Raw genomic sequence first — 57,401 nt, forward strand, 5'->3', positions numbered from 1 at the left:
GCAGGACGAAGCCAACCAGGATCTGGCAGCTGGTCGTCTTGATGCCGTTCAGGCCGATGCGATAGCACTTGATGCTTTCCTGAAATCGGATGCCGGTTCTTGCTGCGAACTGAAGGGCGTCGTCGCCGATGATCCGGCCATTCTGGGTGCAGGCGTTGGCGTCGGTCTTCGCAAGGGTGAGACCGAGCTGAAGGACAAGATCAACGCGGCGATCAAGGCGATCCGTGCAAACGGAACCTATGATACCTTCTCCAAGAAGTATTTCGACTTCGATATCTACGGCGGCTGATATCCGTTCAATTTGACATGCAGGCCGCGCGAGAGGATCGTGGCGGCCTGCTTTCCATTTAATGAACGGGGACAAGGCAGATGGCAGCCAGCGCTGGCGGCTTCTTCAATTTTGATCTTCTGGCATTTTCGCCGCCCGGCTGGGGCGGGGTTTTGCTGACAGGATTTCTGCATTCCATTCAGTTGGCCGTTGGCGGCTATGGCTTGGGAATACTCATCGGGATCGGTGGTGCCTTCGGTAAACTTTACGGTGGCCCGATACTGCGCGACCTGATGGAGATCTATACAACGATCATTCGGGCGGTGCCCGAACTCGTCTTGATCCTGCTTCTCTACTACGCCGGAACGGACGCTCTGAATTCGTTGCTGGTGCTTGTCGGGCTTCCTCGTGTTGATATCAGCGGACTTGTCGCTGGCATTTTCGTTATCGGCATCGTGCAAGGTGCCTATTCGGTCGAAGTCTTACGTGGCGCGATCAATGCGGTGCCGCCCGGCCAGATCGAGGCCGCGCGTGCCTATGGTATGTCTCCGCTGAAGATCATGTTGCGGATCACGCTTCCGGCCATGTTGCCCTATGCGATCCCGGGACTCGCCAATCTGTGGATGATTGCCACCAAGGACACCGCTCTTCTTGCCGTGGTCGGCTTCAGCGAATTAACGCTTGTGACGCGTCAGGCTGCGGGCAGTACGAAGGCCTATATGCTGTTTTATCTGGCCGCTGGCATTCTCTATCTTGCTTTGACATTGCTATCCAATGTCATGATCGGTGTCATCGAGCGACGTGCACGCCGCGGCATGGCGGAGACGGCTTGATCATGAGCGATACCTCCCCCGGGATGCCAGCCTATATCGCGCCGAAGAAGCGCGGCCTTTTCGAGCCGCATCGCCTGCTATTGATGGCGATTTTTGCAGCAATCGTTTTTGCTGCCATCTGGTATATGCGCTGGGATTGGATAGCTGACTATAAAGGGCAGTTGCTGGACGGCATATGGCGGACGCTTGTGTTGCTGTTTACCACTGCGTTTGTCGGCTTCGCCCTGGCTGTTCCAATCGGACTGGTGCAGGTTACCGGACCCGGACCGCTGGCCTGGGTCGCCAAGGGTTTCTGTACCGTTATCCGTGGCACCCCGTTGCTGCTCCAGCTTTGGTTGCTCTATTACGGTTTGGGATCTGTCTTCGCACAATATCCTGAAATACGAACCTCAGCACTATGGCCTTACCTCAGGCAGGCTTGGCCCTATGGCTTTGCAGCGCTTACATTGTCCTTCGCGGCCTATGAGGGCGAAGTGATGCGCGGTGCTTTTGCCGGTGTACCCAAGGGGGAGCTGGAAGCGGCCAGAGCCTTTGGCATGAGCAGGTTTACGGTGTTTCGCCGTATCTGGCTGCCAAGGGCTATTCAACGTGCGCTGCCGACCTTGAATGGCGAGGCCGTTTTGCAGCTGAAGGCCACCCCGCTTGTTGCCACCATCACTGTCATCGACGTTTACGCGGTGATTTCGAAAGTGCGTCAATCCACTTATCTGACCTATGAACCGCTCCTTCTTCTGGCGGTGATCTATATGCTCTTGACGGGCGCACTGGTGTTGGTGTTCCGCTATTTCGAGAACAAGATTCCAACCCGTGGTGCCTGACATGACCGTCCAATTTTCCAATTATATGCCCGAAGTCGTGGCTACACGCCGCTACCTTCACCAGATCCCTGAACTGGGCCTTTCCGAGTTCAGGACGTCTGATTACGTGGCCGAGCAGTTGACCGCGATGGGCTATGATATCACCCGCGGACTGGCCAAGACGGGGATCGTCGCGACCTTGAAAAATGGCACGAGCGCAAGGACGATCGGCCTTCGCGCTGATTTTGATGCGCTGCCTATTCTGGAAGAGACGGGCGTTGAATACGCCAGCACGAATGCCGGCGTCATGCATGCCTGCGGCCATGATGGGCACACAGCCATGCTGCTTGGCGCAGCCAAGATTCTGGCGGAACGGAAGAATTTCGACGGGACCGTGCATTTGATCTTTCAGCCGGCGGAAGAGAATTTCGGCGGTGCCAACCTGATGATTGAGGATGGGCTTTTCGAGCGCTTCCCCTGCGATGCCGTATTTGGTCTTCATAACGAGCCTGCTATCCCCTTCGGGCATTTTGCCTTCAGGGAAGGGCCGATCATGGCGTCCGTCGATGAATGCAGGATCACAGTCGTTGGTCGGGGTGGACATGGTGCCGAGCCTCAGGTGGCATCGGACCCGATCGTAGCTGGCGCCAGCATCATCATGGCGCTTCAGACCATCGTGTCGCGCAACATCCATCCGCTCAAATCAGCTGTCGTCACGGTGGGTGCCTTCAATGGTGGTATTGCCAGCAATGTCATCCCGGAACGGGTTGCGATGGATCTGACCATTCGCGCGCTCGACAGCGATGTTCGTGATGAATTGGAAACGCGTATATGTGCGATTGCCGAAGGGCAGGCGGCAAGCTACGGGATGTCCGTGGAGCTCAAATATGATCGTGGTTACCCGCCAACGGTGAACCACAAGGCCGAAACCGATTATGTGCGCGAACTGGCCAAGCGTTTTGCCGGTGAAGACAAGGTTTACGACATGGTGCATCCGACCATGGGTGCCGAGGACTTCGCCTATATGCTGGAAAAGGTGCCGGGCACCTATTTCTTCCTCGGGACGGCGAAGACCGAAGATGATCCACCGCTCCACCATCCCCGTTACGATTTCAACGACGATATCCTGCCGATTGGTACGGCATTCTGGGTTGAACTGGTGGAAGACCGGCTCGCCGTATCCTGATGGCCTTGGCTTTGCAGGTTTGGTTTACCGTTTGTGGCCCGCGAGATCGTCGAAATCTCCGATAAGGAGATAGTGCAATTCGCGGGTGATTTTGATGGTTGGTTTCATCGCAAAGCAGATGGAGCCGATGACGAAACACCAGGTCGCCGAATATTGGGTACTTTCACTGAAGAAGAGCACGGAGCCTATGGTGAAGAGCACGGCTGCAGCGAAGTCCACCAGTGTGTGGGCCAGCTCATAAGCGGCATAAAGCTTGCGGTTGGTGCGGGTTTTCGTGGCAGTTTCGGGTTGGAAAATCTTCATTCTTGGCCTCCAGTGGTTCTTGCCAGTTGATAACGGCAGAGGAACGGTTTGGAAACACTTAGCCCCCGCGGTTATGCGGGCGGCTGCTTCGTTCGCCAGTCGATTTTCAATCAGGTTCGCAATACGCGGTAAATCGCGGGAATGACCAGCACCGTTAGTAGTGTTGAGGACGCAAGGCCGAACAGTAGCGAGATGGCAAGGCCCTGAAAGATCGGATCGGTCAGGATGACCGCTGCACCAATCATTGCAGCCAGTGCCGTCAGGAGGATCGGTTTAAAGCGGATAGCCCCGGCTTCAATCAGAACCTCGGTCAGCGGGCGATCTGGTGATGCAGCGTGACGGATGAAATCGACCAGAAGGATAGAGTTTCGCACGATGATCCCGGCAAGCGCAATGAACCCGATCATGGATGTAGCGGTGAACGGTGCGCCAAAGATCCAATGGCCACCTAATATGCCGATGAAGGTGAGCGGGATTGGGGTGAGGATCACCAGCGGTAGCTTGAACGAACCGAATTGGGCCACCACGAGGATATAGATCCCGAGAAGAGCGATCATGAAGGCTGCTCCCATATCCCGGAATGTAACCCAAGTCACTTCCCATTCGCCATCCCACAGCAAAACCGGCTTGCTCTGATCCGACGGCTGGCCGTGCAGGGCGATCTCGGGCTTTTGCGCGCCCGTCCAATCCATCTTGTCGAGCGCGTCCCGGACTGCGAGCATGCCATATAGTGGTGCTTCGAAGTCTCCTGCGAGTTCTGCCGTCACCATTTCCGCAAAACGTCCGTTGTGTCGGAAGATTGGGTATGACGCGCGTTCTTCCTTCACCTGGACCACATCACCGAGTTCGACCACGGATCGGGATCCGGGAAGAAGATTGGCCGGGATAGGGGTCGCCAGGAAGCGTTCATCCAACACCTTTTCGGCTTTTGGTAGGCGGATCTCGATCGGAATCGGTGCTCTGCCGCCGCCGCGATGGGAATAGCCGATTACTGTCTCGCCGTTCAGGATAGACAAGGTATCAAAGACATCGCTTTCCTCAACGCCAAAGAAATCCAGATCATCGGTGGAGATGGTGGCCCGCAGCCGTCTTGCGGGTCGACCGTAGCTGTCATCGACGTCAACGATGAAGGGTACAGATTTGAATGCCTGCTTCACTTTTTCTGCCGTGGCACGTCGTGTGTCCGCGTCGGGGCCATAGACCTCTGCCAGAAGCGTTGCCATGACGGGAGGGCCGGGCGGTGGCTCCACGACCTTGATTGATGTGCCCTCAGGTGCTTTCACCTTTGCGATGATGCGATGGCGCAGGTCGAGTGCGATCGCGTGGCTGGTGCGGTCACGCTCGCCTTTTGGCGTCAGTTTGATCTGGACGTCGCCCATCTCGGGCGATGAGCGAAGATAAGCATGGCGCACGAGGCCGTTGAAGTTGAACGGGGCTGCAGATGCGACATGGGTCTGGAGGGAGATGACTTCGGGTGTCTGCAAAACGACCCGGGCAACATCTTGCGCCACGGCGTCCGTCGCCTCGACTGACGAACCTTCCGGCAGATCAATCGTCACCTGCAGCTCGGCCTTGTTATCGAAAGGCAGCAGCTTGACGGTGACATCCTTTGTATAAAACAGCGACAGAGATCCAAGTGTCGCAATCCCGACCAGAGCCAGGAAAATCCAGCTGTTGCGCTTAGACGCCAAAATGGGACGCGCAACGGCTGAATAGCCCTTGCCGAGTGTCCCTCCAGACGCATGATGCGCATCGGTGTGAAGCTTTGCCTTGCCGGCCATCTTCAGCATCAGCCACGGGGTTACGATGACCGCGACGAAGAAGGAAAATATCATCGCTGCTGAAGCGTTGGCGGGGATGGGGCTCATATAAGGGCCCATCATGCCTGAGACGAACATCATCGGCAGTAGAGCGACGACAACGGTCAGTGTTGCGACAATGGTTGGATTGCCGACTTCGGCGACGGCATCGATTGCCGCTTCGCGCCTGTCCTTGCCGTCGTCATAGCCCCAATGCCTTGCAATGTTTTCGATGACGACGATTGCATCGTCGACCAGAATGCCGATGGAAAAGATGAGAGCGAACAGGGATACACGGTTGAGCGTATAGCCCATGATATTTGCGGCAAACAGCGTCAGGAGGATCGTCATGGGGATGACAATGGCAACGACCATGGCTTCCCGACGCCCTATCGCGATCCAGACCAGCGCAATGATCGAAATGGTGGCTAGACCCAGATGGAAGAGTAGCTCGTTGGCTTTTTCATTGGCGGTTTCGCCGTAGTTACGCGTGACTTCGACTGCCATTGACCCTGGAATGAGATCGCCCTTCAGTGTCTCGACACGTTGCAGGATCTGGTCTGCCACCAAGACAGCGTTTGATCCGGCACGTTTGGCGATGGCCAGTGTCACGGCCGGCGCGCGCCTGATCTTGCCACCCTGTCCACGTGTGACCGTCGATACGCGTGCTTCAGACGTGTCGGTGGTAAACGATACATCGGCGACATCGCGAACATAGACGGGGCGATTGTCGCGGGAGGTCAGGAGCAGATTGCCGATGTCGGAGGGGGTTGACAGGGTTTCGCCGGCGACAACTTCGATCTGTTGGCCCTTATCGCGCACCAGCCCCGTCGGGAACGAGCGGTTTGCCGCCGTGACCTTGCCAGACAGTTGTTGAAGCGTGATGCCATAAAGGGCGAGTTTTTCGGTATCCGGTGCCACGCGGATGGCGGCACCCGTCTCGCCCACGAGATAGCTCAAGCCGACATTATCGATCTTGGTCAGTTCAACACGCAGTGCGCGGGCAATTCGGGTCAAGTCATTGGCCGTTACGCCGGCGCCCGTCTGATCTGACGGGGTCAGTGTCAGTGATACGATGGCGACATCGTCGATGGTGCGGCCAATGATCATCGGTTCCGGTATGCCGACGGGAATGCGTGCGATGTTGGCTGCTATCTTGTCGTGCACGCGCAGCACTGCGGTATCGGCAGAGGTGCCGACGACGAAGCGAGCGGTGACCATGACCTGATCGTCCGCCGTCTGTGAATAAACGTGCTCGACATCGTTGATGCCTTTGACGATTGTTTCCAGAGGTTCTGTGACGAGCTTGACGGCGTCCTCCGCCTTCAGCCCGTCTGCGCGCACGACGATATCGACCATCGGCACGGATATTTGTGGTTCTTCCTCTCGCGGCAATGTCATCAGCGCGACAAGCCCGAGAGCAAATGCTGCGAGCAGAAACAGTGGCGTGAGCGGCGAGGCGATGAAGAACTTCGTCAGCGAGCCCGCTATGCCAAGGTTATGTTGTTTCATGGCGTGATGACCTCGTCACCCGCCGAGAGACCGGTGAGGACCTCGACAACAAGCATATGGTCGAGCATCCACGGTTTCGATGTTACCACAGCGCGCTCGACCGTCTGGTCTCCAAGCTTTATCGATACGTAGTCGATGCCGAAGCGACTGGTAATTGCAGCTTCCGGTACCAGCAGTGTTTCGCGCTTGCCGACGGGCACGCGCACCAGCAGCCGATGGTTGACGAAGGTCGTTAGCATATCCTCGACTTCTACATCGGCAATCACGCGACCATTGTCGATCTCGGGATAGATTTTAGCCAGGCGGCCCTGTGTCGTGTGTCCGTTGCCGTCATCAATTTCGATATTCGCATCTTTTTCAAGAAGGTCTGCGTGACGTTCGGGGACAGCCAGACGCAGGAAGAAACCGCCGCCGCCGATTGTTGCCACAGTCTCGCCGGCCATGATGACGGCATTGCGTGTGACTGGTACGGTCAAGACCTTGCCGGTCGTCGGTGCCAGAACGATACCTTCCCTGGTCTGTTCTGCAACGAGTGCCCGTTGCGCCTGGGTGGCCGTGATCTGATTGCTGACAACATCCACCTGGGTGCGCAGCGAATCCAGTCTCTGCGCCGTAGTGACACCGCGGATCAGCAATTCGTCTCCGCGTTTCAATTCAGAGCGGGCATTTTCCAGTGAGGCCTTCAGTCCGGATAACTGGGCGTCGATTGCCGCGATCTGGAAGTCGATCTTGTCATCCTTAATGGTCGCAATCACGTCCCCCGTATGCACCTCATCGCCTTCGGTGACTTTGAGTTCGACAACGATGCCACCGATTCTGGCGCGCGCCGGTACGCTGTCGCGTGCTTCCACCCGGCCGTAGACAGCCTTCCATACGGGCACTGTCGTCTGTTCAAGGCGCATCGCTTGAGCATTTGCAATGCTGAAGGAAGCCAACAACACAAGGGCGGCGGTCAGGGAGCGCGCGGATCGCATGCCATGCATCAGTCTATTCCTTCAGACGGTCGTGTTTCAGAATGCGTTGCCGGTGCGGGCGCCGAGCTTCTTGAATATCATCGCGGCTGGGCAAAAGCCGGTGAATGCCGATTGCAACAGGTTTGCGCCGACGAAGACTGTCAGCCAGACGAAGAGCGGGTGTACGAAGGCGGTCAGTGCGATGGACAGCAGAACCATGAAGCCGGCAAAGGCGAGTACCATACGATCGACAGACATATTTATCTCCAGCAAAATAACTACAAATATTCGTATATACGTTATTTAAATTATTGCAAGCTTTCTGTCGGGGTCATAAATCTCGTTGTGAAGGGCGGGTTTGCGTTGCAATGGCTAAGGCGGATTTCCGCGAGAAATAAAATGTGACGGTTGTTGCATCGCCCATAGCTTGCAATTTCAATCGATTTAAATAGCTTGCGCCACCGAATGGAGAGCAAGTGAATGTCGACGAATCTGAACAGTGACCGGATCCAAGACGAACGGAGTTCGGCGATCCCCAAGAGCCGCGTTGCTGTCTCGCTGCTTTTTATGGCTAACGGTTTTTTCCTGGGTACATGGGCGCCCAAAATCCCGGAATTCGCCGCGCGACTTCAACTTTCAGATAGCGGTCTGGGTTTGATGCTGCTGATGTTTGGCCTGGGGTCACTCGCCCTTATGCCGGTCGCAGGGAGCCAGATCGCGCGCTACGGTTCGCGCCGTGTGGTGCAGGTCTCTGCTGTCCTGTTCATTCCAACGCTGCTCGGCATCACGCTTGTTGGCTCCGTTTGGGCCGGTGCCGCGGCACTATTTCTTTTCGGCGGTTTTACCGGTGCAATGGATGTCGCAATGAATGCCAATGCCGTCTCTGTGGAGCGGCGCATGCGTCGCTCGATCATGTCGTCATGCCACGCCTTCTGGAGCCTTGGCGGACTGATTGGCGCCGGAGCAGGCGGCTTCCTTATCGCTCATGTTGGTGTGCTTGCTCATGTCCTGATTGCCACGGGGTTTGCTGGCGCGCTGCTGATCATCGCCTGGCCGATGATCATGGTCGATCGGCCGCATGCGGACGATGTTGTTGCAAAGGCACGGCTTCCCTTGTCACCTCTTCCCTGGCTCATTGGCCTCATGGCGCTGCTATCCATGATCCCGGAGGGTGCCGTTCTCGACTGGGGTGCCATCTATTTGAGAGACGAACTCGGCGCTGATCTGGCTCTTTCAGGTCTCGGTTTTGCAGCATTCTCTCTGACTATGGCGGTCATGCGATTTGCGGGTGACTGGGTGCGCGATCGTTTGGGCGCCGTACTCACGATGCGGATTTGCTCCGTGCTTTCAATGAGCGGTTTGCTGGTGGCGGCGTTCGCACCTGATGTGACGATCGCCATGTGTGGCTTTGCGCTGGCCGGTGTCGGAATTTCGAATATGGTGCCTATCGCTTTTTCGGCGGCTGGCAATCTGCCGGGCCTAGCGCCGGGCATCGGACTTTCCGTGGTCACCACCATGGGCTATTCGGGAATCCTGTTTGCTCCGTCTCTCATCGGTTTCGTGGCCGAACACACCTCGCTCGCCAATGTTTATCTTGCCCTGTCGCTGGTCAATCTTGTGGTGCTTGCATTGTCGGGCCTGTCACGTCATGCGGATGCGCCTCACAACGCAGTATGAGGCGGCCAGGGGGCATCGTGGAGGCCATAGAGTTGACAAGCTGCCATGTTTGATCCACCTGACATGCAACCATGCAGCGGTTAGAGAAAATACCATGATCCAAGCGGAAGAATTTGACCCGAAGCCGCGCCGGGCATCTGTTGCGGTCGATGTCGGAGGTGTAATCGTCGGAGGCGGTGCCCCGGTTGTGGTCCAATCCATGACCAATACCGATACAGCAGATGTCGATGCGACGGTTGCACAGGTGGCAGCGCTCCATAAGTCCGGCTCAGAAATGGTGCGCATTACCGTGGATCGCGACGAAAGTGCTGCGGCTGTGCCTAAGATTCGCGAACGCTTGTTGCGTCTCGGACAGGACGTGCCCCTGATTGGCGACTTCCATTATATCGGTCACAAATTGCTGGCCGACCATCCGGCTTGCGCCGAGGCTTTGGCCAAATATCGCATCAATCCGGGCAATGTCGGTTTCAAGGACAAGAAGGACAAGCAGTTCGCCGATATCATCGAAATGGCGATCCGCCATGATAAGCCGGTTCGTATCGGCGTGAACTGGGGCTCGCTGGACCAGGAATTGCTGACCCGGCTGATGGACGACAACCAGTCGAACGGCTCCCCGCTGTCGGCGCGCCAGGTGACACGCGAGGCAATCGTTCAGTCGGCACTTTTGTCTGCAGAGCTTGCCGAGGAAATCGGCCTGCCGCGTAATCGCATTATCCTGTCGGCAAAGGTTTCGCAGGTGCAGGACCTGATCGCTGTCTATTCGATGCTGGCTCAGCGATCGGATCACGCGCTTCATCTGGGCCTGACGGAAGCCGGCATGGGATCGAAGGGGATCGTCGCGTCTTCCGCAGCCATGGGATACGTGCTTCAACATGGCATTGGCGATACGATCCGTGTCTCGCTGACACCCGAGCCCAATGGAGACCGTACCCGCGAGGTGCAGGTTGCCCAGGAATTGCTGCAGGTCATGGGATTTCGACAGTTCGTGCCGGTGGTCGCCGCATGTCCGGGCTGCGGACGGACCACGTCCACCGTCTTCCAGGAACTGGCACAGCGCATCGAGGGCGACCTGCGCAAGAACATGCCGGTGTGGCGCGAAAAATACCCGGGTGTTGAGGGTCTGAACGTCGCAGTGATGGGCTGTATCGTCAACGGTCCCGGTGAAAGCAAACACGCCGATATCGGCATTTCGCTTCCGGGGACTGGCGAAAGTCCTGCTGCGCCGATTTTCATCGACGGTGCCAAGGCGATGACACTTCGCGGTCCCAATATCGCCTCTGATTTCGAAGCGCTTGTCATTGACTATATCGAGAAGCGTTACGGACAAAAAAGTGCTGCAGAGTAGGTTGTGGTGAGCGCTTTCCTCATATTGCCGCAATTGTTATGTTGAGCGAGAGGAACATCATGGAGCGAACCTAACAATGATCAAGAAGCTGCCCATTCTCGCGCTTGCCGCGTTCTATCTCAGTGCCTGCACGACGACAGACCCCTATACAGGCGAGCAGAAGGTTTCCAACACAGCCGGCGGCGCCGTACTCGGCGCAGCACTTGGCGCGGTCGGTGGAGCTGTCGTTGGCGGCGGCGGCAAGGGAAGCCGCAATGCTGCGCTGATCGGCGCCGGTATCGGCGCGCTCGCTGGCGGTGCCATCGGCAACTACATGGATCGCCAGGAGGCCGAGCTTCGTGCGCAGCTTCAGGGCACCGGGATCTCGGTTACCCGTTCCGGCGACAGCATCATCCTAAACATGCCGTCGAATATCACATTCGCATCCGACCAGTTTGCGGTAATGCCGAACTTCTATCCGACGCTCAATTCCGTGGCGATCGTCTTGAACAAGTTCAATCAGACGCTTGTCGATATCAACGGACATACGGACTCTACCGGCAGTTTGCAGCACAATCAGGAGCTGTCGCAGAATCGTGCGCAGTCCGTTGCAAACTATCTGTTCGGGCAGGGGCTTGATCCTCGACGCGTATCGGCGGTCGGCTTTGGCCCAAGCCAGCCGATCGCGACGAACGCGACACCGGAAGGACGCGCTCAAAACCGCCGTGTCGAAGTACAGATCTCGCCGCTCAGAAAGGGATAGCCACATCCGGTTCAGAGTTTGGGAAAAGCGCTGTCTTCGGATGGCGCTTTTTCATGTGCAGAGGAGCGCAAGGCTATCGCAGGCGATCTCGGGACAAATGTTGTGGTCGGAGGTCGTCTAGTTTTTGCGATTGGCGACGAAGTGTGCGGCTGCAATCAGCGTGCTTGCCCGGTCGCCAAAGGGCCTCAGAATATCCGTCGCTTCGGCGACAAGCCTTGAAAGTTCGCTTTCGGCCCACTGCTGTCCCTTGAGCGCCAATAGCGTGCCCTTGCCGCGGGCGGCGTCCTTGCCGGTTGCCTTGCCCATGGTTGCAGCATCGGCGGTCAGGTCCAGCAGATCGTCTGCAAGCTGGAATGCTCTGCCAATCAATTCACCGAAACTTCGCATGCGCTGGCGCTCTGGCAGTGGCGCGTCTGCCAATATTGCTCCTGCCTCGCAGGCATAGCGCAACAAGGCACCTGTCTTCATCGCTTGCAGGGTTACTATGCCCGTTTCATCGGGCGCTGACTTTTCTGCTGCCAGATCGAGTGCCTGGCCTCCGGCCATTCCGCCAATGCCGGCCGCGCGGGCGAGCTCAAGTACAAGCTGTGTTTTCGCCTTGTCGGTGAGATCCGTCTCGGGGGCGGCAACGATGTCGAAGGCAAGCGTCAGCAGTCCATCACCGGCCAGGATGGCGGTCGCTTCGTCGAAGGCAATGTGAACCGTTGGCTTGCCGCGTCGCAGATCATCGTTGTCCATGGCAGGCAGATCATCATGCACCAGCGAATAACAGTGCAGACATTCAAGCGCCGCGCCAACGCGGATCGCCGCAGCCTCATCGGCGCCAAAGAGTGCGGCGCTTTCCATCAGCAGGAAGGGACGGAGCCGCTTGCCACCATTCAAAACACCATGGCGCATGGCTGCCAGCAAATGTTCAGGTCGGGCAATCTCGCCTTCAAGCGCCTTCTCGTCCAGCACAGTGGAAAGCGCGTCTTCAACGCGGGCAGCGGCTATGCGCAATCGGGTTTCGAAAGTCGTGGATTGATCGGTCATGAGCGTTGTTTTGCACGCGCGAAATTGTCTGGCAACGAGAATCTTCCGGCCTATCCATCGTCATTCAATTGTGGCCTATGGCCATGAGATTGCAGGGACGTTAAGAACAATCCAAGGCGGTGGGCCACTGAGCCTCGAAAACCTGAAGGAAGGGCGCTTTGGAAGAGATGGCATCGAGGCGAGGCTTGAAATTGGGCTATTGGTTGCGGCGCGTGTTGTTGGTTCTGCTGGCGCTTGTGGTTCTGCCCTATTTTCTGATCCTCGTTTACGCCGTGCCGACCGTTCATCCGATGTCGACGCTGATGCTGACAGACTTCGTGACATTTCAGAACTATGACCGACGCTGGACGAATTTCGATGATATTTCGCCCAATGTCGTGCAGGCGGTGATGATGTCCGAGGACGGTCAGTTCTGTAATCATGACGGTGTTGACTGGGGCGAGATGAAGGGCGTGGTGGAAGAGGCGCTCGCAGGGGAAGCGACGCGCGGTGCCAGCACGATCCCCATGCAGACGGTCAAGAACCTCTATCTCTGGAATAGCCGGTCTTTTGTGCGAAAGGCGTTTGAGATTCCACTCGCCATCACATCCGATTTCGTCTGGTCCAAGCGGCGGATAATGGAGATCTACCTGAACATCGCAGAATGGGGTCCGGGAATTTACGGCATAGAAGCTGCTGCCCAATACCATTTCAAGGTTTCCGCATCCAAACTCTCCCGGCGACAGGCGGCGCTACTGGCCGTTTCTCTGCCAAATCCGATGGAGCGCAATGCCAGCAAGCCGACGAAGGCACTCAATCGACTTGCTGCGCGCGTAGAGCGACTGGCGCGCAATTCCGGGGCATATATCACCTGCCTTTATGACTGAGTTTCATAAGTTTCATTAGTCGCAGCCGCCACTCGGAGGTAGCCTGATGGCCGGATTGTTCAAAGGGACGGCAGCATGAGCGAACTTATTCTCCATATCGGAAACAAGAACTACTCCTCATGGTCGTTCCGTCCGTGGATCGCCATGACCGGGTGCGGGATCGATTTTGAAGAGCGGCTCATTCCTTTCGATTTTCCGGGCGGAAATCAGGCAATACGAGCGGTGTCGCCAACCGGTCGGGTGCCGCTGCTCGAGCATGGCGAAATCAAGGTTTGGGAATCTCTGGCGATTATCGAATATGTCGCTGAACTGTATCCAGACGCTGGCTTGTGGCCGAGAGCATCAGACGATCGCGCCGTGGCACGGTCAATTTGTATGGAAATGTTGTCGGGCTTTTCGGCTTTACGTGGCGCATGTCCGATGAACATGCGCCGGCCACGGCGTTCCATCGATTTGCCAGACGGCGTGATGCAGGATGTGGCCCGGATAACTGCCATCTGGCGGGAAATGCGCACTCGCTCAGGCGGACCATTCCTGTTTGGTGCGTTCAGTGCGGCCGATGCCATGTTCGCCCCGGTGGTCAATCGCTTTGATATTTACGGACTGGTTGATGATGCCGATACAGTGGCGTATATGGACGCGATGAAAGCCCATCCGGCATGGCGCAAATGGCTGGCGTCGGCACTGGAAGAAAGCTGGATTGTCGAAGAAGATGAAGCTTAGACCAATGAATCGGAGCTTGCGCGCAAAAAATGCGCTTTGGGTCTGGTCAAAGCTCGGTGGGACATGTATAAGCCCGCCAAATTCCGAGATCGTGACATGATCGGTCCGGCCGAAAAACAGGCCGGGGATTATGTTTTGTCCGTCATTTGGAGTAGTTGAAATGGCTGTACCGAAAAGAAAAACGACCCCGTCCAAGCGCGGTATGCGCCGCTCTGCTGACGCACTGAAGGCTCCGACTTACGTCGAAGACAAGAACTCAGGCGAACTTCGCCGCCCGCACCATGTCGATCTGAAGACCGGCATGTATCGCGGTCGTCAGGTTTTGACGCCGAAGGAAAGCGCATAATTTTTGCGTTTGCACGAACTTAAAAAGGCTGGCGTATTGCCAGCCTTTTTTCTTTTTAGCACAGCATCATTTATTCCAAGCGCAAACTGGACTATGAAGTCGGTCATTCATCGCATCGATGTGAATTGATCCCGGAGGCTTAGAGACTAGATGGTTGCCGCATTCCCGCTCATGATCCTTCCCTTCATCCTGTACAATCTGGTGATGCTGGGGGCGCTTGGCGGAGATGGCGCATCGACATTCGCGCAGGTGATCTTGTCGCTATCGATGCTCTCTGGCGCTCTTTGGACACTGTCCCTCGGGGACCTCTTTATCCTGATCGCGCTTGCGCTTCTTTTCGTCGAGATCTTGAAAGCCACTCGCACGGGTTCCGGCTCCTTGCTCAACCACATGTTGTCGATGCTGGTCTTTGTGGCCTATCTGGTCGAGTTCCTGCTTGTCAGGGGGGCTGCCACGCAGATTTTCTTTATCCTGATGGTCATCGCGTTCATTGATGTGGTGGCAGGCTTTGCCGTCTCCATCCGAAGCGCCGGCAGAGATGTGTCGATCGGGCTCTGAGCCAGTCGCACAAAAAAGCCTCCGGCAGGTCTTGGCCTATCCGGAGGTCATGTTTCGAAATCAGCGCCTGATGTCAGAGATTGTCGAGCTTGTTTTGCAGTGAGCGCAACTGCTCCTTCAACTCGTCTATGTCCTTTGCCTCTGCCTTTTTCGATTCCTTTTGCGGCTGTGTCGCAAGGAATGGCGAAAACATCTGCATCGCCTGATGGAACATGTCAGTGTTTCGTTTGACCTGCTCTTCCATCAACTGGATTGGCATCTGGAAATTCTTCGGAAGCGGCATTTCTCCGAATGCGGATGTCATCTGTTCGCGCATCTGGGCTTGCTGTTCAGTGAAGGCCTTCATGGAGTGTTCGAGGAAGCTTGGAACAACCATTTGCATCTGGTCGCCATAATAGCCAATAAGCTGTCTCAGGAATGAGATTGGCAACAATGTATTGCCTGTCTTCGACTCCTGCTCGAAGATGATTTGCGTCAAAACCGAATGGGTAATGTCTTCACCGGACTTCGCGTCCTGCACCGTAAAGTCTTCGCCTTTTTTGACCATCTTGGCCAGGTCGTCCAGCGTCACATAGGTGCTGGTGCCGGTATTGTAGAGGCGTCGATTGGCATATTTCTTGATAACGATCTCGCCATCGTTTTTTGCCATAATTGTCTCCTGACCCCAAAAATATCTTTGTTTTTGCAACTCCCAATGCAACTGTAATCGCAAACGAAGCGACCTGACAATCTATTTGTGCGTTGCAGAAGTTCGCATCTGGAAGCCTCAAATTACCTTCAGACCAAATTATCCATCACTCGCTTGTCGTTTGACTTAACATCAAAGCTTTGTCAGGTTTCGTTCAGCAAAAAATAGTGAGGAAACATCCCATGAGCACACCCTCCATCGTTATTGCAAGTGCCGGGCGCACCGCTGTGGGCTCCTTTAACGGGGCCTTCGCCAACGTACATGCGCATGATCTGGGCGCGACCGTCTTGAAAGGCGTCCTCGAGAGAGCGGGTGTCGATGGCAAAGAAGTCGATGAGGTCATTCTCGGGCAAATTCTGACTGCAGGGGAGGGCCAGAACCCGGCCCGTCAGGCAGCCATGAAGGCGGGTATCCCGCAGGAAACGACCGCTTGGGGCATGAACCAGCTCTGTGGCTCCGGTCTGCGTGCCGTTGCCCTTGGAATGCAGCAGATCGCGACCGGTGACGCGAAGATCATCCTTGCAGGTGGTCAGGAATCCATGTCCATGGCGCCGCATTGCGCTCACCTGCGTTCAGGTACCAAGATGGGCGACATGAAAATGATCGACACCATGATTAAAGACGGCCTCACGGACGCCTTTTATGGCTATCACATGGGCATCACTGCCGAGAATGTTGCGCGCCAATGGCAGCTTTCCCGCGAAGAGCAGGATCAGTTTGCACTTGCTTCCCAAAACAAGGCTGAGGCAGCGCAGAAGGCTGGCAAGTTCAAGGACGAGATCATTCCTTTTGTAGTTTCTAACCGCAAGGGTGACGTCACCGTCGACTCCGACGAATATATCCGTCTGGGCGCCACAATGGACAACATGACCAAGTTGAAGCCGGCCTTCGACAAGGAAGGAACGGTGACCGCCGCCAACGCGTCCGGTATCAATGACGGTGCGGCTGCCGCGCTGTTGATGACGGAGAGCGAAGCATCACGTCGTGGCATAACACCGCTGGCGCGTATTGCGTCGTGGGCCACGGCAGGCGTGGATCCAAAGATCATGGGTACAGGCCCCATTCCGGCATCGCGCAAGGCCTTGGAAAAGGCCGGCTGGAAGATCGGCGATCTCGATCTGGTTGAGGCCAATGAAGCCTTTGCCGCGCAGGCTTGCGCCGTCAACAAGGATCTTGGCTGGGATACATCCATTGTGAACGTCAATGGGGGAGCCATCGCCATTGGTCATCCGGTGGGTGCCTCGGGCGCGCGCATTCTCAACACGTTGCTGTTTGAAATGCAGCGTCGTGGCGCCAAGAAGGGACTTGCAACCCTTTGCATCGGTGGCGGCATGGGCGTGGCCATGTGCCTTGAATCCATGTGACATTAGAAACAACGGCTGATCTTTGTTGAAGAGATCAGCCGTTATTTGGCGACATCGGCAGGTTCCAATAGAAGGGCCGCCATCGCCCAAACCATACCCAGAGGGAGGCTGGCTCTATGAGCAGAGTTGCATTGGTTACAGGCGGCACACGAGGAATCGGTGCTGCAATCTCGATCGCGCTGAAGGAGGCAGGCCACAAGGTCGCTGCCAACTACGCGGGTAATGACGAGAAGGCCAAGGCCTTCGAAAGCGAGACTGGCATCCCTGTCTTTAAATGGGATGTGTCGAATTATGCATCGTGTGCAGATGGTGTCGCAGCCGTCGAAGCTGCACTCGGTCCAGTCGATATTCTTGTGAACAATGCCGGGATCACGCGTGATGCGATGTTCCACAAGATGACGCCCGATCAATGGCTTGAAGTGATCAATACCAATCTGAACGGCGTCTTCAACATGACTCATCTGGTCTGGACTGGCATGCGAGATCGCAATTTTGGCCGCGTGATTACGATATCATCCATCAATGGTCAGAAGGGTCAGATGGGACAGGTCAACTATTCGGCCTCCAAGGCCGGCGATCTGGGGCTGACCAAGGCGCTCGCCCAGGAAGGCGCCGCCAAGGGAATTACGGTCAATGCAGTATGTCCCGGCTATATAGCCACCGAAATGGTGAAGGCCATTCCTGAAAAAGTGCTGAACGAGCGTATCATTCCGCAAATCCCCGTCGGTCGGCTCGGCGAGCCGGAAGAGATTGGACGCATCGTGACTTTTCTCGCCTCAGACGATGCCGGATTTATTACCGGCTCGACTATCTCGGCAAATGGCGGACAGTTCTTCGTCTGAACTAAAAAAGCCGGACCATCAGTGCGAAGCAAGCTGATGGCCCGGCTTTAATGTAGACGCTATTTCGGCTCCTCATGTCCGAAACGTAAACGCCGATACGAGATCGGCATCTACACTTTTTAGCGGCAACGGGCCTCATAGGTGCGGCCGTGGCGATCGCGATAGACGCAATAGCCCGCGCGTTCCTGGGACCGCCCGATCAGAGCGCCGGCAACACCACCAGCCACGGCACCGATTGCGGCACCGCCTACGGAATTCGATGCGATACCACCGATAACCGCGCCACCGGCTGCGCCAACCGACGCACCACGTTCCGTGGCAGTGCAGGATGCGAGAGCAGCGATGAGACCGAGTGAAAGAAGTACTTTTTTCATTTTGGAAGTCCTTTAATAGGGGGCTTTCAGATCAGATTCGGCCCATCAGGAGCAAAATCAGAATAATGACAACGACGAGACCGAGGCCGCCGGAGGGACCGTAGCCCCATGAGCGGCTGTAACCCCAGTTGGGTAGTGCGCCAATCAGCAATAAGACAAGAACAACAAGCAGAACCGTACCGAGCATAAGACCCTCTCCTTTTTGGTAGGCCGAATAGAAACTTCGACACATTAATGCTGGTGCGGCTGATTTGTTCCGAGCACCAGGTGGGGAATGCGTCGTGACACGTTAGCCAGCACTGACCAACGGCGCCGCGACTCGACCGGATTGATGCTCGCTTTCTGGGGTTGTGCATGTGCAAGTACTCTTCCTCTCGCAGAGAGAGGCGATCTCACCAGGATTGGCGCTTCGATGAAGCGCTCCAGAACCTTGTTGAATTCACTCTGTCGCTCAACCATCAACAGATGACCTGAGTTTCCAAAGAGAACTGTCTGCGCATTGGGAAGCATTCTCGATATGCGTATCTGATGTGATGGCGGAACGATTGAATCATTTGCTCCGATAATATTCAGCGCCGGAACCTGAAGTTCGGGTAATACGGGCAGTGCCGATGTCCGCTGGAACCAGGCGACAACAGACGCGATGTCCTCCGGTCTGGATCGCTGAAGCTGGATGCGCACCTCTTCCATCATCGCACGTGCCTCCTCGGTCTCCCAAGGGCAGGTCTTGTCATAGACACATTCGATGGACCCATGACGGAAATGCTGTTGGCTCGAAATCCAGCGCCGGAAGCAGGCGGCAAAAAATCTTGGGCCAAGACCAGGAATTCGAAGAATTCGAGCGGCGACCCTTTCGCGTCCCTCAAACCGCCCGCAGGCAAAGCTGCCCATCAGCACCACCGATTGAATGAGGTCAGGCCTTGCCGCAGCGAGGAGAAGGGAAACGAATCCGCCCGTCGAGTGACCAACCAGTGTGACGCGGCCAAAGGGAAAGTCCTCTTCGATAGCCTTCGCGTAGGCTTCAACGATCTGATCGGTCGTCAGTTGTGCTCCGGCTGAGGCAAGAGGCCAAGGATGATGTCCAGGGAGAGGGTAAGCGACCGCGTTACGCTCTCGAACACAACCTGGCGCATAAAGTCGCCAGAAAGTGGGGGACATGGCCAAGCCGTGTATGAATACGAAATTTCGACCCGTGTTTCGCGACAACCATTCAGCCGGGGGACGCCCAAGACTCATGTTCGTTAACCTTTGCGCTTCTCGCAAGCGAAACGGTTATCCCACGCATCGGTTCCGACTCGATCTCTGGTTGGCACCTTTTCTCGGCACGATGTCGCGAGGAGGCCCCTATTCCGGCTGAGCATCAGGGATGCGCTATAAATTTCCGCCTGGACAAAGCTGCGGACGCCCCATTGCTTTTCCGTCGCCGTCTGGTTTCCGGGTCGCACCTGAAATCTGCGATACGAGATGGCTTTGGCCGGAACAGGCGTGCGCCTCTGCCTCTCAAAGGTGATTATTTCCCTCAAATGCGGAAACATCGCTTGCCTTTGCTGTCGATGATCGCCATGTCTTGCCCGACCGCGTCGCAACATTCGGATTGCGTGGTTGCTTAATTGCGGAGCAGGGATTGACGTCGCAACCCATGATATTGAGCGGCCGCGGCGTTACAGCTGTGCTGGGGCCGACGAATACAGGCAAGACCCATTTCGCGATCGAGCGAATGATTTCCCATGGTACCGGGATCATCGGGTTGCCCTTACGGCTTCTTGCACGAGAGGTTTACACCCGCGTTGTCGAACGCGTCGGCCTGTCTCAGGTCGCTCTCATTACCGGTGAAGAACGAATTTCGCCGCCCGGTGCCCGGTTTTCGGTGTGCACGGTCGAGGCATTGCCGCGTGACACCAAGGTGGGGTTTGTCGCGATTGACGAAATCCAATTGGCAAGCGACCTGGAGCGCGGGCATATCTTTACTGACCGTCTTCTCCACCTTCGTGGGCGCGAGGAGACGCTTCTTCTCGGTTCAGGGACGATGAAGCCTATTCTCCAGCAGTTGCTGCCAGGGATCGTGGTCGTAGAACGCCCAAGGCTGTCACAACTTTTCTATGCCGGCCAAAAGAAAATCACCCGACTTCCGCAGCGGACTGCTATCGTTGCGTTTTCTGCCGACGAGGTTTACGCGATTGCCGAGCTGATCCGGCGTCAACGTGGCGGCGCAGCCGTTGTTCTTGGCGCGCTCAGCCCGCGCACACGCAATGCCCAGGTAGGTCTCTATCAGGAAGGCGATGTCGAATATCTTGTTGCTACCGATGCTATTGGCATGGGGCTTAATCTTGATGTCGATCATGTCGCTTTCGCTCAGGACCGAAAATTTGACGGCTACCAGTTCCGCAACCTCAATCCAAGCGAACTGGGCCAGATTGCGGGTCGTGCCGGCAGACATTTGAAGGACGGCACATTCGGAGTGACTGGTCGAGTCTCTCCTTTTGACAACGAGATGGTGGAAAGACTGGAAAGTCATCATTTCGATGCGGTCAAAGTCTTGCAGTGGCGGACGGCCGATTTCGATTTTTCGTCTCTCGACGCCTTGCGCCGCAGCCTGGAAGCGACACCGAAGATAGCTGGGCTGACGAAGGCTTTGCCGGCAATTGATCAGCAGGCGCTCGAAACGCTGGTGCGATATCCCGAAATCAGGGATTTGGCCACGAAGCCCGAACGTGTTCAAAAGCTTTGGGAAGCTTGCGCGTTGCCGGATTATCGGCGGATAACGCCTGCCCAGCATGCGGAACTGATATCTAGCCTCTTTTCTGATCTTGCGCGATACGGCACAGTGAACGAGAATTTTATGGCCGAACAGGTCATGCGCGCGGATCGAACGGATGGGGAAATAGACACGCTATCTGCTCGAATCGCGCAAATAAGAACTTGGACATATGTATCAAATCGGCCCGGTTGGCTTGCCGATCCGACACACTGGCAGGAAAAGACACGGGAAATCGAAGATCGATTGTCCGATGCGCTACATGATAGGTTGACGAAACGCTTTGTTGATCGCAGGACATCTGTGCTCATGAAGCGCCTGAGAGAGAATGCAATGCTTGAAGCTGAAATTAGTGTTAATGGCGATGTCTTCGTCGAAGGACATCACGTCGGACAACTAGCCGGATTCCGATTTACAATGGCCGTTGGGACAGAAGGTCCTGATGCAAAGGCTATTCAGACGGCAGCGCAAAAAGCGCTATCGCTGGAATTCGAGGCACGCGCTGCGCGTATCCATGCTTCGGGCAATAATGATCTGGCCTTGAGCTCTGATGGCCTTGTTCGTTGGATGGGCGAGCCTGTTGGCCGCTTGATCGGTGCTGATCATGTGATGCATCCGCGCGTCATCCTGCTGGCAGACGAACAGCTGACCGGAAATGCCCGCGACCATGTCGTCGCGCGTATCGAGCGCTTCGTGAATCACCATATTTCCACAGTGCTGAAGCCACTGGATGATCTTTCGCGCGCCGAAGATCTTCAAGGTCTGGCAAAGGGGCTGGCGTTTCAGCTTGTTGAGAACCTTGGTGTCCTCTTCCGTCGCGATGTTTCAGATGACGTTAAGTCGCTGGACCAGGAATCGCGTGCATCCATTCGCCGTTATGGCGTCCGCTTTGGCGCCTATCATATTTTTGTGCCCTCGCTGTTGAAGCCTGCGCCAGCGGAGTTGATTACGCTGCTTTGGGCGCTGAAGAACGACGGTATGGAGAAGCCGGGCTATGGCGATCTCATTCCGGTTCTGGCGGCAGGGCGAACATCCGTTGTGACGGATCCGACCTATGAACGCATGTTCTACAAGCTTGCCGGTTTCCGGTTTCTTGGAAAGCGGGCCGTTCGCATCGATATTCTTGAGCGGTTGGCGGATATCATTCGGCCTCTGCTGCAGTGGAAGCCGGGGCAGGCGGCGCGGCCGGAAGGTGCCTATGATGGTCGCCGCTTCACGGCGACGACCGCAATGCTGTCGATCCTCGGTGCGACCCCTGACGACATGGAAGAAATTCTCAAGGGCCTTGGCTATCGCGCAGACAGCGTGACGGAAGAAGAAGCGCAAGCCCATCTCGGACAGCAAGACGGTGCATCTGCAACTATTGCGGCAAAGGGCGAGCCCGCAACAGCAGAAACATCGAACACGGATGCCGTTGAGGGCGGTACAGATGCCCCTCCAGCGGTCGAAGAAGCGAGTACTCCTTCTGAAGCCGCGGTCGCCGCTGGCGCAGTTGCGACCGACGTCGCCTCGGAGGATAAGCCCGTCGAGACGGCTGGGACGGAACCGTCTGGTGAGCCTGCTGTTTCTCAGGACGCCGATGTGGCGGAGCCGAAGCCGGTACTCTTGTGGCGCCCGGGCGGTCGCAGCGACAACCAGCGCGGCGAACGTGCACCCAATGCCAATAAGGGTCGAGGTCGCCGCAATGATGCTGAAGCGCAAGGCGAGCGCCGCCGGGATGGTCAACCATCAAAACAGGGCGACCGTGACGATAATCGCGGCGGCCACGGGAAACGTGGAGAGCGCCCGGACCGCAAGCCGTTTGGTGATCAGCGTCCGAAGCGCAATGAAAAGGGTCAGCCCAATCGCTTCGATTCCAAGCCGGTTCGCAAGGAAAAGCCGCTTGATCCCGATTCGCCCTTTGCCAAGCTTGCCGCGCTCAAGGAGCAGATGAAGAAGTAGTCATGGGCGAACGGGAGCAGCCGGTTGGCGGCTTGCGCCAGCGCATCGACAAGTGGCTCTTTTTTGCGCGGCTTGCCAAGTCCCGGTCCCTGGCGCAAAGCAAGATTTTGTCTGGTCATGTGAAGGTCAACGGCGTGACTGCGAAGCAGCCGAGCCGTTTGGTTGGGCCAGACGACCGCATCGACATTGCGCTTGAGCGGAGAAATCTCGTTGTCATCATAAAAGCCTGCGGCGAGCGCCGTGGCCCGTTTGAGCAGGCGCGGTTGCTTTACGACGATGTTTCGCCTCCGCAGGAAGAACGCGAAGCTGTCAGTCTCTACGAACAAGCTCAGCGCGCGCCGGGTGCCGGGCGGCCCACCAAAAAAGAACGGCGCGAGGTTGATCGTGTGCTGGGTCGCGACCTCTGGGATGCGGAATAGAATAAGTTGCCTCGCAAGGGGCTATTTTCAGGATGGTTTATCCTTGCTATAGCGCGGCGAAGGCAATAGCTGAGATGTAATATCCGGATATGCTTGTGGCTCCCTATCGGTGCCACGCGAAACATCCTGCAATAGGCGATAGGCGTGCTCCCAGCGCCGAAACTGACAAAATTCTGGAGTGTTGCATGACCTATATCGTGACCGACAACTGCATTCGCTGCAAATACACCGATTGCGTCGAGGTCTGCCCCGTCGACTGCTTTTATGAAGGCGAGAATTTTCTCGTGATTCACCCGGATGAATGCATCGACTGCGGCGTGTGTGAACCGGAATGTCCAGCTGAGGCGATCAAGCCCGACACGGAGCCCGGGCTCGACAAGTGGCTGAAGCTTAATACGGACTTCGCTCAGATCTGGCCCAATATCACGGTGAAGCGTGATCCTCTGCCGGAAGCAAAAGAGATGGATGGCGTAGAAGGCAAGTTTGAAAAGTTCTTCTCCGAAAAGCCGGGAGCCGGCGACTGAGGCGTTGCGTCGCCTGTTGCGCTCCGACAGCTATTTTGCCTGAACGACCTTTCGGCGTGTCGCCGAAGGGGAGGCAGTTGCGGGCAAGCAAAACATTGATTTCTTCATATTTTTATGCTAGGGTCATGAAACTGATCCATTTAAGGCAATTCAATTGCCACAACTTCACGAAAGCAATCAGCAATTTCCGCGGTTTTTTGACATCTGCGACGACAAGTCGCCTCGTCAGCGCCGGGAAGTGTTTTCTGCTTTAATCTAATCAACTGGACCAGGATGGAATGACCCGGCGGATTTCCCCCGTCTCATCCGGGCCTGATTGACCCGGCACCGGCAAAAGCCGGAAGCATCATAGGGAGTTTTTAACGCGAATGACGACCCAGCAGAAAAAATCTTCGACGCGCCAAGGTTTCAAGACCGGCGAATCGATTGTCTATCCCGCTCACGGTGTCGGTACCATTACCGCTATCGAGGAGCAAGAAGTTGCCGGCATGAAGCTTGAGCTTTTTGTTATTGATTTCGATAAAGATAAAATGCGCCTGAAGGTGCCTGTCGCTAAAGCTCTCACGATCGGTATGCGTAAGCTTTCCGAGACGGATTTTGTCGAGCGTGCTCTCAAAGTTGTTCAGGGCAAGGCGCGCGTCAAGCGTACCATGTGGTCCCGCCGCGCACAGGAATATGATGCAAAGATCAATTCTGGCGACCTTATCCTGATCGCTGAAGTGGTTCGCGATCTTTATCGCGCTGAAAATCAGCCGGAACAGTCCTATTCCGAGCGCCAGCTCTATGAGGCTGCTCTTGATCGCATGGCGCGCGAAATCGCTGCCGTGAACAAAGTATCTGATACCGAGGCTGTTCGTCTCGTAGAGGTCAGCCTCAACAAGGGGCCGAAGCGCGGACGCACTGCAGATGAAGACGATGCGCAGGAAGAAGCGGCGTAACAGCAACTGCTGATACAGTCAGCTTTACCCTGTCTCTAATAAGGCGTGCCCAACTGTGAAGCGTGGGCGCGCTTTTTTTGTTCGGCACAGTGTTCTCTTTTCCAATGGCGATGTGTAGTTGGGTTGCGAACTGAAGGCGCGCGAATGGAGATTTTGGCTGCTGAAATGGTGGCTGTTTCTTTCGTCTGGACGTCACTCGGCGGCTAAGTTCCATTTTTCTGGGTATGCCGTTTCTAATTTACGCTATTGGGGTAGCCTCTGGAGCGATATGGTTGTCTTGTTGGCCTCAGAGCTAAAGATGCGCGTTAGGGGACGGTGGTCGTGCTTGTGTGCAGCCTAGGGGTGATAAGAATTGACGCCCTCGGCTACGTTCTCTAAGGGAATTTGAGGTGGGATAAAGAGCCGATTGGGGGCAAGCAGATCTATATGCGTGTCGTTCGGCTCTATGAATTGTGAACGAGATAAATGACTGTTGAGATTATCGGGCGTGCCTGTGTAGCCCCTGGCGCTAATTCTCCTGAGGAACTATTTGAGATTATGCGCCAACGCAAATGCGTGGTGTCGCATATTCCTTCAGATCGGTGGGATATTGCCCGTTATTGGCATCCTGAGATGGGGGTTTCGGGAAAATACTACACGTATGCTGCCGGTGTTCTTGATGACATAAATCGCTTTGATCCCGCACTATTCGGTATTTCCAAGCGCGAAGCGCTCTATATGGATCCTCAGCAGCGGATCTTGCTTGAGCTAACTTGGCGGGCTTTGGAAGATGCCAATATCCCGGCGGCAAGCCTGCACGGTGAAAAGGTTGCAGTCTATGTCGGTGCTTCGAACATCGATCATGGCAATCTCTCCGTCGAGGATCCCGCGGCGCCTGGCCCACATTTCATGACGGGCAATACGCTTTCGATCGTTTCCAATCGGATATCGCATGTTTTCGGGTTGAACGGGCCGAGTCTTACAGTCGATACCGCTTGTTCCTCGTCATTGGTTGCACTCGATCATGCCGTGCGCGCTATCAATAGCGGAGAGGTCGACACGGCTATCGTCGGTGGGATCAACATTCTTGTACACCCGCTTCCCTTCGTGGGATTTGCGCAGGCGCGTATGCTATCGAAAGACGGGCTTTGCCGTGCCTATGATGACAATGGTATCGGGTATGTCCGCGCCGAGGGTGGCGTGGTTCTGGTGCTTCGGAAGAGCGAACTTGCTCAGCAAAACGGTGATCGCAGCCATGCAACGATCGTTGCGTCTGGTATCAATGCCGCAGGCCGCACAAACGGGATTTCGCTGCCATCGCGCGAAGCGCAGGCAACACTGCTTGAATCCATCTATCATGATGGTGGCTTTGATCTCGATGATGTTGCCTTCGTCGAAGGACATGGCACTGGCACAAAGGTCGGCGATCCTGCAGAAGTCTGGTCTTTGGGCCAGGTCATCGGCATGCGTCGCGAGAAGCCGATTACTATTGGCTCTGTTAAGACCAATATCGGTCACGCAGAACCTGCATCCGGTCTTCTCGGCTTGATGAAGGCAATGATGGCTTTGGAGCATGACTATCTGCCAGCGTCGCTACATTTTGATACGCCAAATGATGACATCGATTTTGAAGGTCTGAATGTTGTCGTTGCCAGTGACGGTATGGCGCTTGAACGCAGCGACAAGCCGCGTCTTGCAGGCGTCAACTCCTTCGGTTTTGGCGGTGCGAATGCCCATGTCGTTATTGCCGATCCCAAACCGCTTACTGCGACCATTCCGGATGGCGATTCCAACTCCTTTTTCATGGCAAGTGCGCATACTGCCGATAGCCTGAAATCGCTGGTTAAAGGCTATCAGGATCGCCTTTCCAATGCTTATGATGATGCAGAGCGCGATGCGGTGATTGCTGCGGCGGGCTCCAACAGATCGGCGCTTCGGCATCGTTTTGTTGTGAAGGGCAATCGTCAGGACGTCATCGAGGCCATTGCTGCCTTTGTCTCATCGTCCAAGGGCGGCGAAGGGCAGACCGGGGAGGCGCTGTCACGTGACCCGAAGGTTGCGCTCGTCTTTTCAGGTAATGGCGCGCAGTGGGCAGGGATGGGTCTCGATGCCTTGCAGAATGCGACGTATAAAGCGAGCTACGAGCACATTGCGACCCTTTTCTCGCGTTATTCGGATATCGATCTGGTCGCGGCATTGCACGATCCGGAACTGGATAGCAAACTGGGCGATACCAAGCTCGCACAACCTTTGTTGTTTGCGGTCCAGGTTGCCCTGACCGACGCTCTGGTTGCGATGGGACTTAACGTGACGGCGACCTTCGGTCATTCTGTTGGCGAAGTCGCAGCTGCCTATGCGGCCGGTGCCCTTTCGCTTGCTGATGCCGTTGCCGTTATCGCCAAGCGCTCGCTTCATCAGGATGTGCTGGCGGGACAAGGCACAATGGCTGCAGTGAAGCTGGGTGAGCAAGCCGCATGGGATTTGATCAAAGCAGTCGAACTCGACAACCTCCAGGTTGCCGCCATCAATGCACCCAATTCTGTGACGATTTCAGGTCCTGGCGATCAGATCAAATTGCTGCGGGAGCGTGCACGCAAGCGTAAGGTGGCTGTGCAGCCGCTCGATATTGACTACCCGTTCCATCATCCACTGATCGATCAGGCTCGCGATGCTTTCCTTGGCGACATGCCGGCAATACATCCGCGCTCTTCTGAACGCGCATTTATCTCGACCGTGACAGGAACGGTTCTGACCGGCGTTTCGCTGACGCCCGACTATTGGTGGCAGAATGTTCGACAGCCTGTGAAATTTCTACACGCCGTAGAGGAGGCTTTGAAGCTTGGCTGCAACGTCTTCATAGAAATGTCTCCGCGGCCTATTCTGACAAGCTACATCAATGATGCAGCGCAGCTGCATTCGGCGACTATCAGCGTTGTTTCGACCTTGGTGAAAGAGCCGGAACCAGCCAAGCGCGATCCGATCGGACGCGCTATGGCCCGCGCCATTGCTGCGGGTGCTTCAGTAGACGCCGAGCAGATCTTCCGGCGTCGCAACGCCTTTATTCAATTGCCAGTGCTGCCGTTTGAAAAGACAGACCTGCCTGCCGAAATGACGAGCGATCGTGTCGACATCTATGGGCGAGTGCAGACCTATGGCTACACGCTTCTAGGCTGGCGCGTTGACCCGAACGGATCTACCTGGAAGAACCATATCGACGCGCATCTCTTTCCTGATCTCGCAGAGCACGTCGTTGACGACCGCGCTATTCTGCCAGGCAGTGGTTTCATAGAGATCGCTATTTGTGCGGCAGAGCAATATTTCGAGACCGATCAGGTGGAAATCTCCAATGTGGAGATCGTTCGACCTCTTGAATTGAGTCACGGTCGCCTTCTCGAACTCTCCACCACTATCTCTCCAGAAACGGGCGATCTGCAGATCCGCTCGCGAGAGCGCTTGACCGATGACGAGTGGGCCATCCACGTGGTCGCGCGTGTCCGCAAGGTCACCGCGTCCGAGGGTGGCTACGAGATTGTCGGTGAAGGCCACGGAGAGAGCAGCGAGATCGATGCCGCGAAGGCCTACCAAACCGCTCGCAACTTCGGGCTAAATTATGGTCCACGATTTCAGTTGCTGGAGCATGCCCGCAGCTTCGGTGATCGCCGCATCGAGGTTGATCTGAAGGCAGCCGCTGCGCCTGGACATCCTTTGCTTCACTACAACCTCAATCCTATGTCGGTGGATGCGGTATTCCACGGTCTGGTCGCCCTGTTTGATCGGTTCAGTGGGGATATGGGCGGCGCACCGTATATTCCTGTTCGCTTTGGCAAGATCCGTATCGCAAAACTTCAGAGGCCTTTGACCAAGGCGGTCATTGAAATCGTGCGATTAAGCCCAACCTCGATCAGGGCAAATTTTGAGCTGTTCGATGACGCCGGGGAAAAGATTGCTGTCTTCACCGACAGCCGCTTCCGCCGCACCTATCTCAAGCAACACAAGACGCTTGATGGCCTTTCTTTCCACTACGAAAGTGTACCCTTCCTTGAGAGCATCAAGATCGCGGACTATGTTCCGGCGCCATTGATGCGCAAAACCTCGTTTTTTGCAGGCGTCGAGGAAACCGGCCTCGATAATGAAACCTTCCTTTTCCAGGCTGCAGTCTTCAGCGCGGTTTTCGACATTGCCAAGTCTCTCGCCGAAGGCGGCAGCGTAATCCGGAAGGAAAACCTGCCCGCAGATGTCGGGATACGTGCCTATCTTACCAGCAATCTCAACATGTTGGTTGATGCGGGCTTCGCCCGGCACGCGGATGGACAATGGATGTTAGAAGACGATTTTTCTCTTCCGGCACCCTCTGAAATCCTCCGCGATCTCTATCAGAGCTGTCCACAACGTGTGGTCGAAGCTGTCCTCATCAATGATTGCCATCGTGAGGTCATTGCACGACTGAGCGCTGTTCGTGCCTCTTCCGAAGAGAATGAGTCTGCGAAGCCTGACGCCTTCATCAGCGAAGCCACGCTCGAACATCAGGCGACGCATTCTCCAAGCGCCAAGATGCGCGTGTCGGTTCTGTTGTCGTCGCTTCAGGCCTGCCTTGAGCAAAATGCATCCGGTGGCAAGAGAATTCGTGTTCTTGAATTCGGTAGCGTTTCGCCGCATGTCAGCCGTCAAATTGCAGATGTGGTCGCGACATTCGGTGCTAGCCTGACAGTTTGCGAACCGGACGGTGGTGCTCGGCGCAGCCTCGAGGTGTTATTTGAAAATGACACCTATGTGAGAGTGACGGACAAAGACGAGCTCACTGACGTCGGCGGCGCGGATATCATCGTCAGCGCCAGCGACGAGTTTCGCATGCATGTCGCGGACTCAGTGGTTCCAGACATTCTCAAGCGTGCAGGGGTTTTCCTTGGCGTTTTCAGCGCTCCAGGGGTCGTCAACGATTTTGTTCATGGTCTGGATCAAAACTGGTTCGACGCATCCACTGGTGGAGCGCTTTTGGGTGCAGCCGCCTGGGACAAAAGTCTTGAAGGGATGGAGTTTTCTTCCATTCAGTCCAAGCTGATGGAAATGCCCAGTGGCTCGCTCGTGACGGTTGAAGCGTTCGGACGGGTTGCGGATGTTCAACTGGTCAGCGATGCTCAAAGCGGTCAGTCCGAGACCCGTTCTGGTACGTGTCTCGTGCTTCACGATGGTACTGTCGATCAATCGTCGATAGAGGGTGCCGCCGCCGCTGCTGGTTGCGAAAGTGTCGTTTCGCTTGTCATCGGACTTGATCTTGAAAAAGACCGCGCGGCGATCATCGACGCTTTGCAGGATAATCTTGGAGTTCTGCGTTCTACTGTCTATCTATCGCCGGAACCACGGGCAGATCAGGACATCTCTCTTGTCCTTCAAAATCGTGTCATGGGACTCAATGCCTACGCTATGGCCCTGGCTGAATGCCGGGATACCGTTCTCGCGAAGGGTGAAGGTATTCGTCTCGTCGTGGTTGCGCCTGGCGGCGCATCGATCGCGAACCATGGTCATGGCAACGCGGCGAGTTCCTTGAATTCGGGCTTATGGGCATATCTTCGCGTCGTTCGTAACGAGTACGATTTCCTGGATATTCACTGCGTGGATCCGGGGCTTTCGACTCAAGAAACAGGGTTGCTGCTTGCTTGTGCAGACCGCGTTCACGGTTTGCAAAGCGGAAACAGCGAATGGGTGCTCGACGGCGAAACCGCACAGCTGCTGGAATTGCGCGCCGTGCCTGGAGCTCTTGTTCCCTCGCAGCGCGTGACGAGCGACTTCGATGCCGCCGTCATCCGTCAACTTGTTCCCTCGCAGGTATCGGCCATTCGTTGGGAAAGTTGCGAGGTTCCCGCCATTGGCGATGATGAGGTTCTGGTCAAAGTCGTCGCGACCGGCCTGAATTTCCGTGACGTTATGTGGGCCATGGGTCTGTTGCCGGAAGAGGCGCTTGAAGACGGCTTTGCCGGTGCCTCGATCGGTATGGAATTTTCGGGTGAAGTTGTTTCCGTAGGGGCGAATGTGACGGATCTCGCTCCGGGCGACCCAGTCATGGCGATCGCTGCTGCAGCGTTCTCTACTCATGTTGCAGTGAAACGCGATGGAATTGCGCGCCTACCGGCCGGGATCGATCTGACCGCTGCGGCCTCGGTGCCGGTTGTCTTCCTGACCGCCTATTACTCAATTGTCGAGCTTGGCCGCATGCGCGCCGGCGAAACGATCCTCATTCACGGAGCTGCCGGCGGCGTGGGCCTTGCCGCCATTCAGGTGGCCAAACATGTCGGCGCAACTGTTATTGCAACGGCAGGCACTCCAGAGAAACGCCGCTTCGTCGAGACTCTGGGGGCGGATCATGTGTTCGATTCGCGCTCGCTCAGCTTCGTGCAGGATGTTCGCGACGTCACCAATGGTGAGGGTGTTGATCTTGTCTTGAATTCGCTGTTCGGCGAGGCGATGGAACTCAGTTTGTCACTGGTCAAACCGTTTGGCCGTTTTCTGGAACTTGGCAAACGCGATTACTACGCTGACAGCAAAATCGGTTTGCGGCCGTTCCGTCGGAATATCAGCTATTTCGGGATCGATGCCGATCAGTTGCTGGTGTTCCATCCGGAATTGTCGCGCCGCATGTTGTCCGAGATTGGGACGCTGTTCGAAGAGGGCGTTTTTTCGGCGCTGCCTTACCGGGCTTTTGCATTCGACGAAATCGGGGACGCGTTCCGTCTGATGCAGAATGCCGGCCATATCGGCAAGATCGTCGTGCTGCCACCTGTGGCAGGCGAGGATCATGTTGCGATTAAATCGCGCCGCTCGATGGTTGTCGATCCGGAAGGTATGCATCTCGTCGTCGGCGGTATCGGTGGTTTCGGGCTGGTGACGGCAAACTGGATGGTCGAGAAAGGTGCACGCAATATCGCTCTTTGCTCGCGTCGTGGCGTGGCCGATGAACAGACGGCAGAAGCCATCAAGCGCTGGAAGAAGGATGGCGTCAGTGTCAGCCTCCACGCTTGCGATGTAACCGATGAAGCGGCGGTGACTGAATTGCTCGCCACTTTGCGTAAATCAGCCCCGATCAAGTCGGTGATCCATGCAGCGATGGTTCTGGATGATGCATTGATCGGAAACCTGACGCGGGAGCGCAACCGCCCCGTCATCGAAGTCAAGGTTAAGGGTGCTGCTCTCCTGGATCGGGCCACGCGTCAAGATGCGCTGGATCATTTTATCGCCTTCTCTTCTGTCACCACCATGGTCGGAAACCCTGGGCAGTCCAACTATGTGGCCGCAAACGGGTTCATGGAAGGACTGATGAGAATGCGACGGCAATCCGGTCTGCCCGGGCTTGCAGTCGGCTTCGGCGCGATTGCGGATGCTGGTTACCTTGCACGCAACAATGATGTCGGGCAGTTGCTGGATCGTCGCCTCGGCAAGACAGCGCTCCACGCGCGGGATGCTCTTTCCTGTGTCGACCAATATATTAATGTGGAACCGGGCACAGTCGATGCCGCAGTCGTCGTTATTTCAGAGTTTGACTGGGCAATGGCGCACAATCTTCGCGTGGTCAATGAGCGGCTATTCGAGGTTGTGATGCGCAAGGCCTCTCACAACACGAGCGGTGGCGAGAGTGGCGATATCGATCTGGTTGCCATGATTCAAGGCAAGTCAGCGGTCGAAGCTCAAGATGTGCTGTTCAAGGTTATTGCAAGCGAGATTGCAGCAATCCTTCGCGTGGCGACTGAGAGCGTTTCCAAGGACAGTGTTCTCAAGGAGATTGGTCTCGACAGCCTTATGGCCGTTGAACTCGGGCTGAATTTCGAACAGAATACCGGCTTCGACATGCCGTTGAGCAGCCTATCCGACAATGCGACTGTCGGTGACGTGACACGGCGGCTTTATGAGAAGGTGAGTGCTCGAAGCGGCGCAGATGACAGCGAACCCGAAGCAAGCGGTGATGCCAAGATCTATGACGAGTTGAGCCGACGCCATACTGCATCACCAAGTCAGACGGTTACCGGCTGATACGCCCTGGAGCGAATGCTGCATGAAAGAGAATAAGCGACAGGATCTTCTGGATCGCATGAAGAACCTGCACAAGAATGTCGAGCGTGGTCGCGAAGACCGCAATGCCGAGCCTATTGTACGCACGCTTCGCAAACAGGACAGTTTCGAAGATCTGGTTGAGTACAAGCAGGTTTTGATGCAGCAGCGCGCCAGTGCAGAAATCGGTGTGGTCAATCCATTCTACCGTGCGCATGAGTCCGGCAGCGGAGCGACAGCTCAAATCGGCGGGCGAATCTATGACAATTTCGCGTCCTACGATTATCTCGGTCTCAATCGCGATGATCGTATCGTCGGAAATGCGAAGGCAGCACTGGATCAGTATGGAGTATCGGCGTCGGCCAGCCGGCTGGTCGCGGGTGAGCGGACCGTTCATAACGATCTCGAGCGATCACTGGCAGAGGTCTATGATGCGGATGATGCCGTCGTTTTCGTGAGCGGCTATCTGACCAATGTTGCTGCCATCGGTTGTCTAATGGGACCCAAGGACCTCGTCATTCACGACGAGTTCATGCACAATAGCGGTTTGACAGGCGTCAAGCTTTCAGGCGCTGCGCGTCGCTTCTTCAAACACAATGATATGGCCGACCTTGAGCGCATCCTGCGTACGATCGGCCAGGATTATGATCGGATTCTGGTCGTTGCCGAAGGCATCTACTCCATGGATGGCGATATCGCCGACCTGCCCGGTCTCATCAAACTGAAGAAGCAGTATAATTTCTGGCTGATGATGGACGAGGCGCACTCGCTTGGTGTGCTGGGCGAGACGGGTCGCGGCGCATTTCAGCACTTTGGAGTTTCGCCAAGCGAAGTCGACATCTGGATGGGGACGATGTCGAAGACGACATCCAGTTGTGGCGGCTATATTGCCGGCAGCAAGGCCCTTATCACGCTTTTAAAGGCTCACGCTGGTGGTTTTGTCTATAGCGTTGGTCTGGCGCCCGCTCTTGCCGCCGCAGCACTGACCAGTCTTGAGATCATGAAATCAGAGCCGGAACGCGTTCATGCCTTGAGGCGCAATAGCCAATTGCTGCTCGATTGCGCGCGGGAAAAGGGTCTCGATACTGGTCTCAGTGAAGGATACTCGGTCGTTCCGGTCATCGTTGCCGATTCGCTTCGGGCCGTGCAATTGTCGAACGAATTATTCGAGGCTGGTGTCAACGTGCTGCCGATCATTCACCCGGCGGTACCAGAAGGGCTTGCGCGCCTGCGGTTCTTCATCACCTCTGCGCATAGTGAAGAACAGATCCGCCGAGCCGTGGATCTCACTGCGACGATCCTCACGCGACTTCAAAACGAGAATTTTGGTATCGCTTCCAGTAACGTGATGCAGGTCATCGCCCGGCTCGCACAGGGGTAGAGCCTGATTTTCGGGTTCAATCCCTGTTCGAGCACGCAATGGTGAGAATTGCATGGTCCATGTCATCATCACGGGCGGTTCGAGCGGAATTGGTAAGGCGCTCGCGCGCATTTACCTGAAACGAGGCGATGCCGTCACAGTCATTGGCCGCTCTGCCGAGCGCCTGCAACTGGCCCAGAAAAGTCTTCTTGGCGACGTCTCCGAAGCAACGGGGCGCGTGCGTATCGCCGCCTGCGATGTCGCCGATGAAGATGCACTGCAGACAGTTATTGCAGAAAGCGAAGCGAGTTTCGGACCTTGTGACATCCTGATCACGTCTGCCGGCGTGGTTCATCCCGCAATCTTTGAAGATCTTGATAGCGCTCTTTTTTCGTCGCAGATTTCGACCAATCTCATGGGCACAGCCAATGCTGTTCGTGCTGTCTATCGCGGCATGAAGTCGCGCCGTTGCGGCACGATTTTGCTGGTATCATCCGGGGCTGCACTCATCGGCATTCATGGCTATACCGCGTATTGCGCGTCCAAGTCCGCTGTCGCCGGCTTTGCTGAAGCGCTCCGGATGGAAGCAGCACCTTACGGCGTTGGTGTTGTCATTGCCTACCCGCCGGATACTGATACACCGCAACTGGCTGCAGAAATTCCTCAGCGCAGTCGTCAGGCTTCGCTAGTGATGCAAAGTGTTCGTCCGTGGACTCCAGAGGCTGTCGCCCGCCGGATGATCCGGGGACTCGATCGCGGGCAGCCAACGATCTATTTTGGTTTGACGCTCAATCTGCTTGGTCGATTTGGCTCGCTTGTGAAACCGCTAATCTATCAATGGTTTCTGTGGCGTGATCCAGAGCGGTGAGACTTGTTGTTTCGCGTTGCTCATGGTGCCCGTAGTTCCGCCTCATAGCGGAAGACCGATCGCTTGACCGGCGCATCCTCTGTGGCCCAAGTCTGTTGCGAAAACAGTCGTTCGCAGAGTTCTTCAGCGCCCATCTGTATTGCCTCACGACCAATGAAGCCGCCGCGAAACTGGGTTGTGGCGGCCAAGGCTTTTGCGAATGTCTCCGGCATGTCCTTCAGTGGCACGGTCGGTCTTTGCCAGAACTCTGCAAGGCTTGTTTGCGCCGTTAGGCCTTCAACGTCGTAGATTGCGGCGCCAAGCGCTATCACCGGTTTATGCGCAAGCAACGCGGTAAGCCCAACAGTCGAATTGATCGTGACGATCCCGCGCGCTCGGTGGACTAGCTTGTCCAGATCTCCACCGTCGATCAGGTCAACGCGCCCGGCCACATCGAACCGCTCTGCCATTTCCTCAATTCGGGATTTCCAGCGGCTAAGGCCATTGTCTAGTGGGTGTGTCTTGAAGAGAAGTCGTGTCTGGTCCTGCGCATGTCTGGCGAAGGAATTAATGACGCTTTCGACCAGCGGGAACAGTTTGCCAAGAGGCGCGTGAACCTTAATCTGGTAATCGCCTGGAAGCTGGAGTGGAAAAAGAAAAAACTCGGGCCCGTTGTCCGAGAGATATTTGGATTCCATTTTTTGGGCCGCCGAACGTCTTTCCTTGCGGCGAAGTGCTTTGCCGATCCAGCCCGCATATTCCAACAGAGGATGCACCGCGCCGTGCGTGCGGTAGTTGGGATGCGCCAACCAACCGAGCGCGACATTTGGTATGTGGAAAAGCAAGTCGTAGCAGGCATAGGTCATGAAGCGTGTATCAAAAAGTCGCTTTGTTGAAGGTTCGGCTATGTCTTGGGCCAGTTCTCTGATTACTTGTGGATCTGTCGGAAAGCGCGATGCGCTGGACATTCCAAAAGGCTCCAATGTGAGCCAGTCAGGCCGCAAGTAGCCATGTTCGAAAATGTGCACACGGATGCCAAGTTCCTGTGCAACCTGTATAGCTGCCGCATGCTTCGGGCGACCGTCTCCCAGCATCAGAATATCTGTGATGTGATATTGGACGATATAATTCTTCAGATATTCGGGCCACTCGTCGTCTGTGGCACGATACCAGTCGCCGCCTCGCGGCCACCAAAAAAGAAGGTCCCCGATGCAAAAATTGATCTTGTGAATAGTGGCTTTCCTGCGTTCGGCAGCCCTTGCAACCTCTCTTAGAAAAGGAGAAGCAGGACCCTGTAGCAGGAGTAGTGACAAACGGCGCATCGGTGCACTTAAAATCTTGTTCATTGGTAAGTGCCCTCATATAGTCGGAAAAACTGCTGAGGGGAAAGCGCGGGGCGTCAGACTGCAGCTCGGTTGTGTGAGAAAGTTCTTGATTTAGAATGACAAGTGCGATGTCTGCTGCAAAGAAAACCAGCATCTTGTTCCTGCAAGGCCCTCCTTCCCTGTTTTGGTGCGAGATGGCGAAAGCTTTCGAAGCGCAGGGCATGTCTACCTATCGGGTAAATTTTTCTCTGGGCGATCAACTCTATTGGCGAAAGCGTGGCGCGATCAATTATCGTCGCTCAATCAAGCATTGGCCTGCTTATGTCGAGACGCTGATCCGCAAGAACAAGATCACCGATATTCTCTATTATGCCGACCAACTGCCTTATCATCGCATTGCCTGCGAGGTCGCGCGCAAGCTTGGAGTGCGCTGTCACGCGGTGGAGCACGGATATCTGCGACCGGACTGGATAACGCTGGAGCGAGACGGAATGGGCCGGTTCTCGCATTTTCCGACCGATCCACAGCATATTGCTTCGCTCGCTGAACAAGTGTCCGAGCCGGACATGGTGGTTAAATATCCCCACACCTTCGGCCAGGAAGCCTTTAATGAGGTACTTTATAACCTCGTTGCCTATTTCGGCAGACCATTCTTCCCGTTCTTCGACGACGACAAATATTACTCTGCAGTCGTCGATTACCTGCCTTGGGTCGCGCGTGCGTTTCGAACGCCGAAGATTTTGGAAACGGAAGATCTGAAGCACACGAAAAGCGCGTTCTTCCTTCTGGCGCTACAATTGCAAAGTGACTACCAGATCCGCGCGAATTCGCCGTATCGGCATCTCGGCGACATGCTGGAAGAAGTGATTTCGTCATTCGCAGCCCATGCTGAAAAGGAGCATGTACTTCTGATCAAGCAGCACCCACTCGACAATGGTATTGAACGTTGGGACCAGCGGATCAGTCGCATTGCCAAAGCCAATGGGGTCGAGGATCGTGTTAAGTTCATTGAACAGGGCAATCTGAATGCCATTTTGGCACACGCCCACGGTGTTATCGTCGTGAACTCGACGGTCGGTCTTTATAGTTTAAGGGCGCACAAGCCGACTCTGGTTCTCGGCTGTGCGGTCTATGATATAGAGGGGCTAACACATAATTCTGGGCTGGACAGATTCTGGAGGAGCCCGATGCCGGTTGATGCGGAACTGGCGGATAAGTTGGTTTCCACACTGGCCGCGACTATCCAGGTGAAGGGTAACTTTTACCACAAAGAAGGCAAGAAGGTTGCAATCGCGGAAATCGTTAGGCGAATCGCGCAGGGCATGGTCAATGAACCCGGTGCCTTCGTCGAGCCAGCTCCAAGGCTGAGTTCGAAAAAGGGTTTTATCTATGAACAGCCAGAGGTAAGACCGATGCAAGAAAGTGACGCTGGCGTTCTCTAATTATTAGTTTCAGTCTTTTATCCTAATCACTTGGGTGGAAGTTTGCATTTTGTCCGTGATAAGGAATTGTCGGGACGCCGGAATTGGACGGGTTGGAGATTATGACTTGAAGCGCATCCTTGTTGTTGTTGTTTGCGCCGGCCTTGCTGGTTGTGAGGCTGTACCAGGGGCGGGACCTCTCGCATCGGATATTAACTCTCAGGCTGGTAAATCGGCAGCAGAAGTTCATCGAACCGATGCTGCTGTTTTCGACGTGGTCGATGTCGACTCTGAGACGGCACGCATGGTGTCCAACTTTTCGGTTGGAATGCTCAAGCGCCGATTCGGGCTTGGTGGAGCAGCCAAAAGTCCAGTGATCGGTGTCGGTGATCAACTTCAGGTGACGATCTTCGAAGCTGGTTCTGATGGACTGTTTTCGACCTCGGATTCAAAACAAGCAAAGTTGAACGTCATCGTTCAGCCCGACGGTTCAGCCGCAATACCGTATGTCGGTCTCGTCCGGTTTGCGGGGAAGACACTGGAGCAGGCCCGACAGTCAGTGTTGAAATCGCTTGTGAACAAGGCGGTCGAGCCTGACGTCATCATTAGCAGCGCGAGCGCTCCTTCACGTACGGTGACTGTATCCGGCGCTGTAAACAAACCTTCCCAGGTGCCGCTGGGGCTGATTGGCGAGCGCATGACAGAGGTCATCGCGCAAGCTGGCGGTCCGGCAACGCAGCCTTATGAAACCTATGTCACGCTGGTCCGCGGGCAAAAGACGGGAACGGTGCTGCTGCAGACGCTGATCGAAAATCCTTCGGAAAATATCTATATTGAACCGAAGGATCAGATCTTCGTGACCAAGGATCCGCGCACGTATACCGCGCTCGGTTCGGTCTGGCAGAACGCTCGCATTCCTTTCGGTTCAAACGACTTGAACCTGCTTGAAGCCATCGCCCAGGCTGGCGGCGGTAACGACCAACTGGTTGACGCGAAGGGCTATTTCGTCTTCCGCTATGAAGAGCCTGAAATCGTGGCGGATCTTCTGGCGCCCAACCGCTTTCACGAGTTGGTCTCCAAGGGCATGAAGCCGAACAAGGATGGCCGCTACCCGATCGTCTATCGCTTCAACATGGCGAATGCCGACAGCCTTATCGTGGGCCAGAGCTTCCCGATCAAAAACCGCGATGTGATCTATGCGTCGCGTCACCCAAGCGTCGATATCGTCAAGTTCCTGACTATTGTTGGAAAACCGGTGGCAATAGCACGCAGCGTGCAGGTCATAGCGGACAACTGAACAAGCCCAAATTGAATGGATGATGCAGCGGCAACGATGCTCGCTGTATCATTCCATTTTTGCTTGTCTCGCGCTGCGGGAGAGGTGGGGTGTGCCGGTAAAGTCGAGTACGACTGCTCAGGAGGCAATACAGCCTGTCGGCAAGGAATACCTGGGTGACCACCGTTGTTTGCCGGTTGGATTAGGCTTTAAAAAACATAAGGCCCGTAGCAAACTACGGGCCTTAATGGCACTGTCTCTATAATCGCGTATGCAGCGATGTCTGTCTGTTCGTTTAGTTGCGGTTTCCGAGGAAACGCAGAAGGAACAGGAACAGGTTTACGAAGTCGAGGTAAAGCTGCAGTGCGCCCATGATTGCCTTGCGGCCAGCGACTTCCGAGCCATCGGCTTCGTAGTAGGATTCCTTGATGCGCTGGGTATCCCAAGCTGTCAGACCGGCAAAGATCAAAACGCCAAGCGCCGAGATAGCGAAATCCAAAGCGGAAGACGCCAGGAACAGATTGACCACCGAGGCAATGATCAGACCGAAAAGGCCCATGACCATGAACGAACCCATCGCCGACAGGTCACGCTTTGTCGTGTAACCATAGAGCGACAGCGCACCGAAGGATGCGGCCGTGACAAAGAATGTCTGGACGATGCTCTGACCTGTATAGATCAGGAAGATCGACGAAAGTGAAAGTCCCATCAGCGCCGCATAGACCCAGAATGTGGTCTGCGCCGCAGAAACGCTCATCTTGTTAATGCGGAAGCTCAGGAAGAACACCATTGCGATCGGTGCTAAAATCACCACCCAACGCAGCGGGCTCATGTAGATAGCCTGACCGAATGCGGTCAATTGTCCGTTCGCAAACGCGAACTGGAACGAAAGGTAAGCGGCCACGCCTGTGATCGCCAAACCCAATGCCATCAGATTGTAAACCTTGAGCATATAGGCGCGAAGACCTTCATCGACCATGGTCGAAGAAGCGGCGCCACCTGCTACGCGGTTCTGATAATTACGGATATCAGACATTGTTTCCTCTTTTTAAGCTTCGAATTGAAAACGGTGTCGGGAGTAGTCCCCCAGGCGCCGCTGCGAAGCTCCAGCATGCCTGTTATCAATATGATATGCGGCGCCCGAGCAAACAAGAGCGCTTTGGTCAAAATTTCGCGAGGAAAGAAAAGGGGTTAACACCAAGCGATTGTTTTTGAGGTGCGGAACCCTTGATTTATAGCTCCCGGAGCATAGGCGCGGCCTTTTGTCCTAGTATCCTCCAAGTGCCGACCAGTCCGATGACGATAGTTGTCACGACCGCGATCAGCAAGGTTGAGACCGCTACTCCCGGCAGGAAGACTGATGGCAGTGTCATAATACGTTCGATCACGAACCAGGCTGCACTGCCGCCGGCTAGTAGTGCAAAGACCGCGGTGGCCAGGCCCAGCAATAGATATTCGTAGGTAAAGGCGCGGATGAGCATGGCGCGCGTTGCGCCGACCGTCTTGAAGATCACCGCATCATGGGCGCGTGCGCGGTTACCGGCCGCAAGAGCACCCGCAAGCACAAGGACCGACGAAATCAAGGCGACGGAAGCTGCTGCGCGAATAGCAGTGGCCAACTGTCCGACGAGCGCGTTGATGGTGTCGAGGGCGTCCTTGACGCGCACGCTTGTGATCGACGGGAAGCGGTTGGTCACGGCCCGCAAAATCCTCGCCTCGTCGGCAGCGCTGGCGTCGGGCTCCGTCAGGGTGGCAAGCCAGGCGTGAGGCGCACCGGCAAAGGTATTCGGTGAGAAGACCATGACGAAGTTGATCGATAGCGACTCCCATTCGACCTTGCGAAAGTTGGCGATCTTCGCCGTTATATTTCGACCGAGCACGTTGATCGTGACCGTGTCGCCGAGTTTGAGGCCAAGCTCCTGGGCCTCACCGTCGGAGAAAGAAACGAGATTCTCACCCGTATAATCTTCGGGCCACCAATCGCCTTCGGTCAGCGTCGCATTTTCAGGCAGGTTTTTGGAATAGGTAATGCCGCGGTCGCCGCGCAGTACCCAGCGCCCTTCCGGGGGCACCTTCATTCTCGCCACGTCCTGTCCGTTGAAGGACAGGATCCGACCCCGCAGCATGGGAACCTCGACCAGTTCCCCCCGAGGTGCAATCTCGCGAACCGTATTGCGAAAACCGTCCAGTTCATTGCCCTGAATATCGATGAAAAAGAAATTGGGGGCACGTTCCGGCAGATTTGCCGTCAGTTCTCGTCTCAGGTTTCCATCGATTAATGCAATTGTGACCAGCAATGACAGACCGAGCCCGAGCGACAGGATAACGGATGACGTCAGTGCGCCCGGGCGATGAATATTGCCGATTGCAAGGCGGAGCGTCGCGGAAGATACTCTTGGGCTGCGGCTGGCGAGATAGGTAATGACAATTGCAACGACCCGCAGAATGACGAAGACAACGGCCATCGCACCAAGGAATATCAGTGCAATCCGTCGATCTTCCGCGGTGAAGATTGCCAGGCTAGCCAAGGCGATCAAGGCAAGGGCAGCGCTGATCAAGTAAGGCCAGGAGGGGAGTTTGCGGGTTTCGAAGCCCTGTTCGCGGAAGAGTGCGGTGGCGGGCACTTCCCGCGCGTGTCCAAGCGGCAAAATTGCAAAGGCAAGTGTTGTCAGGAGTCCGAAGAGGGCTGCAATCCCGAGCGCTGCGGGATGGAGAAGGGGAGTATCTGAAATCGGGATGACGTCTTTCAGATATTGCATGGCAATCAACGGTGCCGCGGCCCCCAGCACTAGACCAAGTAAAATACCGATGATCGCAATCAGCGAAATCTGGACAAGGTAGACGAGCACAACGGATGCCGCTGGCGCACCCAGGCTTTTCAGCGTTGCGATAACGGGCCGCTTGCTGTCGAGGAAGGCGCGAACGGCATTTGCAACACCCACGCCACCGACGATGAGTGCGGTCAGGCCGACAAGCGTCAGGAACTGCGAAAACCGAATCACGTTTTCAGTGAGCGATGGCGCTGCTCGGTCGCTGGTGCGGATCGACCAGCCGGCATTTGGAAACGCCTTTTGCGCGGTATCCCGGATGCCAGCCAATTCGGCGGCAGGATCGGCGAGGCGGATTTTGTAGCTGTGCTCCACGAGGCTGCCGGTCTGAACCAGGCCCGTTGCTGCAAGTGCTTCTGGGCCCATGAGCAAGCGCGGGGCAAAGCCAAAGCCATCTGATAGGGCGTCCGGTTCGGACAAGAGGCTGGCTGAAATCTTGAGCCGGGCGTTGCCGACCAGAATTTCATCCCCTGGCTTGATGCCTAGACGATCCAGCAGGAGCGGGGCTGCGACTGCTCCGTAGACACTCCCGTCAGCCTTCAACAGAGATTGCAGCGGCACCGTCGGTTCGGTCTTCACCTCTCCATAAAGTGGATAGGCGTCGTCGACCGCCTTTATCTCGACCAGTGACTGATCGCTGCCATCGGCCAGGCGCGCCATGGAGCGCAACCCTGTCGATTTCGCGACCGTGCCCAAACCTTCGAGAAAAGACATTTCCTCACTATTGGCTTCTCGGTTATTGAGTTCGAAGCGCACATCGCCAGCGAGCAGCGATTGCCCTTGAGATGCAATCGATGCGGTAATTGTCGAAGCGACAGAGTTAACAGCGGCAATTGCGCCTGTTCCGAGTGCTATACAGGCGAGGAAAATGTAAAATCCGCTCAAGCCACCGCGCAGTTCACGCAAGGCAATCCGGATGGCGACAGGGGCAAGCGAGAAAAGACGCTTCATGCCGGCTGTACTTCCGCGGCAGTGGCCCGCGCGCCGTCGCTTGCATCCAGTTCGCCGGAATGCACGCGCACCTGCCGGGTGCAGCGGGCGGCAAGGCTTGGATCGTGGGTGACCACTACGAGCGTCATGCTACGTTCGGCCTGTTTTGCGAACAGCAGGTCAGCGATCTGCCGCCCGGTTTCAGTATCCAGATTGCCGGTTGGCTCGTCGGCAATCAGCAGAACTGGTGATGGAGCGAGCGCGCGCGCGATGGCAACACGCTGCTGCTCACCCCCCGATAGCTGGCCTGGATAATGATCAAGCCGATTACCCAATCCGACAGCTTCCAGCTCTTTGCGAGCCAGGTCGAAAGCGTTGCTTTGATTGGCGAGTTCGAGAGGAAGTGCCACATTTTCCAGCGCTGTCATGTTGGCAATCAGATGAAATGACTGGAAGACAATGCCGATATTGCGACCGCGGAATTCAGCAAGAGCGTCTTCGCTTAGCTGATGAAGCGGGTTGCCATTCACGTGGATTTCACCGGTGTCTATGCGCTCAAGCCCTGCCAGAACCATCAGAAGTGTCGATTTTCCGGAGCCGGAGGGGCCGACGATGCCCACTGCCTCGCCTTTGGCAACCTTCAGATCGATATTTTTGAGAACATGGACCTTGGCAGCTGCAGTTCCGAGGGTCAGATCAGCCTTCTTCAGTTCGATGATGGTTTCTATCACGCTCGGTCTTCCTATATCTAAGCATAGTGGCCGCAGCGCATGTCTGCGCCATCGTCTCGACCAATCTAGGAAGGCATCGATGAGATTTAAAGCAGTCGTTTCCCCCGTGCTCGCAATTGTGATCGCGATGTTCTTCGTCACGGCGTCAGCATCAGCGCAGGAAAGCAGCCTGAAGCTGGTGGGTTTTGGTGACAGCCTGATGGCTGGATACCAGTTGCCGACCGACGATGCTTTGCCCAATCAATTGGAAGCAGCATTGCGGTCAAAGGGTGTTTCGGTCTCGGTTGCCAATGCGGGTGTTTCTGGAGATACCAGTTCTGGCGGTCTTGCCCGTATTGACTGGTCCGTTCCCGACGGCACGGATGGCGTCATCCTCGAGCTTGGCGCCAATGATGCGCTTCGCGGCATCGCTCCCCAGCAAACCGAGAAAAATCTTGAAGCAATGATCGTCAAGCTGAAAGACCGCAATATTCCGGTCCTGCTGGTCGGGATGATCGCTCCACCCAATATGGGTGGAGATTATGCAGAGCGCTTCAATCCGATCTATCGGCAGCTCGCGGATAAATACGACTTGGCCTATTACCCCTTCATTCTCGAGGGCGTGGTCGGTCACCCAAATTTACAGCTCGAGGACGGCATGCATCCCAATACGGATGGTGTAGGTGTCGTCGTTCAACAGATGTTGCCGACCGTCGAGCAATTTGTATCAAAGATCTTGGGTGGAGAAAAATAAGCGCTTGCGGATGAAGCGCTTGCATGATTCGCTGTAGCATCTGCAATAGATTCGGGGAGCTCTCATGCCGAGATTGTTCACTGCCCTCGAGATCCCGCGCAATGCGGCGATGAGCCTATCATTGTTGCGGGGTGGCCTTCCTGGCGCACGTTGGATCGACGTGGAAAACTACCACATCACATTGCGTTTCATTGGAGATGTCGACGGGCGCACGGCTGACGAAATCGTTGACCGTCTGGACCGTATAGACAGGCCGGAATTTGAGCTTTCCTTAAACGGCATCGGGTCCTTCGGCTCCAAGAAGCCGCATTCGATCTGGGCCGGGGTCAATGCCTCGCCAGAGATTTATGCCCTTCAGTCCGAGATCGAGCGCATCTGCCAACGCATTGGTTTGCCTCCGGATCCCCGCAAGTTCATGCCGCATGTTACCTTGGCGCGTCTGAGGTCAGCGCGTGTGGATGATGTAGTGCATTATCTGTCTGCGCGTGGAAATTTCTTTGCGCTTCCTTTTGTCGCGCCGAGATTTGTCCTGCTGTCATCGCGTGAATCGGTCGGTGGCGGGCCTTATCTGACAGAGGAAGTCTTTCCGCTTCGCGAGCGTTATCTGGCTTCCAGCTTTGCCAGCAATGAACTGCAGCCTGAAAAGAGCATGTTGTAAACCTGCTTGAAGCCATCCTCGCCGCCGTAATAGGGATCGGGGACGTCTTTCTGTGTGCCCAAGGCGAAGTCGGCAAACAGGTGGATTTTGTTGCGGCAGTTCGTTGACGCCTGCCGGCGAAGATTTTCGAGGTTGTTGCGGTCCATCGCAAGGATCAATGCAAATCGCTCGAAGTCGTGTGATGTGACCTGGCGCGCCTTCTGGTTTTCGATATTGATACCATTCTGGCGGGCAATTGCTATTGATCGAGGATCCGGGGAGCCGCCGGCATGCCAGCTTCCTGTTCCGGCTGAATCTGCCGGATAGCGCTCAGTGAGCCCCGCCTCTTCGCTAAGGTGACGGAATATGCCTTCTGCGAGCGGCGATCTGCAGATGTTGCCGAGGCAGACGAATAGGACTGGTGCTGCTTGCATGTTATCCTTTCAGGTGTCGATGCCGGAGAACGATAATGAAGTATGAAAGGGTCGATGCTTCACAGATGAAAGCGAGATTGGCTGACATTCCGGGTTGGGCGTGCGCGGATGCTGGCGATGCCATTTCCCGAAGCATCTCGTTTTCGAGCTTTGCCGAGGCGTTTGGTTTCATGGCGGAATGCGCCCTGGTTGCCGAGAAGCTCAATCATCATCCTGATTGGTTCAACAGCTATTCAAGGGTTGATATACGCCTTACAACGCATGCAGTCAAAGCACTGACAACGTTGGATTTCGAGCTTGCCTCTGCGATCAATCGCATCGCAAATCGACGCGTCACAGATTGAATTTCCAGATGGAAAATACCATCTTTCAATACAAACTTGGGAGTTGCGAAATGGACGACGTCAAGATTGGTGAGATTCTGCTTCCCGGCGATGAGGACAAGCGGGAGAGGCAAGAACGGCAGGTCAGGGCGAAGTTCTGGCCAACCTTCAAGAAAGCCGTGCGTCTGATCCCCTTCAGCCGGGATCTCGTTGCATCCTTCTATTGTGCGACCGATCCCAACACGCCGTTGCGGGTAAGGGGTATTCTTCTCGCGGCTCTGGGTTATTTCGTGCTGCCGTTCGACGTGGTGCCGGATATGTTTGCGCTTGTCGGGTTTACAGATGACATCGCGGTGCTGAGCGCAGCACTAGCGCTCGTCCGTGGCCATATCCACGAAGGGCACTATATGGCGGCCGATCGGGCGCTTGCCGAAGAAGCCCCTGTGAACTGATGAAATCGCAGCAATTGGGCAAGGGGTCAAACTCTTGCCTGATTTCTTCTATTTGCATCGCAATTCGAACGGGTTGAGAGATGCGGCGCCGCCCCCCAGGCGGAAATCAACATCAGAAATTGGCTTTTTCCCTCATATGATACATTCACGTGCTGTTCATTGACGGTTTGGTAACCAAGCTTAAGCTAACCTGAATAAGGTTTTGATGATGAAAGGTCCGCGCATTCGCACCCCGATAACGGACGAGAAAGCAACCGGCAGGAAAACATGTTTGTAAGACGTACCGCAGCAACCGCACTCGCTATCATGCTGGCAGGCGCTGGTGTAGCGACCGCGCAATCGCCAACCAGGATTGAGCAGTTCAAGGCATGGGGCGCCTATTCCTACAAGTCGAATGGCGGCACGGTCTGCTATGTCCTTTCCGTCCCGACGGCGAAGGAACCGGCGAATGTCGACCATGGCGATATCTTCTTTATCGTATCGCAGCGCCCCGGACAGAACATCTCTTATGAGCCTCAGGCCATGATGGGGTATCCGCTCAAGACGACATCGAAAGTGAATGTGGATGTGGACGGACGAAACTTCGTCATGTTCACCAAGGACAAGGCGGCTTGGGTCGAAAATGCGGCTGAAGAGCCAGCGCTTGTGGCGGCGATGAAGTCCGGTCGTAGCATGACCGTAAAGGCTGAATCGGCACGAGGAACAAAGACCTCCTATTCTTATTCACTGTCCGGCATTTCGGCGGCTCTGAAAAAAATCGAGAGCTGCAAGTAAGCTCTTTCGCGCTTCGGGCGATTGAAAATGATGACGCTGCCGCCGGTCCAGGACTGGCGGCAGCGTTCTTTGTTTGGTCGACGGGAATGACGGGGGGATGACGGGCAGGCATTTTGATGCTAAACGGCCCGCCAAACGCATTGCCAGAGCTTGAAGCATACGGCGCGTCGCATTTTCTGTATTTTGGATCTGGTTTGACTTCGCCTTTGTGCGGAGACACCGGTTTTCGTGGAAGAGGTCAATACAATGGTATCAATCGATATCGCGATGGAGCAGGCCAGGCCTTCGGCCAAACCCCGCTCGGCTTCAGCGGAAATGCCAAACCTGATCGGTGTCGACCGTGAGGAAATGGCCGCGATGCTGCGCGGCGTTGGCGTGCCTGACCGTCAGGTCAAGATGCGCGTCAGCCAGTTGTGGAATTGGCTTTATGTTCGCGGTGTCTCCGATTTTGACGATATGGCGAATGTCTCAAAAGATCTACGCTCGACGTTGAGGGCGCATTTTACCATTGCTCGTCCGGAAATTGTCGAAGAACAGGTGTCTAACGACGGCACCCGCAAATGGTTGTTGCGGTTTCCGCCACGCGGTGCTGGTCGGCCTGTCGAGGTCGAGACCGTTTATATCCCGGAAGCGGGTCGCGGCACTTTGTGTGTCTCGAGTCAGGTCGGTTGCACGCTGACCTGCTCCTTTTGCCACACGGGTACGCAGCGCCTTGTTCGTAATCTGACAGCAGAAGAGATTCTGTCACAGTTGCTTCTCGCGCGCGATCGTCTCGGCGATTTCCCGGATCGCGATGTACCGCAGGGCTCGATGGTGCCATCCAGCGACCGCAAGATCACCAATGTGGTGATGATGGGAATGGGTGAGCCGCTCTACAATTTCGAAGAAGTGAAGAAAGCCCTGCTGATCGCATCCGATGGCGATGGGCTTTCTCTGTCCAAGCGCCGGATCACGCTGTCAACATCGGGTGTTGTACCGGAAATCTACCGTACCGGCGACGAGATCGGCGTCATGCTGGCGATTTCACTTCATGCGGTGCGTGACGATCTTCGCGATATTCTGGTGCCCATCAACAAGCGCTATCCGCTGAAGGAATTGATCGAGGCGTGCCGCAATTACCCCGGCGTATCGAATGCGCGCCGCATCACGTTCGAATATGTGATGCTGAAGGATGTCAATGACAGCCTGCAGGATGCGCGCGATTTGGTGAAACTCCTGAAGGGCGTTCCGGCGAAGATCAACCTCATTCCATTCAACCCATGGCCTGGCACCAATTATCAGTGTTCGGACTGGGAGCAGATCGAAAAATTTGCCGATTTTATCAATCAGGCTGGCTATGCGTCGCCAATCCGCACGCCACGTGGACGTGATATTCTGGCGGCCTGCGGGCAGCTCAAGTCCGAGTCTGAGCGCATGAAGAAAACCGATCGAATGGCTTTTGAAGCGATGATGATTGCGGGCCACGGCGAAGACTGAGGCCTGAAAGGTCTCAGCTTCAAGGGGCATTAAAGCGTTTCTCTATCACTTAGCCTGGGTCAGGAAGATCTTGACCGCGAAGATCGAAAACACGCTTGCGAATACGTAATCGATGGCACGCAGCACCTTGCGGTTGGCCTGTAGCCAGACCGACACTAGGTCGGCGCCAAGTACAATGGCCACGCCCAAGGGAAAGGCCAGAACGATTGACCAAAGCCCCAGAAAGATCAGCTTGCCGGTGACATGTGGATCCGATGCGCTGACGAATTGGGGAAGAAAGGTCATGAAAAAGATGATGACCTTCGGGTTGAGAAGGTTAACCCAGAGCCCGTTGATGAAAGCGTGCGTGAGCGAGGCTTCCTGCTTCCCACCAGCCTTCAAGACGAAATTGGAGCCATGGCGCACGGCCTGTACCGCCAGCCACAGCAGATAAGCGGCGCCGCCGGTCTTCAGAACGAAGAAAGCCGCTGGCGAAGCGACGATGAGGGCAGAGATGCCGAAAGCCACGAGAAGCGTGTGGACGGTTATGCCAAGTTGAGTGCCGAGCAGCGCCATCATGCCGATGGTGCGACCGTCACGCAACGAGCGGCTGATCCATAGGGTCATGTCAGGGCCGGGCGTGATGGCGAGCAGGAAAATCGCGAGGCTGAAGGTCAAAAAAGTCGCAAGGCTCGGCAGGAAGGTCATCGTCAGCTCATCTGAAAAACGTGTTGCCCTTTCCTAACCTGCTTTGCGATCGCTGCCAATCAGTTCCGCTGGCTTGCCAACCATGTCTTGAAGGTGTCTGCGTAATCCGGATGCCAGCGCGACAGGGGAGGGCGGTTCTCGACAATGTCGCCAATGGACCACTGCATTCTCAGTTCGTCAGTCCGGCGGTCGACATCGTTATCCGGGCAGAGGATGTAGAATTCTTCTCTCGCGAGACCGTTCAGCATGAATTCGATGGTCTGTTCTGGTGTCCAGGCTGCGGCTGGCTTCTCAGTCCGGCCGTTGGCCGTCAATTCCGTAAAGACAAAGCCCGGTATGAGAAGGTGTGCAGTGACCTTGCACTCCGCTGTGTTGCGCAGATCGTGCTGTAAGGCCTCGGTGAAGGCTTTGACCCCTGCCTTGGCGACATTATAGGCGGGATCGCCCGGGGGCGTGGTGATGCCCTGTTTGGAGCCGGTATTGACGATGATGGCATCCTCTCCATGGGCAATCATGCCGGGGCCAAACATACGGCTGCCGTTGACGATACCCATGAGATTGACGGCTATGATGCGATCCCAGTGCTCCTGTGCGCCGAAGAGACTGCTTCCGGGCTGGATACCGGCATTGTTCATGAGAAAATGCACGGGGCCGAAATCGGCTGCGACACTGTTGCGTAGTGTCTCCAGCGATGACAGGTCGGCAACGTCTGTTGCAATGGCGGACGCCTGTGTGCTTGTGCCTGCGGTTTGGGAAATTATTGAGATGGCCTTAGCCAACCGTTCCTCGCCGAGGTCTGCAATGACGACATTCATGCCCTTTGCAGCGCAGGCTTTTGCCGCCGCGAGGCCGATGCCGGAAGCGCCGCCGGTGATGACCGCAAGCTTGCCGGATGAGAATACGGATTGAAAAGCGGACATGAGGTTGCTCCATTCTTGTTGGTCCTCATGACATAGGGTCCTGTCTGATGCGGGTCAAATTGCGGAAGCGGTGGTTTGTTGCGGACTTGCAGACGTTTCGAATACCCCGCCTGCCCTTGCGTCGCCCGATAATCTCGCTAAAAGTGCCGCCGATCAAAAATTCAGGCGGTATGACCGCCATCAGACGCGAATGGACATCAGCATGGCTCCCATCAAAGACGTGAAGAAAGTCGTCCTCGCCTATTCCGGCGGTCTCGACACCTCGATCATCCTCAAGTGGCTGCAGACCGAACTCGGAGCGGAAGTGGTTACCTTCACCGCCGACCTCGGCCAGGGCGAAGAACTGGAGCCGGCACGCAAGAAGGCCGAGATGATGGGCATCAAGGAGATCTTCATTGAGGATGTCCGCGAAGAATTCGTCCGCGACTTTGTTTTCCCGATGTTCCGCGCCAATGCCGTCTATGAAGGCGTCTATCTGCTGGGCACGTCTATCGCGCGTCCGCTGATTTCCAAGCATCTGATCGAGATTGCCAAGAAGACGGGCGCCGATGCCATCGCGCATGGCGCGACCGGCAAGGGCAACGACCAGGTTCGTTTCGAGCTTTCTGCCTATGCGCTGAACCCAGATATCAAGATCATCGCCCCTTGGCGCGACTGGGCATTCAAGAGTCGCACGGATCTTCTGGACTTCGCGGAAAAGAACCAGATTCCTGTTGCCAAGGACAAGAAGGGCGAGGCTCCTTTCTCCGTGGATGCCAATCTTCTGCACTCCTCGTCCGAGGGCAAGGTTCTGGAAGATCCTGCGCAGGAAGCGCCAGAATACGTACACATGCGCACGATCTCCCCGGAAGCCGCTCCCGACAAGCCGACGGTCATCAAGGTTGGGTTCGAAAAGGGCGATGCCGTTTCGATCAATGGAGAGCGTTTGTCGCCAGCAACCTTGCTCGCCAAGCTCAACGATTATGGCCGCGACAACGGCATCGGCCGTCTTGACCTCGTGGAAAACCGTTTCGTCGGCATGAAATCGCGCGGTGTTTACGAAACTCCCGGCGGCACCATTCTGCTCACGGCGCACCGCGCCATCGAATCCATCACGCTTGACCGGGGTGCAGCCCATCTCAAGGACGAGTTGATGCCGCGTTATGCGGAACTCATCTATTACGGCTTCTGGTTCTCACCGGAGCGTGAAATGCTGCAGGCCGCCATCGATCTCAGCCAGAAGAATGTCGAGGGCGAGGTTACTCTCAAGCTTTACAAGGGCAATGTGATCGTGACCGGGCGTGAAAGCGCAAAGTCGCTCTATTCCGATCAGTTGGTAACGTTCGAAGACGATCAGGGCGCCTATGACCAGAAGGATGCGGCAGGCTTTATCAAGCTCAATGCACTTCGTCTTCGCACCCTTGCCAAGCGCGACCGGTAAAACCCGGAAAAAATCCTGACCAAGACAGGGCTGTCGCGCGTCAGTGCGGCGGCTTTTTTGTGGATGCGAACTGGCAGATCAGCACTGGATCGTCAGTATTTTCGCGAGTCAGGCTTCGAAGAATGCGACGGCTGCTTTGAGGCGCTCAACGCTGCTGTCGTCTCCAATGGTCTGGGCAATCGTCATCTGGCTTCGGTAATATTCGCCAAAGTCGAACGGCGTCTCGTCGGTGACGGTCGACAGATCGATCACCCGTCCTTGAACGTCGATTGCCTCGAGCGGAAGTTCGGAGGCAAGCAGTTGGTAGGTATCCTGATCGATCAGGCCAGCTTCAAAGCTGGTCAAGGCCTGATCGCGCAATTCCCTTGGCGACGGCGTCCAGGATGCGCTTTCCACTTTCGCCAAGTGCTCGGCGAATATCTCTGTCCGCGGTTTTTGCATGAACGGTGTTTGAACCGACTGGTCACGGCTTTCCCGGCTGGTATTGCCGTTGAACAGCGCACCTGCAAAGCGAATGGAGTTGATTTCCATGGAACTCACCTGAGATATCATTAATTCAAAATTAGCTAATACTCGTCCCCGAAGGGCGTCAATTCCAAAGAATGGCCATTTTCTTCTTGTGGCCTGTTATCCCCGTACTTTCGTGGGTATCGATGATTGCGGTGCGCCAGCGGTGACACTACCTTGATGCTGCGAACATATCAGGCGAAAGCCAAAGAATAAGGAAAGAGCATGTCTGCGAGGTCTTCGATTAACACTGCACTGATCGACTGGAATGGAACGGGCGGACTGCCGCGTTTCGATGCTGTCGGAGATGAGGATTTCGCGCCTGCTTTCGACGCCATGCTGGCTGAACACGCCGAAGAGATCGATGCTATTGCCGATAATGCGGAGCCTGCCAGTTTTTCCAATACCATTGAGGCGCTGGAAATGGCGGGCGATGGCCTTTCCAGAGTGTGTGCGGTGTTTTTCAATCGTGCCGGTGCACATACAAATGAGGCGATCCAGGCGCTGGAGCGCGAAATCGCGCCGAAGCTTTCACGGCATTACTCCAAGATTGGCATGAATGCCGCGCTGTTTGGGCGCATCGATGCCCTTTGGGAAGGGCGCGACAGTCTTGGTTTGACGAGTGAGCAGATGCGAGTGCTCGAGCGACATTGGAAGGGTTTTGTGAAGGCCGGTGCCAAATTGCCGCGCGAGCAGCAGGAACGCCTTGCCGGCATCAATGAGAAACTTGCCGGTCTTGGGGCGCAGTTTGGACAGAATGTGCTCACCGATGAAAAGACCTGGGCATTGCCTCTGAATGACGAGAGCGAGCTTGCGGGCCTGCCTGATTTTGTTCGTGGCGCCATGGCATCTGCGGCTCGGGAACGGGGTCTCGCTTGCGGTTATGCCGTTACCCTGTCGCGATCTGTGATTGAGCCGTTCCTCACTTTTTCCGAAAGAAGGGATCTGCGTGAGCAGGCCTTCAAGGCCTGGATTGCCCGTGGAATCAATGGCGGGAATACGGATAACCGCGAAATCGTCAAGGACACGCTGGCGCTGCGCGCGGAGAAGGCAGGCTTGCTCGGCTACGAGAACTTTGCCGCTCTCAAACTCGACAACACCATGGCGAAAACGCCAGATGCGGTGAATGATCTTCTGATGACCGTGTGGGAAAAGGCTGTTGTGCAGGCGCGATCGGAAGAAGCACAACTTGCCGAACTCATCGCGGCCGAGGGTAAGAACCATGATGTCATGCCCTGGGATTGGCGTCATTACGCGGAAAAGCTTCGGACGCAGAAATTTGACTTCTCCGAAGCCGAGTTGAAGCCCTATTTTCAGCTCGAGAAGATCATAGACGCATGTTTTGACGTCGCCGGTCGGCTGTTTGGCATCAAGGCTGTTCCTCTCGAGGACGCGCCTGCCTATCACCCCGATGTGCGGGTTTTCGAAATCAGGGATGATGATGACAAGGTGATTGCCTTGTTCATGGGAGACTATTTCGCCCGTTCCTCGAAGCGGTCCGGTGCCTGGATGAGTTCATTCCAGTCGCAACATCGTCTGACGCTGAAAAACGGGACAGTCGGTGAAATTCCCATCATCTACAACGTCTGCAATTTCGCCAAGCCTGAAAGCGGCAAACCTGCATTGCTGTCGCTTGACGATGCGCGTACGCTATTCCACGAATTCGGTCATGCGCTTCATGGCATGCTTTCGGATGTCACTTATCCGTCTGTTTCCGGAACCGGGGTTTCCCGCGACTTCGTCGAGTTGCCATCGCAGCTTTACGAGCATTGGCTGACGGTGCCGGAAATTCTCAAAAAGTATGCCGTGCATTACAAGACTGGCGAGGTCATGCCTGAAGCGCTGCTCAACAAAGTTCTGGCGTCGCGCACATTCAATGCCGGTTTTGCAACGGTCGAATTTACCTCTTCGGCACTGGTCGACATGGCCTTCCACACGCAAGGTGCTGTCGATGATCCTCTGGCTTTCCAGGGGCAGGTCCTCGAGAAGATCGGGTTGCCCAAGTCCTTGGTGATGCGCCATGCGACGCCACACTTCCAGCACGTTTTTGCCGGAGACGGCTATTCTGCGGGGTATTATTCCTACATGTGGTCTGAAGTCCTGGATGCCGACGCCTTTGCGGCATTCGAGGAAACTGGCAATGCGTTTGATCCGGCCATGGCGCAGAGACTGAAAGATAATATCTATTCGGTTGGCGGCTCGATTGATCCGGAAGAGGCTTACAAGAACTTCCGTGGCCGGCTGCCGACGCCCGATGCCATGCTGGTCAAGAAGGGACTGGCTGCCTGACCGCTTGCTGTGACCGATAAATCGAAACCACGGTCATGGTTCGCATCATGTCTATCCCCACGAGGTCGCGCCTGACCCTTTTCCAAGACGGAAGATTGCCGTCTTTCAGGCTACCCTTGTTTACCCTAAGGCCGGAAGCTTCGACGCTTCCGGCTGTTTGCCCCTTTCGCAAACGCAAAAAAACCTGTAAGAGCGCGCCAACGTAACTTGGCGCCATATTCCAGGGTGTCCCGCACCCGGCGCTACAGCATCAGAGAAATTGATCATGTCCTTACGCAATATCGCGATTATTGCACACGTCGACCATGGCAAGACCACACTCGTCGACGAGCTACTGAAACAGTCCGGCTCTTTCCGCGAAAACCAGCGCGTCGACACACGCGTCATGGATTCGAACGATCTCGAAAAAGAACGCGGCATCACCATTCTCGCCAAGGCGACTTCGGTTGAGTGGAAGGGTGTTCGCGTCAACATCGTTGACACCCCCGGTCACGCCGACTTCGGCGGCGAGGTTGAGCGCATTCTGTCGATGGTGGATGGCGCCATCGTTCTGGTCGATTCCTCGGAAGGCCCAATGCCGCAGACCAAGTTCGTGGTCGGCAAGGCCCTGAAGGTCGGTCTTCGCCCGATCGTTGCGATCAACAAGATCGACCGCCCGGATGGCCGCCACGAAGAAGTTATCAACGAAGTCTTCGACCTTTTCGCGAATCTTGACGCGACTGATGAACAGCTCGACTTTCCGATCCTGTACGGTTCCGGTCGCGATGGTTGGATGAACGTCAATCCGGAAGGCCCGAAGGAAGACGGTCTTGGTCCTTTGCTTGATCTCGTTCTCAAGCATGTTCCTGAGCCGAGCGTCGGCGACGAAGATGGCGCATTCCGCATGATCGGTACGTTGCTCGAAGCCGATCCGTTCCTCGGCCGTATCATCACGGGTCGCATTCACTCCGGATCAATCAAGTCGAACCAGGCCGTAAAGGTCCTGGGTCAGGACGGCAAGGTTGTCGAGCAGGGCCGTATTTCCAAGATCCTCGCTTTCCGTGGTATCGAGCGTACGGCGATCGACGTGGCTCATGCTGGCGACATCGTTGCTATCGCGGGCCTGTCCAAGGGTACGGTTGCCGATACGTTCTGCGACCCATCTGTGACGCAGGCGCTGACCGCTCAGCCAATCGATCCGCCGACTGTGACCATGTCCTTCCTCGTCAACGATTCGCCGCTTGCCGGCACCGAAGGCGACAAGGTCACAAGCCGCGTTATCCGCGATCGCCTGTTGAAGGAAGCTGAGGGCAATGTTGCGCTCAAGATCGAAGAATCCGAGGGCAAGGATTCCTTCTACGTATCCGGCCGCGGCGAATTGCAGCTGGCCGTTCTCATCGAGACCATGCGTCGCGAAGGCTTCGAGCTTGCCGTTTCGCGTCCTCGCGTTGTGATGCACAATGACGAGACCACTGGTCAGCTGATGGAGCCGATCGAAGAAGTGGTGATCGACGTCGATGAAGAGCATTCCGGCGTGGTCGTTCAGAAGATGTCTGAGCGCAAGGCGGAAATGACCGAACTTCGTCCGTCCGGCGGCAATCGCGTGCGTCTGGTGTTCCATGCTCCGACACGTGGTCTGATCGGTTACCAGTCGGAACTGCTGACGGATACCCGCGGTACCGCCATCATGAACCGTCTGTTCCACAGCTACCAGCCGTTCAAGGGCGAGATCGGCGGTCGTAGCAACGGCGTGCTTCTGTCCAACCAGGCGGGTGAAGCCGTGGCATACGCCATGTTCAACCTAGAAGATCGCGGCCCGATGATCATCGAGCCAGGCGACAAGGTTTACATGGGCATGATCGTGGGCATCCACTCGCGTGACAACGATCTGGAAGTGAACCTTCTCAAGGGCAAGCAGCTGACCAACATCCGCTCCGCCGGTAAGGACGAAGCAGTCAAGCTGACCCCGCCGATCCGCATGACGCTAGACCGCGCGCTGTCCTGGATTCAGGATGACGAGTTGATGGAAGTGACGCCAAAGTCGATCCGTCTGCGCAAGTTCTATCTCGACGCAAATGATCGCAAGCGTTTCGGCAAGTCCAAAGCAGCCGCACAGGCCTGATCTTTTCGCCTGCTGAATGAAAATCCGAGCCCCGGCCTAACCGTCGGGGCTTTTGCGTGTGGACGGGCCTGTCACGGGCTTGCAGCCATCATTAAAAAAGCGTTAAGTTTGCCTCGAAGTCCGATGCAATTATTCCCGAGCAAGGCGCGCCTTTGTGCCGGGGGGACAAGAGTGGCGTTATGAAGACGTTGTCGATCGATGTGCGACCGGCCGAGCCTAGTGATGCTCGTTCGATATCTGAAGCCCACCGGGCTTCCTGGCAGCACACGTATGCGGGTATCATTCCTCATAGCCCCTTGAGGAAGATGATTGAACGGCGTGGGGAAGTCTGGTGGAACAAAGCCATTCGTGGCCCCTCAACCGTTCTTGTGGCGGATGTCGCAGGAACAGTCGCAGGTTATGCAACTCTCGGGCTTAACCGCGCCAGGGCGCTGCCTCAGGAAGGCGAAATCTACGAGATTTATATGCGGCCTGAATACCAGGGTATCGGCCTTGGATACCAGTTGTTCGGTGAGGCGCGGAAGCTCCTGCACTCGTTGCGCTGCTCAGGCCTGGTTGTCTGGTGTCTGGACGACTGTGATAATTCCGCAGGTTTTTTCCGCTCCAATGGCGGAGTTGATGCGGTTGAAGGCGTCGAGGATTTCGATGATGTTCGGCTCAAGAAGCTCGGCTTCATCTGGAAGTGAATGCTTGTGTCGGTCAAACCTGCGGCTGGTTTGGCGCCTTTTCAAATCTCCGGATATTCTCATTTTATGACATTGTGCGTCTGACGGGCTCGTTGTTTTCCGGGCTGATCTGGTAACCGCAAGTGTCGGCGCTTGATGCCTATGCGTAATGCTCTGTTGCATTGCAAAAGGAAACTCAGTATCGAAACCCGACACTTTCAGCCAGCCATGGGGAGTAACATGCGCATTGATGCTATATCGATCGGCGACAATCCGCCGGAAGACGTGAACGTCATCGTCGAGGTCCCGGTCGGTGGTCACCCGATCAAGTATGAAATGGACAAGGAAGCCGGCGCGCTTGTCGTTGACCGTTTCCTCTATACGCCGATGACCTATCCGGGCAATTACGGCTTCATTCCACATACATTGTCTGAAGATGGTGACCCGACTGACGTCCTGATTTG

At 55.8% G+C, this 57,401-nt stretch carries 50 protein-coding genes (2 of these 50 running past the window's edge); 33 read left to right on the plus strand and 17 right to left on the minus strand.

Features of this window, described 5'->3' with window-relative positions; translation table 11 throughout:
• The 4 genes from ACQQ2Q_RS16075 to ACQQ2Q_RS16090 form a co-directional block, all read left to right on the plus strand.
• Positions 1-289 carry the 3' portion of a transporter substrate-binding domain-containing protein gene (locus tag ACQQ2Q_RS16075; protein WP_428188120.1) on the plus strand. The gene continues 491 nt to the left of window position 1, outside the view, so only the last 289 of its 780 coding nucleotides appear in the window; its start codon lies off the left edge, out of view; the stop codon is at positions 287-289.
• A gap of 80 nt (positions 290-369) precedes the next feature.
• Positions 370-1,101 (plus strand): ABC transporter permease, encoded by a 732-nt coding sequence (locus ACQQ2Q_RS16080; protein WP_428188121.1) that lies wholly within the window; start codon positions 370-372, stop codon positions 1,099-1,101.
• 2 nt (positions 1,102-1,103) lie between these two features.
• Positions 1,104-1,919, plus strand: a complete 816-nt coding sequence (locus tag ACQQ2Q_RS16085) for an ABC transporter permease (RefSeq protein WP_428188122.1) — start codon at positions 1,104-1,106, stop codon at positions 1,917-1,919.
• Position 1,920: 1 nt separating this feature from the next.
• Positions 1,921-3,084 carry a M20 aminoacylase family protein gene (locus ACQQ2Q_RS16090; protein ID WP_428188123.1) on the plus strand — a complete coding sequence of 388 codons (1,164 nt, stop codon included), beginning with the start codon at positions 1,921-1,923 and terminating at the stop codon, positions 3,082-3,084.
• A 24-nt stretch (positions 3,085-3,108) separates the two neighbouring features.
• Here ACQQ2Q_RS16090 and ACQQ2Q_RS16095 read toward each other — a convergent pair whose 3' ends face one another.
• The 4 genes from ACQQ2Q_RS16095 to ACQQ2Q_RS16110 form a co-directional block, all read right to left on the minus strand.
• Positions 3,109-3,387 carry a YrhK family protein gene (locus ACQQ2Q_RS16095; protein ID WP_428188124.1) on the minus strand — a complete coding sequence of 93 codons (279 nt, stop codon included), beginning with the start codon at positions 3,385-3,387 and terminating at the stop codon, positions 3,109-3,111.
• Between the two features lie 110 nt (positions 3,388-3,497).
• Entirely contained in the window at positions 3,498-6,698 is a 3,201-nt protein-coding gene (locus tag ACQQ2Q_RS16100) for an efflux RND transporter permease subunit (RefSeq protein WP_428188125.1), read from the minus strand.
• Positions 6,695-7,681, minus strand: a complete 987-nt coding sequence (locus ACQQ2Q_RS16105; protein ID WP_428188126.1) for an efflux RND transporter periplasmic adaptor subunit — start codon at positions 7,679-7,681, stop codon at positions 6,695-6,697. Before ACQQ2Q_RS16105 ends, ACQQ2Q_RS16100 begins: the two co-directional genes overlap by 4 nt.
• A 27-nt stretch (positions 7,682-7,708) precedes the next feature.
• Entirely contained in the window at positions 7,709-7,909 is a 201-nt protein-coding gene (locus tag ACQQ2Q_RS16110) for a YgaP family membrane protein (RefSeq protein ID WP_428188127.1), read from the minus strand.
• 222 nt (positions 7,910-8,131) lie between these two features.
• On the opposite strand from ACQQ2Q_RS16110, the gene ACQQ2Q_RS16115 reads away from it, so the two are divergent.
• The 3 genes from ACQQ2Q_RS16115 (at position 8,132) to ACQQ2Q_RS16125 (ending at position 11,415) form a co-directional block, all read left to right on the plus strand.
• Positions 8,132-9,328 carry an MFS transporter gene (locus tag ACQQ2Q_RS16115; protein WP_428188128.1) on the plus strand — a complete coding sequence of 399 codons (1,197 nt, stop codon included), beginning with the start codon at positions 8,132-8,134 and terminating at the stop codon, positions 9,326-9,328.
• 94 nt (positions 9,329-9,422) lie between these two features.
• Positions 9,423-10,673 carry a flavodoxin-dependent (E)-4-hydroxy-3-methylbut-2-enyl-diphosphate synthase gene (gene ispG / locus ACQQ2Q_RS16120; protein ID WP_428188129.1) on the plus strand — a complete coding sequence of 417 codons (1,251 nt, stop codon included), beginning with the start codon at positions 9,423-9,425 and terminating at the stop codon, positions 10,671-10,673.
• Positions 10,674-10,749: 76 nt separating this feature from the next.
• Positions 10,750-11,415: an OmpA family protein gene (locus tag ACQQ2Q_RS16125; RefSeq protein ID WP_428188130.1), complete on the plus strand. Its 666-nt coding sequence runs from the start codon at positions 10,750-10,752 to the stop codon at positions 11,413-11,415.
• Between the two features lie 117 nt (positions 11,416-11,532).
• Here ACQQ2Q_RS16125 and ACQQ2Q_RS16130 read toward each other — a convergent pair whose 3' ends face one another.
• On the minus strand, positions 11,533-12,447 hold the full coding sequence (locus ACQQ2Q_RS16130; RefSeq protein ID WP_428188131.1) for a polyprenyl synthetase family protein: 915 nt from the start codon (positions 12,445-12,447) through the stop codon (positions 11,533-11,535).
• Between the two features lie 167 nt (positions 12,448-12,614).
• Between ACQQ2Q_RS16130 and mtgA the strand changes: the two genes are divergently transcribed.
• From mtgA to ACQQ2Q_RS16150, 4 genes are all read left to right on the plus strand, one after another.
• Positions 12,615-13,313 (plus strand): monofunctional biosynthetic peptidoglycan transglycosylase, encoded by a 699-nt coding sequence (mtgA, locus tag ACQQ2Q_RS16135; RefSeq protein WP_428188313.1) that lies wholly within the window; start codon positions 12,615-12,617, stop codon positions 13,311-13,313.
• 75 nt (positions 13,314-13,388) lie between these two features.
• A complete protein-coding gene (locus tag ACQQ2Q_RS16140; protein ID WP_428188132.1) occupies positions 13,389-14,036 on the plus strand; it encodes a glutathione S-transferase family protein in 648 nt (215 codons plus the stop codon).
• Between the two features lie 160 nt (positions 14,037-14,196).
• Complete coding sequence (gene rpmF / locus ACQQ2Q_RS16145) at positions 14,197-14,382, plus strand: 50S ribosomal protein L32 (RefSeq protein ID WP_428188133.1); 186 nt, start codon at positions 14,197-14,199, stop codon at positions 14,380-14,382.
• Between the two features lie 150 nt (positions 14,383-14,532).
• Positions 14,533-14,940, plus strand: coding sequence for a hypothetical protein (locus ACQQ2Q_RS16150; RefSeq protein WP_428188134.1), 408 nt, complete (start codon positions 14,533-14,535; stop codon positions 14,938-14,940).
• A gap of 73 nt (positions 14,941-15,013) precedes the next feature.
• Here ACQQ2Q_RS16150 and phaR read toward each other — a convergent pair whose 3' ends face one another.
• Entirely contained in the window at positions 15,014-15,589 is a 576-nt protein-coding gene (phaR, locus tag ACQQ2Q_RS16155) for a polyhydroxyalkanoate synthesis repressor PhaR (RefSeq protein WP_428188135.1), read from the minus strand.
• 221 nt (positions 15,590-15,810) lie between these two features.
• Here phaR and ACQQ2Q_RS16160 point away from each other — a divergent pair, with 221 nt between their 5' ends.
• Both ACQQ2Q_RS16160 and phbB read left to right on the plus strand, forming a co-directional pair.
• Positions 15,811-16,992, plus strand: a complete 1,182-nt coding sequence (locus ACQQ2Q_RS16160; protein WP_428188136.1) for an acetyl-CoA C-acetyltransferase — start codon at positions 15,811-15,813, stop codon at positions 16,990-16,992.
• 116 nt (positions 16,993-17,108) lie between these two features.
• Positions 17,109-17,834, plus strand: a complete 726-nt coding sequence (phbB, locus tag ACQQ2Q_RS16165; RefSeq protein WP_428188137.1) for an acetoacetyl-CoA reductase — start codon at positions 17,109-17,111, stop codon at positions 17,832-17,834.
• Between the two features lie 119 nt (positions 17,835-17,953).
• Here the strand turns inward: phbB and ACQQ2Q_RS16170 are convergent, their stop codons facing one another.
• The 3 genes from ACQQ2Q_RS16170 to ACQQ2Q_RS16180 are packed head-to-tail and all read right to left on the minus strand — an operon-like array spanning position 17,954 to position 19,444.
• Positions 17,954-18,208 (minus strand): glycine zipper domain-containing protein, encoded by a 255-nt coding sequence (locus tag ACQQ2Q_RS16170; protein WP_428188138.1) that lies wholly within the window; start codon positions 18,206-18,208, stop codon positions 17,954-17,956.
• 31 nt (positions 18,209-18,239) lie between these two features.
• A complete protein-coding gene (locus ACQQ2Q_RS16175) occupies positions 18,240-18,395 on the minus strand; it encodes a DUF3309 family protein (protein WP_428188139.1) in 156 nt (51 codons plus the stop codon).
• A gap of 44 nt (positions 18,396-18,439) precedes the next feature.
• Complete coding sequence (locus ACQQ2Q_RS16180; protein WP_428188140.1) at positions 18,440-19,444, minus strand: alpha/beta fold hydrolase; 1,005 nt, start codon at positions 19,442-19,444, stop codon at positions 18,440-18,442.
• Positions 19,445-19,847: 403 nt separating this feature from the next.
• On the opposite strand from ACQQ2Q_RS16180, the gene ACQQ2Q_RS16185 reads away from it, so the two are divergent.
• The 7 genes from ACQQ2Q_RS16185 (at position 19,848) to ACQQ2Q_RS16215 (ending at position 35,029) form a co-directional block, all read left to right on the plus strand.
• Complete coding sequence (locus tag ACQQ2Q_RS16185; protein WP_428188314.1) at positions 19,848-22,904, plus strand: helicase-related protein; 3,057 nt, start codon at positions 19,848-19,850, stop codon at positions 22,902-22,904.
• Between the two features lie 2 nt (positions 22,905-22,906).
• Positions 22,907-23,323: an RNA-binding S4 domain-containing protein gene (locus ACQQ2Q_RS16190; protein ID WP_428188141.1), complete on the plus strand. Its 417-nt coding sequence runs from the start codon at positions 22,907-22,909 to the stop codon at positions 23,321-23,323.
• Positions 23,324-23,508: 185 nt separating this feature from the next.
• A complete protein-coding gene (gene fdxA / locus ACQQ2Q_RS16195) occupies positions 23,509-23,847 on the plus strand; it encodes a ferredoxin FdxA (protein WP_428188142.1) in 339 nt (112 codons plus the stop codon).
• A gap of 368 nt (positions 23,848-24,215) precedes the next feature.
• Positions 24,216-24,785, plus strand: coding sequence for a CarD family transcriptional regulator (locus tag ACQQ2Q_RS16200; protein ID WP_428188143.1), 570 nt, complete (start codon positions 24,216-24,218; stop codon positions 24,783-24,785).
• Positions 24,786-25,250: 465 nt separating this feature from the next.
• Positions 25,251-32,783, plus strand: a complete 7,533-nt coding sequence (locus ACQQ2Q_RS16205; protein ID WP_428188144.1) for an SDR family NAD(P)-dependent oxidoreductase — start codon at positions 25,251-25,253, stop codon at positions 32,781-32,783.
• A gap of 22 nt (positions 32,784-32,805) precedes the next feature.
• Positions 32,806-34,182, plus strand: a complete 1,377-nt coding sequence (locus ACQQ2Q_RS16210) for an aminotransferase class I/II-fold pyridoxal phosphate-dependent enzyme (protein ID WP_428188145.1) — start codon at positions 32,806-32,808, stop codon at positions 34,180-34,182.
• 52 nt (positions 34,183-34,234) lie between these two features.
• Positions 34,235-35,029 carry an SDR family oxidoreductase gene (locus ACQQ2Q_RS16215; protein ID WP_428188146.1) on the plus strand — a complete coding sequence of 265 codons (795 nt, stop codon included), beginning with the start codon at positions 34,235-34,237 and terminating at the stop codon, positions 35,027-35,029.
• Positions 35,030-35,049: 20 nt separating this feature from the next.
• Here the strand turns inward: ACQQ2Q_RS16215 and ACQQ2Q_RS16220 are convergent, their stop codons facing one another.
• A complete protein-coding gene (locus ACQQ2Q_RS16220; RefSeq protein ID WP_428188147.1) occupies positions 35,050-36,354 on the minus strand; it encodes a capsule biosynthesis protein in 1,305 nt (434 codons plus the stop codon).
• Between the two features lie 107 nt (positions 36,355-36,461).
• Here ACQQ2Q_RS16220 and ACQQ2Q_RS16225 point away from each other — a divergent pair, with 107 nt between their 5' ends.
• Entirely contained in the window at positions 36,462-37,775 is a 1,314-nt protein-coding gene (locus tag ACQQ2Q_RS16225; RefSeq protein WP_428188148.1) for a capsule biosynthesis protein, read from the plus strand.
• Between the two features lie 106 nt (positions 37,776-37,881).
• The gene (locus tag ACQQ2Q_RS16230; protein ID WP_428188149.1) at positions 37,882-39,051 is read left to right on the plus strand and encodes a polysaccharide biosynthesis/export family protein; all 1,170 of its coding nucleotides are present in this window, start codon (positions 37,882-37,884) and stop codon (positions 39,049-39,051) included.
• 274 nt (positions 39,052-39,325) lie between these two features.
• On the opposite strand, the gene ACQQ2Q_RS16235 is transcribed toward ACQQ2Q_RS16230, so the two are convergent.
• The 3 genes from ACQQ2Q_RS16235 to ACQQ2Q_RS16245 form a co-directional block, all read right to left on the minus strand.
• On the minus strand, positions 39,326-40,066 hold the full coding sequence (locus ACQQ2Q_RS16235; RefSeq protein ID WP_428188150.1) for a Bax inhibitor-1/YccA family protein: 741 nt from the start codon (positions 40,064-40,066) through the stop codon (positions 39,326-39,328).
• A 196-nt stretch (positions 40,067-40,262) separates the two neighbouring features.
• Complete coding sequence (locus tag ACQQ2Q_RS16240) at positions 40,263-42,809, minus strand: ABC transporter permease (protein ID WP_428188151.1); 2,547 nt, start codon at positions 42,807-42,809, stop codon at positions 40,263-40,265.
• Positions 42,806-43,519 carry an ABC transporter ATP-binding protein gene (locus tag ACQQ2Q_RS16245; RefSeq protein WP_428188152.1) on the minus strand — a complete coding sequence of 238 codons (714 nt, stop codon included), beginning with the start codon at positions 43,517-43,519 and terminating at the stop codon, positions 42,806-42,808. Before ACQQ2Q_RS16245 ends, ACQQ2Q_RS16240 begins: the two co-directional genes overlap by 4 nt.
• Positions 43,520-43,598: 79 nt before the next feature.
• Between ACQQ2Q_RS16245 and ACQQ2Q_RS16250 the strand changes: the two genes are divergently transcribed.
• Together ACQQ2Q_RS16250 and thpR are read left to right on the plus strand one after the other, a co-directional pair.
• Positions 43,599-44,252 (plus strand): arylesterase, encoded by a 654-nt coding sequence (locus ACQQ2Q_RS16250; RefSeq protein ID WP_428188153.1) that lies wholly within the window; start codon positions 43,599-43,601, stop codon positions 44,250-44,252.
• A gap of 64 nt (positions 44,253-44,316) precedes the next feature.
• A complete protein-coding gene (gene thpR, locus ACQQ2Q_RS16255) occupies positions 44,317-44,910 on the plus strand; it encodes an RNA 2',3'-cyclic phosphodiesterase (RefSeq protein WP_428188154.1) in 594 nt (197 codons plus the stop codon).
• Here thpR and ACQQ2Q_RS16260 read toward each other — a convergent pair.
• Positions 44,853-45,323, minus strand: a complete 471-nt coding sequence (locus tag ACQQ2Q_RS16260; protein WP_428188155.1) for a low molecular weight protein-tyrosine-phosphatase — start codon at positions 45,321-45,323, stop codon at positions 44,853-44,855. The two genes, thpR and ACQQ2Q_RS16260, sit on opposite strands and share 58 nt — an antisense overlap.
• A gap of 35 nt (positions 45,324-45,358) precedes the next feature.
• Between ACQQ2Q_RS16260 and ACQQ2Q_RS16265 the strand changes: the two genes are divergently transcribed.
• The 4 genes from ACQQ2Q_RS16265 (at position 45,359) to rlmN (ending at position 48,348) form a co-directional block, all read left to right on the plus strand.
• The gene (locus tag ACQQ2Q_RS16265) at positions 45,359-45,667 is read left to right on the plus strand and encodes a 4a-hydroxytetrahydrobiopterin dehydratase (protein WP_428188156.1); all 309 of its coding nucleotides are present in this window, start codon (positions 45,359-45,361) and stop codon (positions 45,665-45,667) included.
• Positions 45,668-45,717: 50 nt separating this feature from the next.
• Positions 45,718-46,098, plus strand: coding sequence for a YkvA family protein (locus ACQQ2Q_RS16270; protein ID WP_428188157.1), 381 nt, complete (start codon positions 45,718-45,720; stop codon positions 46,096-46,098).
• A 267-nt stretch (positions 46,099-46,365) separates the two neighbouring features.
• Complete coding sequence (locus ACQQ2Q_RS16275) at positions 46,366-46,872, plus strand: invasion associated locus B family protein (protein WP_428188158.1); 507 nt, start codon at positions 46,366-46,368, stop codon at positions 46,870-46,872.
• A gap of 267 nt (positions 46,873-47,139) precedes the next feature.
• On the plus strand, positions 47,140-48,348 hold the full coding sequence (rlmN, locus tag ACQQ2Q_RS16280) for a 23S rRNA (adenine(2503)-C(2))-methyltransferase RlmN (protein ID WP_428188315.1): 1,209 nt from the start codon (positions 47,140-47,142) through the stop codon (positions 48,346-48,348).
• A 45-nt stretch (positions 48,349-48,393) separates the two neighbouring features.
• On the opposite strand, the gene ACQQ2Q_RS16285 is transcribed toward rlmN, so the two are convergent.
• On the minus strand, positions 48,394-49,035 hold the full coding sequence (locus ACQQ2Q_RS16285; RefSeq protein ID WP_428188159.1) for a LysE family translocator: 642 nt from the start codon (positions 49,033-49,035) through the stop codon (positions 48,394-48,396).
• A 59-nt stretch (positions 49,036-49,094) separates the two neighbouring features.
• The gene (locus tag ACQQ2Q_RS16290) at positions 49,095-49,955 is read right to left on the minus strand and encodes an SDR family NAD(P)-dependent oxidoreductase (protein WP_428188160.1); all 861 of its coding nucleotides are present in this window, start codon (positions 49,953-49,955) and stop codon (positions 49,095-49,097) included.
• 202 nt (positions 49,956-50,157) lie between these two features.
• On the opposite strand from ACQQ2Q_RS16290, the gene ACQQ2Q_RS16295 reads away from it, so the two are divergent.
• Positions 50,158-51,375 carry an argininosuccinate synthase gene (locus tag ACQQ2Q_RS16295; RefSeq protein ID WP_428188161.1) on the plus strand — a complete coding sequence of 406 codons (1,218 nt, stop codon included), beginning with the start codon at positions 50,158-50,160 and terminating at the stop codon, positions 51,373-51,375.
• 108 nt (positions 51,376-51,483) lie between these two features.
• On the opposite strand, the gene ACQQ2Q_RS16300 is transcribed toward ACQQ2Q_RS16295, so the two are convergent.
• Positions 51,484-51,906: a hypothetical protein gene (locus ACQQ2Q_RS16300; protein WP_428188162.1), complete on the minus strand. Its 423-nt coding sequence runs from the start codon at positions 51,904-51,906 to the stop codon at positions 51,484-51,486.
• A 201-nt stretch (positions 51,907-52,107) separates the two neighbouring features.
• Between ACQQ2Q_RS16300 and ACQQ2Q_RS16305 the strand changes: the two genes are divergently transcribed.
• From ACQQ2Q_RS16305 to ppa, 4 genes are all read left to right on the plus strand, one after another.
• Positions 52,108-54,171 (plus strand): M3 family metallopeptidase, encoded by a 2,064-nt coding sequence (locus tag ACQQ2Q_RS16305; RefSeq protein WP_428188163.1) that lies wholly within the window; start codon positions 52,108-52,110, stop codon positions 54,169-54,171.
• A gap of 265 nt (positions 54,172-54,436) precedes the next feature.
• On the plus strand, positions 54,437-56,272 hold the full coding sequence (gene typA / locus ACQQ2Q_RS16310) for a translational GTPase TypA (RefSeq protein WP_428188164.1): 1,836 nt from the start codon (positions 54,437-54,439) through the stop codon (positions 56,270-56,272).
• Positions 56,273-56,451: 179 nt separating this feature from the next.
• A complete protein-coding gene (locus tag ACQQ2Q_RS16315; protein ID WP_428188165.1) occupies positions 56,452-56,958 on the plus strand; it encodes an N-acetyltransferase family protein in 507 nt (168 codons plus the stop codon).
• A 219-nt stretch (positions 56,959-57,177) separates the two neighbouring features.
• A protein-coding gene (ppa, locus tag ACQQ2Q_RS16320; protein WP_428188166.1) for an inorganic diphosphatase crosses the window boundary here: on the plus strand, positions 57,178-57,401 show its start. Its footprint extends 310 nt past the window's final position; only the first 224 of its 534 coding nucleotides appear in the window; it begins with the start codon at positions 57,178-57,180; its stop codon lies off the right edge, out of view.

The sequence above is a fragment of the Agrobacterium sp. ES01 genome (assembly GCF_050320885.1).
In the GTDB taxonomy this organism is placed as follows: Bacteria; Pseudomonadota; Alphaproteobacteria; order Rhizobiales; family Rhizobiaceae; genus Allorhizobium.

Coding starts and splice junctions, on each gene's coding strand:
- ACQQ2Q_RS16080 (WP_428188121.1), top strand. CDS start 370: ATGGCAGCCAGCGCTGGCGGCTTCTTCAATTTTGATCTTCTGGCATTT.
- ACQQ2Q_RS16085 (WP_428188122.1), top strand. CDS start 1,104: ATGAGCGATACCTCCCCCGGGATGCCAGCCTATATCGCGCCGAAGAAG.
- ACQQ2Q_RS16090 (WP_428188123.1), top strand. CDS start 1,921: ATGACCGTCCAATTTTCCAATTATATGCCCGAAGTCGTGGCTACACGC.
- ACQQ2Q_RS16095 (WP_428188124.1), bottom strand. CDS start 3,387: ATGAAGATTTTCCAACCCGAAACTGCCACGAAAACCCGCACCAACCGC.
- ACQQ2Q_RS16100 (WP_428188125.1), bottom strand. CDS start 6,698: ATGAAACAACATAACCTTGGCATAGCGGGCTCGCTGACGAAGTTCTTC.
- ACQQ2Q_RS16105 (WP_428188126.1), bottom strand. CDS start 7,681: ATGCATGGCATGCGATCCGCGCGCTCCCTGACCGCCGCCCTTGTGTTG.
- ACQQ2Q_RS16110 (WP_428188127.1), bottom strand. CDS start 7,909: ATGTCTGTCGATCGTATGGTACTCGCCTTTGCCGGCTTCATGGTTCTG.
- ACQQ2Q_RS16115 (WP_428188128.1), top strand. CDS start 8,132: ATGTCGACGAATCTGAACAGTGACCGGATCCAAGACGAACGGAGTTCG.
- ispG (WP_428188129.1), top strand. CDS start 9,423: ATGATCCAAGCGGAAGAATTTGACCCGAAGCCGCGCCGGGCATCTGTT.
- ACQQ2Q_RS16125 (WP_428188130.1), top strand. CDS start 10,750: ATGATCAAGAAGCTGCCCATTCTCGCGCTTGCCGCGTTCTATCTCAGT.
- ACQQ2Q_RS16130 (WP_428188131.1), bottom strand. CDS start 12,447: ATGACCGATCAATCCACGACTTTCGAAACCCGATTGCGCATAGCCGCT.
- mtgA (WP_428188313.1), top strand. CDS start 12,615: ATGGCATCGAGGCGAGGCTTGAAATTGGGCTATTGGTTGCGGCGCGTG.
- ACQQ2Q_RS16140 (WP_428188132.1), top strand. CDS start 13,389: ATGAGCGAACTTATTCTCCATATCGGAAACAAGAACTACTCCTCATGG.
- rpmF (WP_428188133.1), top strand. CDS start 14,197: ATGGCTGTACCGAAAAGAAAAACGACCCCGTCCAAGCGCGGTATGCGC.
- ACQQ2Q_RS16150 (WP_428188134.1), top strand. CDS start 14,533: ATGGTTGCCGCATTCCCGCTCATGATCCTTCCCTTCATCCTGTACAAT.
- phaR (WP_428188135.1), bottom strand. CDS start 15,589: ATGGCAAAAAACGATGGCGAGATCGTTATCAAGAAATATGCCAATCGA.
- ACQQ2Q_RS16160 (WP_428188136.1), top strand. CDS start 15,811: ATGAGCACACCCTCCATCGTTATTGCAAGTGCCGGGCGCACCGCTGTG.
- phbB (WP_428188137.1), top strand. CDS start 17,109: ATGAGCAGAGTTGCATTGGTTACAGGCGGCACACGAGGAATCGGTGCT.
- ACQQ2Q_RS16170 (WP_428188138.1), bottom strand. CDS start 18,208: ATGAAAAAAGTACTTCTTTCACTCGGTCTCATCGCTGCTCTCGCATCC.
- ACQQ2Q_RS16175 (WP_428188139.1), bottom strand. CDS start 18,395: ATGCTCGGTACGGTTCTGCTTGTTGTTCTTGTCTTATTGCTGATTGGC.
- ACQQ2Q_RS16180 (WP_428188140.1), bottom strand. CDS start 19,444: ATGAGTCTTGGGCGTCCCCCGGCTGAATGGTTGTCGCGAAACACGGGT.
- ACQQ2Q_RS16185 (WP_428188314.1), top strand. CDS start 19,848: ATGATATTGAGCGGCCGCGGCGTTACAGCTGTGCTGGGGCCGACGAAT.
- ACQQ2Q_RS16190 (WP_428188141.1), top strand. CDS start 22,907: ATGGGCGAACGGGAGCAGCCGGTTGGCGGCTTGCGCCAGCGCATCGAC.
- fdxA (WP_428188142.1), top strand. CDS start 23,509: ATGACCTATATCGTGACCGACAACTGCATTCGCTGCAAATACACCGAT.
- ACQQ2Q_RS16200 (WP_428188143.1), top strand. CDS start 24,216: ATGACGACCCAGCAGAAAAAATCTTCGACGCGCCAAGGTTTCAAGACC.
- ACQQ2Q_RS16205 (WP_428188144.1), top strand. CDS start 25,251: ATGACTGTTGAGATTATCGGGCGTGCCTGTGTAGCCCCTGGCGCTAAT.
- ACQQ2Q_RS16210 (WP_428188145.1), top strand. CDS start 32,806: ATGAAAGAGAATAAGCGACAGGATCTTCTGGATCGCATGAAGAACCTG.
- ACQQ2Q_RS16215 (WP_428188146.1), top strand. CDS start 34,235: ATGGTCCATGTCATCATCACGGGCGGTTCGAGCGGAATTGGTAAGGCG.
- ACQQ2Q_RS16220 (WP_428188147.1), bottom strand. CDS start 36,354: ATGAACAAGATTTTAAGTGCACCGATGCGCCGTTTGTCACTACTCCTG.
- ACQQ2Q_RS16225 (WP_428188148.1), top strand. CDS start 36,462: ATGTCTGCTGCAAAGAAAACCAGCATCTTGTTCCTGCAAGGCCCTCCT.
- ACQQ2Q_RS16235 (WP_428188150.1), bottom strand. CDS start 40,066: ATGTCTGATATCCGTAATTATCAGAACCGCGTAGCAGGTGGCGCCGCT.
- ACQQ2Q_RS16240 (WP_428188151.1), bottom strand. CDS start 42,809: ATGAAGCGTCTTTTCTCGCTTGCCCCTGTCGCCATCCGGATTGCCTTG.
- ACQQ2Q_RS16250 (WP_428188153.1), top strand. CDS start 43,599: ATGAGATTTAAAGCAGTCGTTTCCCCCGTGCTCGCAATTGTGATCGCG.
- thpR (WP_428188154.1), top strand. CDS start 44,317: ATGCCGAGATTGTTCACTGCCCTCGAGATCCCGCGCAATGCGGCGATG.
- ACQQ2Q_RS16260 (WP_428188155.1), bottom strand. CDS start 45,323: ATGCAAGCAGCACCAGTCCTATTCGTCTGCCTCGGCAACATCTGCAGA.
- ACQQ2Q_RS16265 (WP_428188156.1), top strand. CDS start 45,359: ATGAAGTATGAAAGGGTCGATGCTTCACAGATGAAAGCGAGATTGGCT.
- ACQQ2Q_RS16270 (WP_428188157.1), top strand. CDS start 45,718: ATGGACGACGTCAAGATTGGTGAGATTCTGCTTCCCGGCGATGAGGAC.
- ACQQ2Q_RS16275 (WP_428188158.1), top strand. CDS start 46,366: ATGTTTGTAAGACGTACCGCAGCAACCGCACTCGCTATCATGCTGGCA.
- rlmN (WP_428188315.1), top strand. CDS start 47,140: ATGGAGCAGGCCAGGCCTTCGGCCAAACCCCGCTCGGCTTCAGCGGAA.
- ACQQ2Q_RS16285 (WP_428188159.1), bottom strand. CDS start 49,035: ATGACCTTCCTGCCGAGCCTTGCGACTTTTTTGACCTTCAGCCTCGCG.
- ACQQ2Q_RS16290 (WP_428188160.1), bottom strand. CDS start 49,955: ATGTCCGCTTTTCAATCCGTATTCTCATCCGGCAAGCTTGCGGTCATC.
- ACQQ2Q_RS16295 (WP_428188161.1), top strand. CDS start 50,158: ATGGCTCCCATCAAAGACGTGAAGAAAGTCGTCCTCGCCTATTCCGGC.
- ACQQ2Q_RS16300 (WP_428188162.1), bottom strand. CDS start 51,906: ATGGAAATCAACTCCATTCGCTTTGCAGGTGCGCTGTTCAACGGCAAT.
- ACQQ2Q_RS16305 (WP_428188163.1), top strand. CDS start 52,108: ATGTCTGCGAGGTCTTCGATTAACACTGCACTGATCGACTGGAATGGA.
- typA (WP_428188164.1), top strand. CDS start 54,437: ATGTCCTTACGCAATATCGCGATTATTGCACACGTCGACCATGGCAAG.
- ACQQ2Q_RS16315 (WP_428188165.1), top strand. CDS start 56,452: ATGAAGACGTTGTCGATCGATGTGCGACCGGCCGAGCCTAGTGATGCT.